Origin of the sequence: Haloarcula vallismortis ATCC 29715 (genome assembly GCF_000337775.1) — an archaeon.
Classification (GTDB): Archaea; Halobacteriota; Halobacteria; order Halobacteriales; family Haloarculaceae; genus Haloarcula; species Haloarcula vallismortis.
This window is the reverse complement of record NZ_AOLQ01000042.1, coordinates 108,805-163,092: the sequence shown is the minus strand read 5'-3', so window position 1 is coordinate 163,092 and position 54,288 is coordinate 108,805. Positions and strand designations below refer to the sequence as shown.

Below are 54,288 nucleotides of genomic sequence, written 5' to 3'. Positions count from 1 at the left end.
ACCGCCGATGGCAACGCCGGCGACGGACGGGAGCAGCCCCCAGGCAGTGACCTCCGCCGTCTCCCCGAACCGGCCGGAGCCACCGGCCAGCTTTGCGCCGACGTACAGGAGGACAACTAGTCCGATCCAGACGACCACAAGGCCGATGAACAGCCCCGGGAGGACCTCGGTCGCCTGGTCCCAGACGAGCGACCCGATTTCGACCGTTCTTGTCGCCGGTTGGTCACAGCCAGACACGGTTATTTCGCCGATACCACCGTCTTCGCACATCTGGTCCGGCGGCCGTGCGGGGTTGTCTACCTCGACAGTGCCGGTGAACTGGGCGGTAAACAGGCGGAGCGCGACGCCGAGAACGGCTGTTACGGCGACGGCGATACCGAGGGCGAGGCCGCCGCCACGGACCCCACCGAGTCGGTCTCGGCGCTGTTCGAAGAAGTCGCCCGGTCGCAGGAGGAACGTTCGGATGCTGGAGGGCATCTCCGGGGTGTGCTCGGCCACGGCGTATGTACTCTATGGTATGTGCAACCGTGGAGGGAGTCCGACGGGAGTTTAAGTACGGGTGGCCATGTAGGCATATGAAGCAGGCTATCGTCGCGCGGGCCGACATCGGCATGGGCGAGGGCAAGCTCGCCGCCCAGGTTGCCCACGCCTCGCTGTCGGCCTACGAGGACGCCGGCCCGAAACCCCGCAAAGCCTGGAAGGGTGCGGGGCAGAAGAAGGTCGTCCTGAAAGCCGCCAGCGAGTCCGAACTGTTCGAACTCGCGGACGTCGCCGAGCGCGAAGGCCTGCCGCATGCGGTCGTCCGGGACGCCGGCCACACACAGCTCGACCCGGGAACCGTCACGGCACTCGCCGTCGGTCCCGCCGAGGACGAGCTGGTGGACCGCGTCACCGGCGACCTGCCGCTGTTCTGAGGGCAGCGGCCCGCGATACGGTTATATAAGAGCAACCCTAACCTCAGGTGAAGAACAAAACGATACATCATGCAAGGAAACGAACAACAGGCCTACGACCGCGGGATTACCATCTTCTCCCCGGACGGACGCCTCTATCAGGTCGAGTACGCACGAGAAGCCGTCAAGCGCGGAACCGCCAGCGTGGGGGTCCGCACCAAAGACGGCGTGGTCATCGCTGCGGATCGCCACGCCCGGTCGCCGCTCATCGAGCGCGACAGCATCGAGAAGATCCACGAGATCGACTCCCACGTCGGCGTCGCCAGCGCGGGCCACGTCGCCGATGCCCGCCAGCTTATCGACGTGGCGCGCCGGCAGTCCCAGGTCAACCGCCTGCGCTACGACGAGCCGGCCTCCGTCGAGTCGCTGACGAAGGAGATCACGGACTACATCCAGCAGTACACCCAGACGGGTGGCGCACGCCCGTTCGGTGTTGCGCTGCTGGTCGCCGGTATCGAAGACGGCGAACCCCGGCTGTTCGAGACAGACCCCTCGGGGACGCCCTACGAGTGGCAGGCCGTCGCAATCGGCGGCTCCCGCGAGGACATCCAGTCGTTCCTCGAAGACGAGTACGCCGAGGAGATGGACCTCGAAGGCGGCATCGAACTCGCGCTCCGGGCGCTGGCCTCGGTCAACGAGGACGGCCTCGACGCGACCGGTGTCGACATCGCTACCATTGACGTGGAAAGCGAGCAGTTCGAAAAGCTCGCTGAGGACGACATCGCCGAGCGGCTCGAAGAGTTCGAGCTCGGAGGTGAGGAATAATGTACGACCCTGACAACCGACTGACCGACGCGTACGAACCCGAAGTCGGCACGTTGCCGAACGAGGATGGCGGTCGCGACGAGGAGAACGTCGTCAAGACCGGCACGACAACCGTCGGTCTCTCGACGGAGAACGGCGTCATCATCGCGACGGACCGGCGTGCCTCGCTGGGCGGCCGCTTCGTCTCGAACAAGCAGGTCCAGAAGGTCGAGCAGATTCACCCGACGGCTGCGATGACGCTGGTCGGTAGCGTCGGCGGGGCACAGTCGTTCATCCGCTCGCTGCGCGCGGAGGCCGACCTCTACGAGGTCCGCCGCGACGAGCCGCTCTCGATTCACGCGCTGGCGACACTCGCGGGTAACTTCGCCCGCGGCGGCCCGTACTTCGCCATCAACCCAATCGTCGGCGGCGTCGACGAAGAGGGCAGCCACGTCTACAGTGTCGACCCCGCCGGTGGTGTACTCGAAGACGACTACACCGTCACCGGCTCCGGGACCATGGTCGCAACGGGGACCATCGAGGGGCAGTACGACCCCGAGATGAGCCTCTCCGAGGCTCGTGACCTGGCGATTCGCGCCGTCAACGCCGCGGCTGAGCGTGATACCGGGTCCGGCAACGGTGTTGTGCTCGCAGAAATCACCGACGAGGGCGTCGAGATCGACGCCTTCGACGACTACGAGTCCGCAGAGTAACCCGGCCACGTCGGTGGTTGGTACGGTTTTTCGTTTTTTCAGCAGTGACCGACCAGCCGCCGCTCACTCCCGAGGCACGACCCGCATCGGATAGTCTGACTGTCGCATGATGTCCTGTGCGACGCTGCCGAAGATGAGCCGGTCGGTCTGGCTTCGCTTTCGGACGCCGATGACGAGTTCGTCGGCGTCGACTTCCTCGGCGATGTCGAAGATGTCCGTCGCCGGACTGTTCCCCCGTATTATCTGGTATGTTTCGACGGACACCTGATCGCCGAGTCGGTCCGAGACGACTTCGAGCGCTGCCTTCCCGTCGGCGACCGCCTCTGGTTCCGTGCTGTCCCCGCCCGGCTGTGAGTTGACCGCGTAGACGCTGTCGTCCGGGTCGAGAACACCTTCGAGGTACGAACACAGCGTTTCGCTGACTGTCCCGGAGTTCGTCGCGAGCACGAAGGTCTGCATGTGCGATGGTCCTCACCCCATCATGATAAGTATGTATCTTGTTACCACGAGTCGTATCTTCAGGCTCTCGGTCGCGGGCTACTCGGTCAGGACCAGCCAGCCAACAGCGAGAAACACACCGAGGACGAGCAGAATCGACCCCCAAGCCAGCGCCGCGAACGCCGTCGACCCGAGCGCGGCGAGAGGGGCGATGGCTGACGGCGTCATTGCTCGGCCCCTCCGTCGGCCATCGGATCATCGAGCGCGCGGACTTCTCGCCCGAGACTATCGAGGTCAGCATCGGCTCCGCCCAGCAGCGTCGCAATCACGGTGAGGGCGGCCGAGATGAGCGTCGCGCCGGCGAAGGCGATCAAGAACGACGGCGCTGGCAACATACTCCCGACGCCTGGCACGGCGGCGACGAGGCCACGGAGCGACGGGAAGTAGACGAATCCGACGACTAGGCCGGCGATGCCAGAGAGCATCGCACCCGGGCCGGTGAGTCGCTCGGTGTAGAGGCCGGCGAGGAAGGGCACGAAGACGCCGGCAGCAAGCAAATCTGCTGTCAGGAACAACTGGAGGACGCTGTATCCCTGTGCGCCGATGAATATCGCGGCGAGCGCGACAGCGACAGTCAGCCCGCGGCCTCCGAGCCACAGGGTTTGCTGGTCAGGGTCGTCGAGCAGTCGGGCAAGGTCGGCGGTGACGACGCTGGCGATAGCGTTGAACATCGTGTCAGCCGAACTCATCACCAGCAACACGGCGAGGACGACGATGGCGAGGGTCACCCACGTCGGGAACGCCTCTGCAACCACGAGGAAGAAGGCGATGCTGGCGGAGCCGGATTCCGTGAGGCCCAGCCCCGCGGCAGCGATGCCGAACAGGCCGGACAGCAGGAGCATCGGCACGACGACGACGGCGGCGATGCCCATGCCGCGCCGGAGCGTGTCCTCACCGTCAGCGGCGTACACTCGCTGCCAGACACCCTGATTCAGCATATTTGCCCCGAGGAGCGCGAAGGCGACGTAGAGCCCAAACTCCAGACCGGGGCCGAAGCCGGGGTCCAGAAGCGTCGGGTCGGCCGACACCACCGTCGCGTGGAATTCGCTCGTGCCACCGAGCGAGAGCAGCGCGCCGCCGAACCCAATGGCCAGCAGCGGGAGGATGACCAGCGTCTGGACCGTGTCGGTGACGATGCTGGCGAGCAGGCCACCGTAGGTCGTGTAGACGAGGACAAAGCCGCCGATGAGCAGCGAGGTCTGCCAGAGGGGCACGTCCGCGACGAGTGCGAGCGCGCCGGCAATACCGGTCATCTCCGCGGCGAGGAAGATGAACATGTAGAACACCGAGACCAGCAAGACGAGCAGGTACATCCCGGAGCCAAAGCGGGCGTAGGCGAACTCCGTCAGCGAGTGGCCGGCGGGCATTACCTCACGGATGCGAGCGCCAACCGGAATAAAGAGGACGAGCGGAATCGCGCTGCCGATGGCATAGCCCAGAACGGCGGGCAGCCCGCCGAAGGCAGCCCCGGCCTCGGCCGGACTCAGCAGAATCCAGACGCCCATCATCGACGCGATGACGGTCGCAGCGAGGGTTCCGCTGCCGGCGGAGTCACGAGCAGAGATGTACGTTTCCACCGAGTCGATGCGGCCGCGGGCGGCGAAGAGGCCGACGCCCGTGAACACGAGCACAGTCGCCGCAGTCAGAGCGAGGACGGTTGCCGAAGAGACCATCTACGGGCTCACCTCGGCGTCGGCCGTCGCCTGCGTCCCTTCGTAGGCCGTTTCGAAGAACTGCCGTTCGAGCGTGACCGTCCGGTCGAACAGCGACGCGACGCGGGCCTCCCGTCGAGGGGAAAGCGTCGGCCCGACAGCATCGAGTTCGCCCCGGAGCCAGTCGACAAACGCGACGAACGAATCGACGGCGTGGAGGTCCACCCACTCGGCAAAGTAGAACGGCAGTCCCATCCCGGCGCTGGGCAGGCCGTCACCGTCTGGGTCGCCGTGGGTGTCCGCGGCCGCTGTCGCCCAGGATTCGTATACCCATTCGGCGGGCACGAGCACAGCCAGCGTCTCGGCGTACCCGCCTTCTCGTGCGGCGCGGCCGAGTAGGTCGACGAACGCCGCAGTCGCCGGTGTCGGCTCGGGGTCCTGCCAACGTGACTCCGAAACGCCCAGCGCATCGAACGACCGCTCGAAGTAGTCGTCTTCCTCGTCGGTCACGGTATCGAGGAACTCCACAAACTGTCGTTTGGCGGCCATATCCGGGGCCTGCCCGACCGCGTGGCCGAACGTGCCGACGAGTTCATCGACGAAGGCGTAGTCCTGCACCAGATATGCGGCGAACGCGTCTTCGTCGAGCGTGCCGGTCCCGAGTTCCTCGATGAAGGGGTGTTCGACGGCAGCGTCCCAGTCCGGCTGACTCTGGTCGCGGAGCCAGTCGGTGAACCGGGGGTCGGCGACGCGGTCGGTGTAGGCTTCGTACGTCTCGGCCGTCATAGCTCCCATCCCTCCTGCGTGTAGGCCATCTCCCAGAACCGGTGTTCGAGCTTCGCGCTCGTCAGAAACGCGTCTTCCATGGCGTCGTGTTGACCGGGATACCGCTCCCCACAGCGGTCGACGTACGCCCGACACCAGCCTGTCGCCTCACGGAAGTCGTCGCTGGTGTACATCTCGATGAACGGCGTGTACTGGTGGTCGCCGTCTGCCGAATCGGCCATATGTTCGGCCACGTCGAGGTAGCCCTGCATGCAGGGATACAGCGCGGCGGCGATCTCCGCCTCGTGGCCCTCGTAGGCCGTCCGGACAAGGAAGTTCGTGTACGCCAGACAGGTCGGGGCCTTCTCGGTCGCCTCCAGTTCCCGCTCTGAGATATCGTACTCCGACGCGAACTCCCGGTGCAGGTCCATCTCGGTCTCAAGCACCTGATGGGCAACCCCAAGCAGGTGCGTCATGGTCGACTCGTCGTTTGCTGTCGCGCCGGCGAGCGCGAACAACCGTGCGTAGTCCTGCAGGTACCGGTAGTCCTGTTTTATCCAGTGCTCGAACGCCGCTTCGTCGAGCGTTCCCTCTGCCAGTTCCGTGACGAACGGATGCCCTTTCTGTGCCGCCCAGATGTTCTCGCCGATGTCAAGCAGGTGGTCGCTGAACGCCATTGATAGCCGACACAACAACCTCCGACGTATTATATCCTGCTAATACAACTGGGTTGTAAGCGCGGGGATGAGCAACGCACGCAGTGCGCTCTGGGCACTGCGCGTCTCACTGACTTTGCTGCTGCTCGTAATCACGACCACGTAGTCGACCGACAGCGTCTGTAGTCCCAACTGCTAAGCGAACTACGCCCGTCATTTCCAGTAATGACACTGCAGTTACCAAGCGAAATTGTGGTCGAGCGATTTCTCCCGACGGCCCGGGCAATGCTCGCCACGAGACTCGACGAGGAGGGCTGGACGCAACAGGAGATTGCCGACCAGCTCGGCGTGACACAGGCCGCGGTGAGCAAATACGGCAGCGGCTCGGTCACTGTCGAGGAGCGGTTCCGGGAAGACGCCCGGATGCAACAGACCATCGGGCGAATCGCTGACGGACTGACCGCGGGCGAAATGGACGAGTACGCGGTGCTGAACGAACTGCTCGCTCTGGTACGGGAGTTCGAAGACCGGGGTCCCATCTGTGCAGTCCACGAAGAGGAGATGCCGGCGCTGCAGGGGATGGGCTGTGACCTCTGCGTTCGAGGGACAGACACTGCAGTACAGGCGGAACGGGCTGTGCTTTCGTCGGTCCGGCGAGCCACGCGACTGCTGGCGGACAGCGCTGTCGTCGTGGACGCCATCCCGAACGTGGGGATGAACGTCGGCATGGCGCTGCCGGATGCTGCAGACGCGCTCGACGTGGCGGCAGTCCCCGGTCGGATTCACGACCTTCGGGGGCGGGTCAACGTCCCGTCGAACCCCGAGTTCGGCGCGTCAGAACACGTCGCACGGACGATACTGACCGCGATGTCGGTTGATTCCTCGTGCCGTGCGGCACTCAATCTGACGACCCACGAGGCCGTTCTCGATGCCGCTCAGGAACAAGGCTTCGAGCCGCTGCAGTTCGACGCCGGCTACGAGGACCGTGACGAACGGCTCGAAGCCACCTTCCGAGAACGCGGCGCTGTTCCACGCGTTATCTACCACAACGGCGCGTTCGGTATCGAGCCGATAACCTACGTCTTCGGCGAGACAGCGGTCGAAGCTGCTGAACTTGTAATCAGACTCCTCGACGCAGCCGACACCTGACCCGTCTCGGCTACCCGAGCAGTCAGAACCAGCCGGTCTCGGGGTCGATGGGATTCTCGGGCTCCTCGGGCTCCTCGCCCCGCAGTACCCGAATGACGTCTTCGGTCACGGTCTGTGTCAGTTCGACCCGGGACGCCTCGGAATACCACGCGACGTGCGGGCTACAGACGACGCTGTCGAGGTCATGGAGGGGTGACTCTCCGGGCGGTTCCGCTTCGCGGACGTCCAGTCCGGCCCCGCCGAGATCCCCGCTGACGAGGGCGTCGTACAGCGCCGTTTCGTCGACGAGCCCGCCCCTGGCTGTGTTCACAAGCAGAGCGTCGTCGCGCATCCGGTCGAGCGCACCAGCGTCAATCATCCCACGCGTCTCATCGGTCAGCGGTGCGTGCAAGGAGATGATGTCCGAGTCGGCCAGCAGCGTTTCGAAGGTGGCTGACTCGACGCCGAGGTCACCCATCCGGTACTCGGGCACGTACGGGTCGTAGGCGACGACGTCGACATCGAACCCCCGGAGCTTCGCGGCGAACCGACTGGCGAGCTTGCCGAAGGCGACGAGGCCGACAGTACTGCCGGCGAGGCGATGGATCGGCTGGCCGACCGACCACTCCCACTCGCCGTTCTTGACCGACCGGTCGAATGTCGGTATCTTCCGCAGGCACGCAAGCACGAGTGCGAACGTGTGGGTCGACACCTCTTCGACAGAGTAGTCCGGGACGTTGACGACCGCCACACCAGCTTCGACCGCCGCCCGTACGTCGATATTGTCCACGCCGATGCCGGCCCGGCCCACGACCTGGAGCGAGTCGGCCGCGTCGATGACCTCGGCCGTGACCTGCGTTCCGGCATCGACGATCAATGCGTCCGCACCGTCAACTGCGCGTGCGACGGCCGCCGGCTCTTTCGCTGCTATCGTCTCGACAGTCGCATCAACCGCGCCCAGCACCGCCGCCCGTGTCTCCCCGTCCAGTACCTTGGTGTCAGAGACGACGATTTTGTATGTCATACTCTAGCTTGCTCCGGCGACGGAATAAAATCATCTGTCAGGACTGGGCCAGTCAACGGAATCGCATCACTGGACCGTACCGCGCAAGGGCGGCCAGCAGAGAACTGACAGAATAGTAGCAAACTTTTATGATACATTCGGGCGGACGTGGCAACCGCATGTCGACCAATGACACAGGTGAGACTGTCCTCGAACGTATCGGCTATCGACTCTCGGCGTGGGTGGAACGGTGGATGCCGAGCCCGTTCCTGTTCGCCCTCATTCTCAGCTACGTCGTGTTTCTGGCCGGCGTCGGCCTCACCGGGGCCGGACCAATCGAGATGGTCGGGTTCTGGTACGACGGCTTCTGGGCCTTCCTGACGTTCTCGATGCAGATGGTCCTCATCCTGATGACGGGCTTCGTCGTGGCGTACCACCCCCGCGTCAACGCCGGTATTCGCCGGTTGACGGAGATTCCCAACACCGGGAAACAGGCAGTCGTCCTCGTCGGATTGCTGACGATGCTGCTGGGGTGGGTTCACTGGGGACTGAGCCTCATTCTGGGCGCGATTTTCGCCCGGGAGATGGGCAAGACCGCCCACGAGAACGACATCGATGTCCACTATCCGGTTCTCTGCGTAGCCGGCTATCTCGGCCTCGGCCTTACGTGGCACTGGGGGCTGTCCGGGTCCGCGCCGCTCTTACTCGCGACGGAGGGTAATGAGTTCATCCAGCAGGGCGTCATCGACGTCGTCGTCTCAGCCTCCGAGACCATCTTCCACCCCTACGGCCTCATTTTGACCGGCCTGTCGATAGCCTACGCGCTCGTCGTCCTCTACGTCATCACGCCGACCGGCGACCAGGCACGGGGCATCACGCACTACATCCCCGAAGACGACCTGTTCGAGTCCGCGAGTGATGGCGGCGTGGAAGCGACTGCGACCACCCAGCAGGTTCCGGCCGAGCGAATCAATCACAGTCGCGTCCTCGGTGGGATTATCGGCCTGACCGGCATCGCGATGGTCGCCTCCCAGTTCATTCAGTCAGGCATCGACGCGCTCGGACTGAACATCGTCAACTTCGGCTTCCTGACGATTGGCATCTTCATCTACATGGACCCACAGACCTACCGGGAGAAGTTCGGCGAGGCGGCGACCGCCGCGTCGGGCATCGTGTTGCTGTTTCCCTTCTTCGCTGGTATTCAGGGCATGATGGCCACCTCCGGACTCGCGCAGTTGATGGCCAGCGGGCTCATTTCGCTGTCCACCCCCCAGACGTTCCCGGTCATCGCCTGGCTCACCGGCGCAACGGTCAACATTTTCGCCCCCTCCGGCGGCGGCGAGTGGATCATCCTCGGCCCGCCGATTCTCGAAGCCGCACAGAACCTCGGCGTCCCGGCCGGGCAGGCGACGATGGCCTACGCCGTCGGCGACGCCCACACGAACCTCCTGAACCCCTTCTGGGCGCTCCCGCTGCTCGCCATCACCCGCATCAAGGCTCGGGAGATGTTCGGCTACGCCATCGCGATGCTGCTCGCGCTCACGCCGTTTCTGGCGGTCGTCCTGTTTGTCCTCCCGTACTGAGCAGGGCTGTCTTCTCAGCGAACCGACTGATTGCCCCTTTTTCCAGCATTAAGACCCCGGGGGAACTGTATTCGACAATGGCAACTGAGACAGGGACCGACGAGGACGTTGACCTGCTTGACTCCTTCCGGCAGTTCTTCGCGCTGGAGCGGGACGTGCTCGTGCTCTCGCTGTCGATGCTGGCGTTCAGTCTCGCGTTCCAGATGACCAGCCGGTACATCCCCGAGTACATGCGGATTCTGGGTGCCAGCGCCGGCGTCATCGGCCTGTACGGCAGCGTCGGGAACTTCATCAGCGCGGTGTACCCCTACCCCGGTGGCGCGGTATCAGACCGCATTGGATCGCGACTTGCGCTGACGGCCTTCGCGACGCTGGCGACAATCGGGTTCGGCATCTGGTATCTCGCCTCGGTCATCGGCGATGTCACACTCGGCACGACGACACTGCCGGCCTGGACGCTCGTGTTCGTCGGCCTCTTTCTCGCACAGGCGTGGAAGTCCTTCGGGCTGGGCGCGACATTCGCCATCGTCAAACAGAGTGTCCCACCAGAGCGGCTGGCGATGGGGTTTGCCAGCACGGAGATGTTCCGTCGCATCGGCTTCCTGCTCGGGCCACTGGCCGCCGCGGCGCTGCTTGCGACGACCGCGACGTTTGTCGACGGCTTCCAGCGCGTGCTACTGGTCGCGTTGGCCTGTGGCATCGCCGCGACCGTCGCACAGCACTTCCTCTACGACGCCAGCGAAGACACGCTCGGGAAGTCCTTCGAAGGTATCGACCAGATACTCGCCGACCTCCGGACGATGCCAGCGACGCTCCGACCACTGCTGGTCGCTGATACGCTCGTCCGCTTCGCTAACGGCATGGTGTACGTCTTCTTCGTCATTGTCGTTACTGAGTTCCTCTCCGTGGGTTTCACGGGCTTTGGCGTCCAGCTACGTCCTGATGCTTTCTTTGGTGTCTTGCTCGGCGTCGAGATGGTGATCGCCATCCTCTCGATGGCCCCCGTCGCAAAACTCACCGAGTGGGCCGGGCTCAAGCCCGCCGTCGCGCTGGGCTTTTTTGTCTATGCCGTATTCCCGTTGCTTCTCATTTTCGCGCCGGGTGACCAGTGGGTACTGGTCCTGTTGTTCGCGTTCTCGGGGCTGCGATTTGCCGGCCTGCCCGCCCACAAGGCGCTCATCGTCGGTCCGGCGGAGCAGGACACCGGCGGCCGCGTCACCGGGACGTACTACCTGCTTCGAAATACGCTGGTCATCCCCAGCGCCGCACTCGGTGGGTGGCTCTACGGGAGCGAGTGGGCGGTGGCTGTCGGCGGCGTAGTGCTACAAGCCGGCCCGGAACTTGCCTTCGGCGTCGCTACTATCGTCGGACTGGTCGGCGTCGCCTACTTCATGGCCTTCGGTCGGGAGTTCGAGGCCTACGAGTGAGTCCGCCGGACTGTGCCTACCACTCGTCGCGGGGCGGGAACTCGTCGCCACAGCGTGGACAGTACCGCATCGGTGCGCGGGACTCCTGCCCGTCCCTGTCAAACGTAATTTCTCGTCCGCAGCTCTCACATGCTAGCTTTGGCATCGTGGTGGTCTCCGGTCGCCCGCATAGCCACGACCTGGTCACAGATACGGCGTGTGCCGTGATAACACTAGGTGTCAGCTGAGACACGGACACACACCGAGTCCGCAAGCGCCAGTCATAAGCGCCGAGCCGCGAACAGTCGACCAATGCAAGCGGCCCACCCAATCGAGCGGGCAGTCGGGATGGAGTACTACGTCAGCGACGCCGACGGGGTGGGCGGCCGCCTCCGTGTCTCCCCCGCGGACTTCCGCGTTCGGGAACTGGAAGCGTTCGACACCGAACCGGTCGACGCCGACACCGGCGCGTACCCCCATCTCGTCTTCCGGGCAGAGCTACGGAACTGGGAGACAAACGACTTCGCCAGCAAACTGTCGGACCGACTGGGCATCTCCCGCGAGCGTGTGTCGTGGGCGGGGACGAAGGACAAGCGCGCGGTCACGACCCAACTGTTCTCGGTGAAAGGCGTCACGGCCGAGGACCTGCCGGAGATTGGCGGCACCGACATCGAGGTCATCGGCCGCGCCGGCCGCCCCATCCTCTTTGGCGACTTGGCGGGCAACGCCTTCGAAATCGTCGTCCGTGACACCGAGAACACGGATAGTGCTGCCAGCGTGGTTGCTGATCTCCAGGCATTCGCCAGTGGGGGCGACCCGACGGCGGGCGGCGACCGCTCCAGCGACGCCGCGCTCCCGGACGGCGATACGACAGTCGGCGTGCCCAACTACTTCGGCCAGCAGCGGTTCGGCTCGCGCCGGCCGGTCACCCACAAAGTCGGGCTGGCAATCGCCCGCGGCGAGTGGAAGGACGCGGTCCTCGCCTACGTCGGGAACCCGCACGACCGCGAACCCGAGTCGACACAGGAGGCGCGGGCATACGTCGACGAAACCCACGACTGGGCCGGCGCGCTGGACAGGCTTCCCGGTGCGCTGGGCTACGAACGCTCTATCTGTCACCGGCTGGTCGAGAACGGGGCCGACGAACCAGCGGATTTCCGCGAGGCGCTGGAGGCGCTGCCGTCTAACCTCCAGTCGTTGTTCGTCAACGCCGCCCAGTCCTACGTGTTCAATCGCATCCTCTCTGAGCGGCTGGAACGGGGCCTTCCCTTCGACCGACCCGTCGAGGGCGACGTGGTCTGTTTCCGGGACAGCGACGCACCGGAGGACTTCCCGATTCCGGACGCTGACCGGACGCAGGAGGTCACGGCAAAGCGACTCTCGACCGTCGAGCGCCACTGTGAGCGCGGCCGGGCCTTTGTCACCGCGCCGCTTGTCGGGACCGACACTGAGCTTGGCGGCGGCGAGCCGGGCGACATTGCTCGTAAAGTCCTTGACGACCTCGGCCTCGAACAGGACGACTTCGACCTTCCCGGTGCGTTCGACAGCGATGGGACGCGTCGCGCGATACTGCTCCGGACCGACCTCGGCGTTGAGCGCGACGGCGCTGACCTGACGTTCACGTTCTCGCTCCCGAAAGGGAGCTACGCGACAGTCGTCCTCCGGGAGTTCCGGAAGGGCGACCCAGCAGAGTGAGCGGGCGCTTGTGGCGCAAGTGACGCGGAATATGCAACGGTTAAGTCCGGCCACACACGCCATCTCGTATGGGCGAGCTACCGGACGAGTTCTCATGTACCATCACCGACTGGGAGTACATCTACGGCCTCTGTCGAGACGTGGCCGACGACGTGAAGGCCGCCGAGTTCGAGCCCGACGTGGTCGTCGCACTGGCGCGGGGCGGCTGGTTCGGCGGACGCTGCCTCTGTGACTTTCTCGGGCTGGACGACCTGGCGAGCCTGAAAGTCGAACACTACGTCGGGACCGCGGCGAAAGGTGAGGAGGCACAGGTCAAATACCCGCTGGCCGACGGTGCGGTCGAGGGGAAGGACGTGCTGGTCGTCGATGACATCGCCGACACTGGCCAGTCCATCGAGACGGCCGCGGAGTGCGTCCGCGACCGAAACCCGAGCAGCGTCCGAACGGCGACACTCCAGTTGCTCCAGACCAGCGACCACGAGCCTGAGTTCGTCGGCGAGCGCCTCGACGAGTGGACCTGGGTCGTTTACCCCTGGAACTTCGTCGAAGACATGGTCGAACTCGTCGCTGGCGTCATGGAAAAAAGCGGTCAGGAGACTCACACTGCGGACGACATCCGCCGTCTGCTTCAGGAGTACCACGGCGTCAACCGGACGAACCTAGAGATCGCACAGCCGAACCGGCTGGGCGAGGTTACCACCGAGATGGAGCGGCGCGGTGTCGTCGAATCCGTCGGCGAGGGCTGGCGACTCGCCGACGACTGAGCAGGGCAGGCGCGGTAGCCCGACAGGTATCGCTCACGCTCGCTAGTCTCGCCATCCACTACTGCTAGGTGCAATATACACCTCCGCTAGTCACGACAAAAACGCGATTAGCGACGAGTGCGCCCGTCGTCCCGAACGTACTCTAACGCACTGACGAACAGCTCTGTGTCGACCCGGTCCTCCGATTCTTCGAGTCGTTCACGAATTTTCGTTGGAGTCATGTGTATTGGTAACATAGTTCTACATCGATATAACTCTTTCTCACCGCCTAACATATTCGACGCGGACAGGTCTGACATGGCAGCAATGCCGTCCGGGAGGCTGTCCATACCGCCGCACCGGAACGACCCCCGTCGAGGGAATATATTTATTATCCTGCTTACCCAACGGAAACTATGGCCGCTTACGGCCGGCCGTCACTTCGAGACCTGTTCGATGAATCACCGACGCCGCACATCGCGCATCCGCCGCGGAGTCACCATCGAGACTTCTACATCGCCACAGACGGGTCGTTCAGACCCCACAACGGCACGACATCGCCCAACAGCGATTCGAACAGCTCGACAGGCGGGCTGGGTGTCGTCGTCGAAACTCTCGACGGTGAACGCGTCGTCAGGCTGTCGGTCCCCGACACCTGCCCAGATAACAACGTTGCGGAGTATCGGGCGCTCCATCTGGGGCTCGATGTGCTTGCGAGACGGGCTCCACCCAACGCCCGTGTCGGCTTACTCATCGACCACGACCAGCTCGCTGAAAACGTGAACGCGGAGGTACTGGCCTCTCATGGCTCTGCCTATGACCCGCCACACTCCGTGTCGGTCCCGCCGGCGACAGGACTGCACTGGCGCGGGATTCAGGCACGCATCAACGGGTTCGGCGAGGTCCGTGCCGCACGGATCTCCGGCGACCGCAACCCTGCTCATCCGCTGGCGAACGCACCGGACCAGTACGCACACGTCAACGGCGAGCCGGACCGGTGTGTCCTCCCTGACGCGCCGACCGTCAACGAACGCGTCCCGCCGCCGTCACGCGCGGAGCGTGGCGGCGCGTCGGACTAACGAGACGGACTGATACGGTATCGCACTTTTTGACATAGCCGTCGACAGTGGTACGTAGCTGCATCATTCCTCATTCAGCGCACAGCCGTCGTGCTTGAAATATCACATACAACCGCGGCTCCGAGAGAAAACCAGACGACAGGCAGAAATTATCGCAACTGAGTGCTGCGGAGCTCTCCTTCAGTCGCTGTCCGTGCAAGATAATCTCCATAAGTTATGGAAATAGTCGTACCGATTATCGTGTACGTTCAGGGAACGTCACACAGACCAAATTTTATATATTAGAAATTGGATAGTATACGGTGGGAGGTGAGCTACGTTGAGTACCAGAACCGATGGACCGGACGGTTTCAGCGGACAGTACGTCGAGCAACTATTGCCGCGTCAGTCGCCGACGCGGCACGACCTCGTCCTCGCCGTCATCCCCGCGGTGTTCGTCCTCACGCTCGCCGCCGCGTTCGTTCTGGACCTCTCGCGTCAGGCGGCAATCGCTGGCGGATCACTTGTCGGCGCTGTGACGGTCGTCGATGCGCTCTTCATCCACCCACCGACCCGCGGTCAACGGCGAGACGACACGTGACATCGCGTTCCGGCGGCGGGCCTGAACGCTGAGCTTTCTGACAGGTGACTCCATCTCAGTTCGACAAAAGCAGTCGTCGGTACGTTCAGACCGAGCGGCGCTTGTTACTCCTGTTGAGCGTCGACGACGGCAACGCCGGCGAGGTTCACGATATCTTTGACCTCGTCGCCGCGCTGGAGGACGTGGACCGGTTTGTCCATGCCGACGAGCATCGGTCCGATGGCCTCAGCGCCGCCCAGTCGCTGGAGGAGCTTGTAGCCGATGTTCCCGGCTTCGAGGTTGGGGAACACGAGGACGTTCGCGGGCTCGTCGAGTTCTGAGAACTCGTAGGTGTCCTGCAGGATGTCCTCGACGACGGCGGTGTCGGCCTGCATCTCGCCGTCGACAGGGAAGTCCACGCGGTCGTCGTCCTGTAGCCGGGACACCGCTCGGCGGATCTTCTTCGTTCCAGGGTTGTCGACGCTGCCGAAGTTCGAGTACGACAGCATCGCCGCTCGCGGTTCGACGTTGAACCGCCGGGCCAGTTCCCCGGTGTGGCGCGTGACCTCCTCCAGGACGTCCGCGTCGGGGGCCTGATTGACTGTGGTGTCGGCACAGAAGATGACGCGGTTCTTGAACGTCAGCATGTACACCCCGGCCGCGTAGTCGGCGTCGTCGGCCGTACCGATGACCTGTAGCGGCGGGCGCAGGGCCGATGGGTAGTGGTGGGTCAACCCGGTCAACATTGCGTCGGCGTCACCCATCTCGACCATCACGCTGCCGAGGTAGTTCCCGTCCCGGACCAGCTCCTCGGCCTCGCGGCGCGTGATGCCTTTCCGCTGGCGAATCTCGTACAGTCGGTCGGCGTAGTCGGCCACGTCGGCCGTCTCGGGGTCGACGACGACGGGGTCGAACTCCAGGCCGAACTTCCGGCGCGTGGACTCGATTTGGTCGGCGTCGCCGATGAGGACCGGTTCGGCGATGCCCTGCTCGACGAGCTGGTAGGCCGCGCGGATCATCTTCTCGTCGTGGCCCTCGGCGAGGACGACCCGCTGGGGGTCGCTTTTGGCCTTGTTGAGCACGACGCGCATCATCTCGCGGGACTTCCCGAGTCGGGCTTCGAGTTGCTCGACGTAGGCGTCGGTGTCGATTTCCGTTCGCGCCGCGCCGCTCTCGATGGCGGCTTCCGCGACCGCGGGGGTCACCTCGAAGAGAACCCGCGGGTCGAGCGGTTTCGGGATGATGTAGTCGGGGCCGAACTGCAGCGGCTGGTCGCCGTAGGCCTTGACAACCTCGTCGGGCACGTCCTGTCTGGCGAGGTCGGCCAGCGCTCGGGCCGCTGCCACTTTCATCTCCTCGTTGATTTCGGTCGCCCGCACGTCGAGCGCCCCGCGGAAGATGAACGGGAACCCGAGGACGTTGTTGACCTGATTCGGGTAGTCAGAACGGCCGGTCGCCATAATGACCGTGTCGTCTCGGGCGGACTTGGCGTCCTCGTAGGCGATTTCTGGGTCCGGGTTCGCCATCGCGAAGATGATTGGGTCGCTTGCCATCGACCGCACCATCTCCTGATCGACGATGCCGCCGACGGAGAGGCCGACGAACACGTCGGCCCCGTCCATCGCGTCGGCGAGGCCGCCCTCCGGAATATCGCGGGCGAACTCCTGTTTGAATCGGTTGAGGTCCTCGTGGGTCGCTCGTTCCTCGGTGATGATACCCGAGGAGTCACACATCGTGATGTTGTCCTTCGAGACGCCCAGCGAGACGTAGAACTTCGCGGAGGCAATCGCGGACGCTCCGGCCCCGGAGAAGACGACCTCTAGATCTTCCAGTTCCTTCCCGGCGATGTCGGCCGCGTTGACCAGCGCCGCACCGGAGATTATCGCGGTGCCGTGTTGGTCATCGTGGAACACCGGGATGTCGAGTTTCTCGCTGAGCCGGCGCTCGACTTCGAAACACTCCGGGGCGGCGATATCTTCGAGGTTGATACCGCCGAAGGTCGGCTCCATTGCCGCCACTGTCTGTATCATCGCCTCGGCGTCGTCCGTGTCCAGTTCCACGTCGAACACGTCGATGTCGGCGAACCGCTTGAACAGCACGCCCTTGCCTTCCATGACCGGCTTCCCGGCTTCCGGTCCGATGTCGCCGAGGCCGAGCACCGCCGAGCCGTCGGAGACGACGCCCACGAGGTTCCCTTTTGCGGTGTACTCGAAGGCCCGCTCGGGGTCTTCGTCTATCTCGTTACACGGTGCGGCCACGCCCGGCGAATACGCTAGTGAGAGGTCACGCTGCGTGTTTGTCGGCTTTGTCGTCGCAATCTCTATCTTCCCCGGCGGCTTGCTCCGGTGGTACTCCAGTGCGTCCTCGTCAAGTCCCATACCCGGATGTCGAACCCTACTGTAAAAAAGACAAGTTTACCGTCAACGGACGAGCGGTACAACGACGGTTGTCGAATGTCGGCTGGTTACAGCGAATTTTGCCCCGGTCGCGTCCCGTCAATTGGAAAATATCCTCCGCCGGGACAGCAGCGTGCTGGACCGTCTTCGGCCCTCAGTTCGTATTCGTCAGTTCCCCGACCCTGTCCGTCAGCTCGGTGACCGCGTCTTCCTGCCGGTCGGTCGCCTTGACGATTTCCTTCGTCGCCGCTTCGGCCTCTTGGGCGTGGTTCTGTGCGTCTTCGACCATCGAAGTCACGCTTTCGATAGCGCTCGCCTGATCGTCGTTGGCGTCGGCGACCTCTTGGATACCCCTCGTCGCCTCCTCGACGGCGTCGGAAATCTCGTCTAGCGAATCCAGTGCTTCCTCGATCTCGGACTCTGCACGCTCGACCTGCTCGTGGGATGTCTCGACCATTTCGGCTGTCTCGGTCGCCTGGTCCTGAATCGTGGTGATGCTCGTCGAGATCTCGGAGGCGTACTCGCTCGTCTCATTCGCGAGTGTCTTCACCTCGTCGGCCACGACAGCGAACCCGCTCCCGCTTTCACCAGCCCTGGCCGCTTCGATGTTGGCGTTCAGCGCGAGCATATTCGTCTGCTCCGCCACGTCGGCGATTATCTCGACAATCTCGCTCACCTCGTCCATCTGGTCGTCGAGGTCGGTGACGGTGTCGACGAGGGCTTCGCTCGTTTCGGCGAGCCCGTCGGTGACGTCCATGACCGCTTCACCGGCGGCTGACCCGTCTTCTGCGGCTGCCTTCGCGCGCTGTGCTGCTGACGCCACTTCGCTTGACGTCGCGGCGACCTCCTCCATCCCGGCCCCGATGTCCTGAATGTTGTCAGCCGCCTTTGTGAGGGAGTCGGTCTGTTCGACAACTCGGCTCTCGACAGCTCCCGCGGACGAATTCGCCTGTTCGATAGTGACCGCGAGTTGCTGTGCCTGTTCGTCCACCTGATCCGCTAGCTGCTCGACCCGTTCAGCCATATCGTTGAGCGAGCCGACGACTTCGTACAGCTGATCGTCGACGTACTCGCCGCCGTCAGTCCGGTCGAACGACGCTCGGGCGTCGAGGCGGCCGTTCTTGAGTGCAGCCATGGTCGATTTGACCTCATCGACCAGACTCGTCACGGCTTCGTGGCGGTTGGCCTCGTCAGTTCGGTCCTGAACCATCTCGACGACCGCGATGAGTTCGTCCTCCGCATCGTAAATTGGGGCCGCGCTGAACGAGATGTGGCGTTCGGTCCCGTGCTGGTCGGCCATCACGCTCGTGTCGCGGTACAGCGTGAAGTCCTCGTCCTCGACCTTCGGCACGTCGTACTCTCTGTGGGTCGTCTCCGGGGCGTCGAGAACCTTGTCGGCGAGGGTCTTCCCGCGCCGGCCGTCCGGATAGAACGCCATACTCGCCATCTCCATCTCCTTTGCTTCAGCCTCGGAGACGCCCGTGAGGTTTTCGATAGAACTGTTCCAGCTGAGGATATCACCGTTCGTGTCCAGTACAAAGAGCGGCGTGCCGATATGCTGCAACACGTCGTGATAGTCGAACCCCCCGTTAGCGCCGCTTTCAGCCCCGGACTGAGCGAACGCATTGATGCCGGCCTGAGAGACCGATTGTGTCGTCTTCAGCCCTTCGTGAAGCTCGGCCTCGACAGCGTCGATAGTAGTCTGTGCGTCCGGGCCGAGTTCATCCCGGAGCTGTTCGAACGCACCTTCGACGAGCGATTCGGCGACAAATCCCTGGGTGGCGATGAACTCCCGCTGGCTTATGCCGGCGGTTTCGTATTCGTCGATCAGTGCTCGGAGTTCGTCAGGTTCGAGTTCGAACTGCCGCTCGACGTGCTGTGTCCCAACAGCGGCCTTATCGGGGTCGTCGAAGCGGTCGTTGAGGCGTGGCGAGTTCGGGTCAATGGCGTCGGCCAGAAAGCGAGTCTGCCCGTCACTCGCGATGAATCCGCCGTCCGCCCGTCTGGCCGCAGCGTCCGGAGAACGGGACCGCTGGCCGTAGAAATAGGTGCGGATCTGGTCGAACATGGGGTAGCTATGTTACATTGGATAACAGCTGTAGATAAAGGTGACTCCGAGAATATCAGTAAAGATAATAGTGTTCCGTGGCCGAACGGGAAAAGAGAGCATAAGTACGTGCAACCGAAGCTCTAGGTATGACCACCCGTTTCCGCCGACTGGTGGCGACGACGACGGTGCTGACGTTCGCACTCATCCTGCTCGGCGTGTACACCGGTGCTATCGGTGCCGGGCTGACCTGTGAGGCACGCTGGCCGTTCTGTGACGGCTGGATGGGGCTGTTCCCCGCAAACTGGGCGAGCTTCGTCGAGTGGTTCCACCGCTTAGTCGCAATGATTACTGGGTTCGGCATTCTCGGATCGACAATCGCCGCGTGGCGCGGCGAGTACAGCCGGCGGATCAAGCTCGCAACAGGCATCGCCACGGTCGTACTCCCAATGCAGATTCTCCTCGGCGCGAACACCATCTTCAACTTCGGTGCCACGGCGCAGGTACTCCACCACGGGGCCGCACAGCTCATCTTCGGGTCGATGGTCGCGGCGACGGCGTGGGCCTACACCGACACGGCAGAGTCACCGTCGGTGCAATCGGCCGACAGCCAGCACGCGGCACGCGCCGACGACTGACCACGACCACGAATACCACCCCTGTGGGTAACACGTAAGATATATTCCGGTCTGTCGTGTGGTGAGGACTATGTCAGACGACGGCCTTTCACGACGCCAGTACCTCTCCACGGTCGGTGGAACCGCAGTAACTGTCTCGCTCGCCGGCTGTTTCGGCGGCGGTGGCGGTGACGGTGACGACGGTACGACCGAAATCACTGCCGGCACCGCGCCCGGGTTCCCCCCGTTCGAGATGAAGCAGGACGGCGAACTCGTCGGGTTCGATATCGACCTGCTCGAAGCGGTCGTCGACGAGACCGACTACACCCTGGCCGGCTGGGAGGAGTACGAGTTCAAGTCCCTGATTCCGGCGCTGACCAACGAGAATATCGACGTGGTCGCCGCAGGCATGAGCATCAACGACGAGCGCGACGAGACTATCGATTTCACCGACCCGTACTACAGCTCGAACCAAGCCATTGTCGTCCGGGAGGACGGCGACTTCTCGCCGGAATCGCTGTCGGACCTCTCCGGCCGTTCAATCGGCGCACAGAAGGGTACCACCGGCGAGACGACGGTGCAGGACGAACTCATCGAACCGGGCAATCTCGACGAGTCGAACTACAATTCCTACGGCAACTACGTGCTGGCAGTCGAGGACCTCCAGAACGGTAACATCGACGCCGTTGTCATCGATGAACCGGTCGCACAAACTTTCGCCGCCCAGCGTCCGGTCACCATCGCCTTCACCTACGAGACGGGCGAGAACTTCGGGTTCGGCGTCCGGGAAGGCGACGACGAGTTCACGCAGGCACTCAATGACGGGCTGTCCACTGTCAGGGACGGAAGCACCTATCAGGACCTGACGAACAAGTGGTTCGGCCAGCAGTAACCGATGCCACCGCTCCCGTTGCAGAGTGACTGGGCGTTTGTCGCCGGGAACCTCGACCTGCTACTCGCAGGCACGGGTGTCACGGTCGGCCTGACAGCCGCGAGCATTTTGCTCGGCTTTCTGCTCGGCTTTCCGGCGGGAGCCGTCGAAGTGTACGGCCGCGGCCCGCTCAAACGCGCCGTCGAGACGGCCGGCGTCGTCCTTCGTGGAACGCCGCTGCTCGTCATCATTATCCTCCTGTTCTTCGGGCTCTCGGTGTCGAGCAGCGCCTTCGTGACGGCGACCATTGCGCTCGGGCTCCGGAGCGCCGCGTATCAGTCACAGATCTTCCGCGGCGCGCTCCAGAGCGTCGACGAGGGACAACTGGAAGCCGCTCGCGCCATCGGCATGGGACGGCTTCAGGCCATCCGGGGCGTCGTTGTCCCGCAGGCGCTCCGCCGGAGTGTCCCCGGTTTCCAGAACGAGTTCACGATTGTCCTGAAAGACACGAGTATCGCAATCGTCATCGGCCTCGGCGAACTGCTAACTGTCGGTCAGAACCTCTATCAGGGCGGTCAGAGCACCGCTGCGCTTGAGATTTTCCTGACTGTGAGCCTCATTTACTTTGTTCTCACGTTCGTGACGAACCGCTCGCTTGACTATATCGACGACCACTTCAGCATCCCCGGAGGTGAGCGCGCATGAGTCCTCCGCTGCTGGAACTCGACGACGTGTACAAGTCCTACGGCGAGGAACAGGTGCTCTCCGGCGTCAGTTTCGAGATGGACGCCGGCGACGTCGACGTGGTCATCGGTCCCAGCGGCAGCGGGAAGTCGACGATGCTCCGCTGTGTGAACCGCCTCACCGAGATCAACGGCGGCGACATCTACCTTGACGGTGACTGCATCACCGACGCCAACACCGACGTGAACGAACTCCGAAAACAGGTCGGGATGGTGTTTCAGGATTTCAACCTCTTTGCCCATCTCACGGCACTCGAGAACGTCACACTTGGCCTGCGGAAAGTCCGTGGCATGGACAAAGCGGCAGCGCAAGAGAAAGGCTACGAGCATCTGGAACAGGTCGGGCTGCTGGACCAGGCCGACTCCTACCCCGCCGAACTCTCCGGCGGCCAGAAGCAGCGCGTCGGCATCGCTCGCGCACTCGCCATGGACCCGAAGCTTCTGCTGTTCGACGAGCCGACCAGCGCGCTCGATCCGGAACTCGTCGGCGAAGTCGTCGAGGTAATGCGCGATCTCGCCGCCGAGGGCATCACAATGCTCGTCGTGAGCCACGAGATGGGATTCGCGCGGTCGGCGGCGTCGGATATCATCTTCCTCGATGACGGACGTATCGTCGAACACGGCCCGCCGGAACAGCTGTTCGAGAACCCACAGGCGGCCCGCACCGGTGAATTCCTCAGCCGTCTGACTCACGAGGGGGAGTGACCGATGGGGACGCCGGAGTCCACGACTACCGGACGGACAATCCGGGGCCGCGCCGCCGGGCTGACCGACCAGCCGCTGACGCTGCTTACTGTCGCCGTCTTCTGGACGTGGCTCGTTGTGCGCTGGACGAACGACTTCCTGCTGGACGGTGCGCTCATCGAGCGCAACACGTCGTTCTTCCCGACTGCCCCGTTCGAGTCGGTTGCGTCGACGCTCGGTAGTCTCGCTTCGAGTCTCGGTCCGGTCGGATTCCCCGTCGGTTGGGTCGCCGGCTTCTTCGAGTTTCTGGCGGCATCAATTCCCTACTTGCCGCAACTGGCAACCGGCGTGTGGGCCACGATACTGCTGACGGTGCTCGGCATCGCGCTTGGGTTCTTCATCGCCGTCCCGCTCAGCGTCGCTCGGGTGTACGGCGGGAGCGCCACCCGCTCGGTCGCACTGGGCTACACTGAGTTGTTCCGCGGGACGCCGCTGCTCGCACAGCTGTTCGTCCTCTATTTCGCGACGCCGCTGACGGCGATCATCCGTGAACTGCCCACGGTCGGGACCGGATTCATTCCTGCACAGGCGTTCTGGGTGGCCGTTATTGCGTTTATGCTCAACAGCGCCGCCTACCAGTCGGAGTACATCCGGTCGGCGTTGAACTCTGTTCCTGAGGGACAACTCACCGCCGCGCGCGCCATCGGCCTCTCGAAGGTCGACGGAATACGACATGTCGTCCTACCACAGGGCCTGCGCTACGCGATTCCGGGCTGGTCGAACGAACTGGTGTACCTCATCAAGTACTCGTCGCTTGCGAGTTTCATCACCGTCCGCGAACTGTTCGAACGGACCGATGCCATCGCCAGCGAGACCTACCGGTACACTGAGCTGTTCGTCCTCGCCGGCCTGTTGTATCTGGCGCTGGTGCTCTCGGCGTCGCTCCTGATGGAATACGTCGAAGACCGGGTCGCGATTCCCGGTCTCGGGACGACCAGTCGATGACTACATAAAATCAGAAAGGCCGGACTGCTGATCGTCGTCTTCGGCTGTCTCGCTCGCTGATGCCGTCTCGTCGTCGGTATCGGTATCGGACTCGCCACCATCGTCGGCCGCGAGCGTCACCTGCTGTTCGCCGCTCTCGTCGCCAGCGCCGGGATCTGAACTATCGCCATCTGCATCGCTCTCTCCGTCCCCGCCTTCCGCACTCGCACCCTCGAAAACCCCGCCCGAGTGTTCGACGGCGGCTTCCTCCTTGAGCGCCTCGGCGTCGGCGACGATGTCCTGCACCTTGTTCGTGTCTTTGCCGGAGCCAGTGACGAAGGACACGTGTTCGGCCTCCATGTCGTAGGTTGCCGCCATTGCCACTGTCAGGTCTCGGTTCCGACAGTGGTGAGTCATCGTCGAGAGGAACGGCATGATCTCCCGGCGGGCAGTCCGCATCGAAACGCCGTCGATAGCGGCTATCTGTTGGGCGACGTAGTCCCGGGTGTTGCGGGTTCCTTTCGACCGGCCGAGCTTCGACCAGTAGCTTGGCGGGCCATAGCGGGTCCAGCCGCCCTTGGTTCCGTCTCGCGCCGCGGCGACGCCGGCGGTCATGTTGTCGCCGGCGTACCGCCAGAAGGAGTAGTTCTGGGTCTCGCGGACACGGCCGAGCCACTGATCGGCGTTCGAGAGGAACTCGTAGGCCCGAACCAGTTCAGCGCCCTCGTAGTCTTTGGGCATGTTGTCCTCAATCCAGTTGATGAGGTCGTCCGGCGTCTCGTCCACGTCGTAACTGGCCTCCAGAGCCTCCTGTGCGCCGGCTTCCTTGAGCACTACGTCAAGGTACTCGAAGATGCCCTCGGTCGTATCGCGCTCGCCGGTCACCACGTCGTCGGCGGTCAGCCGCTCCGTCGTTTCAGCGATAGCTTGGAGGTCTTTGACCGCACCGCGGAGGTCGCCGCTGTTCTGTTCGGCGAGTTCCTGCAGCGCGTCGGACTCGTATTCGACGCCCTCCTGGCGACAGAGATCACGGAGGACAGGGACGATAGAGCGGGGCGAGACATCACGGAACTCGATATCCTGACAGTTGTTCCGCAGGCCGTTCGACATCTCGTAGTACTCGTTGGCGATGAGAATCATCGGCTGGCTGGCCTCCTTGACCAGCGCAGTGATGGCCCGAGCCCCGCCGCGGTCGGCGTTGCCGTGGATGTTGTCCGCCTCGTCCATGATGACGAGCCGACGGCCGCCACCGCCAGCAGTCAGCGTCCCGGATTTGGCGGCCTCGCCGGCCACCCGGTTGATGACGTCTTTCGTCCGGGAGTCGCTGGCGTTGAGCTCGATGGTCGGCCACCCCATATCGTTTGCCAGCGCGTGGGCGGCCGAGGTCTTCCCGATGCCCGGGGACCCGTGGATGATGACCGCCTCGCGGTGGTCGTCCCACGTGTCCGCCCATTCCTTGAGTGCGTCGCGGGCCTTGTCGTTGCCCCGCACCTCTGATAGCGTCGTCGGGCGGTATTTCTCCGTCCAATCCATTGGGTCGTGATTGGCGCGACCGGCGTTTAGGGATTGCGGAGCGGTATCGGTCCACTGCTGGGGTTTTTGAGACAAGGCGGGACATAGAGCGTGACACCAGTGGTCCTACAGAGCCCCGATCAGCACTGTCGCGGCGTCAGTCCCGTCATCGGCGTGGTCCTCATGCTCTCGATCACCGTCCTCTTGGCTGCGACAGTCGGCGGGGTTGCGCTCAGTGCGACCCCTGATCTGGGCCATCAGACGCCGACCGTCGCCCGCTCGACAGGAAATTTCGTGACTGGCCCGTCGGGTGGATGCGGCGCGAACACGGTGACGATTCGACACGCCGGCGGCGACCCGGTCCCAGCCGACGAACTGGAAATCGCCGTTCAGCTACCGGACGCACAGGCCCGAATCACCGACCTCCCGGTCTCCGGGACGGCGCTGTCAGCGAGCAACACTGACGACCCGGACAACGCCATCTACGACTACTGTGTCGGCGGTATCGTCGCTAATGGCGGCCAGCGGTGGTCAGCGGGCCGGGCGATCACTTTCCAGTTGAACGCCGGTGGTGGAACCGTCGAACCGGGCGACAGCATCGAAGTACGTGTCGTCCACGCTCCCTCAAACGGCGTCCTTGCTGCGGTCGAACTGACCGCTCGCCGGTAAGCGCCTGTGGTTCCGATACCCTTTTATTCGCGACCCCCCAGCGTGTGAACTAATGGCAGGGGGCGCACGCGACGACCTCGCGGAGAAAATGGCGGGTGAGGTGGCACTGAGCGACGACCCAGGGGCGACCCTGCGGAAGTGGCGCACTGACTTCGACGTTGCACAGACCGAACTCGCCGACGAACTCGATGTCTCCCCGTCCGTGGTCTCGGACTACGAGAGCGGGCGGCGTGACAACCCCGGTATCGGGGTGGTCAGGCGACTCGTCGTCGCATTGCTTGACATCGACGAGAACCGCGGCGGCGACCACATCCGCCAGCACGCCCGCGTGCTCTCGGCCGGGTTCGACAGCGATGTCGTCCACGACCTCCGCGAGTACTCCGCCAACGTCGGCGTCGAGCGCGTCTATGATGCCATCGACGCCGAGGAACTGTTCCGCGGCAGCACGGACACCGTGGCGGGCCACACTGTCATCAACTCCATCGCCGCCATCACGCGGCTCTCTTCGGACGAGTTCTACCAGTTGTATGGCCAGTCGACCAACCGTGCGCTCGTGTTCACGAACGTCACGCGTGGCGAGTCCCCGCTGGTCGCGCTCCGGGTCGTCTCACCGACGCCCAACGCGGTCATCCTCCACGGACTCGACGACGAGGCCGTCTGGGAACACGCTCAGGACCTCGCTCGCATCGATGACTTTTCGCTGGCGATCACCAATACCGGTCTGGAGGACTTGCTGGGCGGCCTGCGAGACCTACCCTGAACGACCCGGTTCTGGCCGTACTATTTCAGGCCCGTCGACACACATTCTGGAAGACGACTATTGTCGTGAATGTGACCCCTTTGTTCATCAGACGGCGTGACACAACAACTCCGTAGGACTGCGAAGGTATCAATGAATACTACTTTGATAACGGAGTGTCACATCCGTGCATGGTGCAATTTGGCTTCCTTCTCGTCTGGGCACTCGTCGGTTTCGGATTCGTTGTTGCTGCCTCGTTCGTCGGTACGATGCTTGCGCTTCACTACTACGACAGTAATGGGAGTCTCTCTGTGTCGCTCGACAGCATCATTAGCCGACTCAACAACGATACCCGGTAGTAGGGTGCCACGTACTGTTCACTACGGCATGAATAGGACTCCGGGTATTCACGGCACCTGACAGCGCGCTTTTTGCTACTCTCCGGTCGCTGCTCTGCTTGCGTATATTATGTTCGCGCCCCTCGCCTGCTCACGGGTCGCTACACTCCTCGTTCGCTATCCGAGATCTTTCGCTTTGCTCGCGCCTCTCGCTACTCCTCCGCGGCTTCCTACGTCGCCGCTCCAGTTCGAGAGCCGCTCACTCCGTTCGCGCCTCTCGCTACTCCACGTACCGATATTTCCGTTCACCCATGCGGCCCCAGCCGTCGAAGGCAAACTCGTTTTCGGGGGCAGTGAATTCCTCGACGTCGGTTTCGGTTTCGTGATTATGGACGTCGTGGACCTGCTCGTACTCGGCAAATGAGAGGTCATAGCGGTTCCGAATCTGCTCGTCGATATCGAGCGCGCCGATCTCTTCCTCCCAGCCGGGGACAACGGTCTCAGCGTGGACTTCTGCCTGTGCACCGGACCCGTAGGAGGCAACTAACAATCTGGCATCGTCCAGGTCCAGTCCGTTCTCACGGGCGTGTTTCAGCCCGGAGGCACGGGCGATGTGGACGGAGCCGGTGTACCAGTTGCCGACCTCGCGGGATATCTCGAGCGTCGGCTCGATAGCATTACTGTACCAGTCCTGATAGCGCTCGGTTTCGGTGAGAGCGTCGGTGTACTCCTTGATTGCCGCGTGGAACTCGTCGTCTGTCTCGAAGTCTGAGCGCATGGGCTGGTGACCGATTTCCTCGGCCATCAGATCGCCCACGTCGGTACCACGGATGATGTGACGGTAGCCGAGTGCAGCGGCTTTCCGGACCATCCCCGGGAACGGCGTGTGGAACGGAATCATCTCGTAGTCGCCCGGGTGGATGTCGCCGGCCACCTCGGCGAAGTCCTCCAACGCCTCGCGCATACGGGCGAGGTAGACATTCACCGAGCGCTTTCCGTCGACGGACGGGAACTGCTGGTTCGGTTTGAGGAAGTCAGTCTCGTCGGCGCTACCGTACCCCTGCTCGGTCGACAGCTCGACCAGATTCGGGTCTTCGTCGACGAGCATCGCCACCGCGCCGGCCCCTTGTGTCGCCTCGCCGGGGTCGTCGCGGGCGTATAGCGCGGTGTCGGTCGCGATGACGAGCGCGGCCCGACCGCGGTTCCGCCCGGCACGGATCCAGTTGTACGCGTCATCGAGGCTCTGTGTCCCGGAGATGCAGGCGAACTTCCGCTCGCCCTTGTTGGCGTGGTGGAAGTTCTCGTCGTACACCTGTTCGAGACAGCCCGCGATGTACGTCGAGACGGGCTTTGAGTTGTCGAAGGCGCTCTCGGTCGCTACGTCGATACGGCCGATGTCATCTGGTGTCAGCCCCTTGCGCTCCATCAGGCGATGGGCCGCGTTCGCTCCCATCGTAACGATGTCCTCATACACGTCGGGAAATGATGACGCGCGCAGTCCCAGTCCCTTCGTGTATTTCCCCGGATCGTCTCCCTGAGCCGGTGCGAACGTCTCAGCGAGGTCGAGTTTGAGCTTCCCGGTCCAGATCTCCATGGCGTCGATACCGACTGCAGTCATGGGTCTAACGTCAGGACGGACATATATGGGCTTGTCGACTGGTCTTTCGACGATTGACTAGTACTGCGCCGACGGGCGGTACGCTATCCGTGAGGCGGTTACTCGCTGGGTGCTGGTTCCGTACTGAACGAGAAATCGACCAAGCATTCGCCTTCGAGACTGTCGTACGGTTCACTCGGTGACGGAACGGCACGCGACCAGTCGGTGTTGTTCACCACGAGTCGATACGTTCCCCGCCCGATGGTAACCCGGTTGTCGCGGATGTTCGTCGTGTGGAACCGTGACACCTCACCAGCGTGCCGGGCGCGGTGGCGGCTCTGGAACGCCCGGTACTCTTCCTCGGTGAACAGAATAATGTCCACGGCCGGGCCGCGCCGGACAATAAGATCGTAGGTGAGCGTTGTCTGGCCAGTCACGTCAACTGTGAAATCTTCGTACTCGTTTTCCTCCAGTCGGAACGTCGTATCGACCGACCGGTGGTTCGGCTCGGGCGTCGGCGTCGGTGTCTCGGTTTCGACCTGCAGACGTGCCGACGGCTCCGTCGAGTTGTTCGTCTGTGACGCCCCGCCGGGCTGTCCTGTTGAACTGTTCGCCGAAGTAGCAGCACTATCTGCCGCTGGCGTCGAGGTGGTACTGACACGCTCAGCTGTAGCAGTCCGCTGTGACGCTGTCAGTTCCGGCACTGGCGTCGTCTCGGACTCCTGTTCAGCTCGATTTCCGAGACAGCCGGCGGAGAGCGCGGCAAGCACCGAGGCTCCGAAGCCGCGCCGCGACAGGTCACCCATACCTCAGGACACTCATGCACAGTAAAGATGTTTACGGGCAGGTTTTCGTCGCTGGTAATCGGAGCGCCGCTACCTCCCAAACATATTTGTGGAGAGAGAGCCGAATCTACGCCGTTCGAGATGGGTCCGAAATAATTGTGTCTCAGATATCATTTCTCGGAACGGGACAGGAACGTTTCATATGAACAGGTCGATCATCGTACTCGGAGGAGTTGTCCTGGCGGCACTCAGTGTCTCGGGACTTGCAGGGGTAGCGGTCGAGGGCACGCTCGGCGCGGACGCGACCCAGCCAGCCCCAACGGAGTCCGCGGAAGCGCCGTCGGCAACGACGCCCCACACGGACAGTGTATCACCCGACACACGCAGTGAGAGGACTGCTGCTGTGGTCACACAGCCCACAGAAGCTACTTCGACGCCGGAAGCGGCACAGGCCACACCGCCAGATCCGGAGCCAGATATCGATACGGCCCGCCTCGAAGACCGACTCATAGCAGCAATCAACGACCGACGCGGTAACCCAATTGCCAATGACGCTTTCGACGGCTCGCTCTCGGATGAGACCAAAACCGGACAGAAGCTATCAGCGATGGCCGGCAACCACAGCGAGCGAATGGCCGCACAGGGGTCGGCCTCCCCGATTGCGAACGGGTCAGACACGACAGACCGATACGCAGCCGCTGGCCTGTCCGAGCGGTGTCGCCTCCGCCACGAAGGGAATACGTACATCCGCCCGGTAACTGACCTCGAACTGGTCACGAGCATCGACCCCAACGGCGCGAACGCGACCCGGACGGCCAATGCCGTCGCCGACCACTGGTTTGACCTCTCCGGCCCCCGCAATACGTTGTACATAGCGAACGCGAACCACATCGGCGTCGGTGCGGCGACTGCCGACGGCGTCGTCTATATCACGGTAAATCTCTGCTGAGGGTTGACAAAGGGCGTTACGGGACCTCTTTGCGTACAGTGTCGGCATTCCCTTCCGAGTCGACGACACGGAGCGAGACCATTGTGCCGGAGTCAACCTTCCTGTTCTGTACCGTCTGGCCGGTTGCATCGTCGAAGATGCCGTCACCACTGAGGTCCCACTCATAAGCTCTAATATCTTCTTGCGGGTCGCTGGACGGGCTGGCATCGAAGTCCCACTTACCGTTCGATTCAGATTTATACGAGGTTATCGTGAAGTCGGCGTTCGGTTGTCTGTTCGTGTTTGCGCCGCCCGGAGTGACCGTGAACATCTTCGAGTCGGTGCCGCCGCTCGATGGTTCGTACGTCACCGTTATCGTGACACTCTCGCCGTTCATGTCTATCTGTCCCCCGAACCGTTCGAACTCGAACAAGTGAAACGTCGCAATCGAGCCGTCGGCCATGACTGGATTTGGCCCGGACAGAGAACGATCTTGATTGTCGACATCGATGACCTGTGGAATGTCTGTCCCGCCACCGAAATCAGTGTAGCCGTCGGTGTCCGCCTCGATGTACAACTCGTTTTCTTGGGGCGCCGGCTCGCGGTCATTTCGATAACTGTCACTAAGATAGTCTATATCTTCGTCTACGGCGTCGACCGCAACTGTTGTTATAGTGATAGTCTCGCCTACCTCATTTGTGACGCTAAACTGCACGCCCCCATCAATGGCACCGTCGCTGTCAAGGGCAAACGCATCCTCGTTGTAGATGAGGCCACTGTTGCCGGACCCGCCACCAGACCCTTGATTCGCTTCTGTCACCGTCACCGGCACTGAGACGTCTTCAGGAGAATCGCCGTTGAACGAACCGAGACCATCGAGACTGAACTGGACGGTATGCGTCCCGGTTCCCGTCGACTGGTCCGCCTCGTAGACGAACTTGACGCGGCCGTCGCTGTCGGAGGACTCTGTATCCGTCGTTAGTGACCCGGTGTTGCTCCCCTCGACCGACCCGTCGACATTGACATCGCTTACGGGGTTGTTGTACGCGTCCCGGACCTCAAGCACGATTTCCTCGCTGCCGCCCTTCGCGACGCTAACATTCTTATTGCCGACAGTCGTGAGGTACGCTTCGCTCTCCTCGGTCACTTTCGTACCGATGCCCGCTTTCGCCATCTTTAGGCGATATGTCTGCCCACGCTCGAAGACGAGTGTAACCTCGTTGAGCGATTCTGGACCCTCGTCGCCGATAACGTCCACGACGTACTCCTCGTTGGTCAAAAGCGTCTCCCATTCCAATGCCGAGAGCCTAGTGAGGAATGTGACTCTGACGTTCGATGTCGCCGTCGCGTTGGTCACACGGACCGTCCGGGACGACTGAGATTTCGGCTCTATATCGACCGTAACCGAATCGCTTGCCGAGCGGCTCAGCGATCCGTTGAGCGCGACGAGCGTGATGTCGCGGCCGTCGACCATCGCCTGTTCGGAGAGCGTGATGTTCCCCTCGCGGAACTGGTTGTAGACGAGCGAGTGCTCGTAGACGGTCTCTGGGGCCTCCCCGTAGACATTATACGCCGGCTTGTAAGCGATGGCCCCCGTGTTGTAGTGCCGCGGCGTGGCTCCGTCCCAGTAATCCGCCGTCTCGGGGTTGACCGCCTCGGCGTTGCGAACCGTGAGATTTTGCGACTCGTTGCTGGTCCCATCAGTGTACAGCAACCCTGAGGGCGGCCCGGGATTTGTCGCCACCAGCCGACTCGGATATCGCGTCCCCAACTGGACCGAGACAGCTTGCCTGCTCGGCTGTCCCGGAACGGACACGATGGCGTTTCGCAGGTCCTGCATCTGCGTCTGGACCTGCTGGTTGTGGTTGAACTCCACTTCCCGGTTTTGCTCCGGCACGGCAAACGCCTGGTACGAGGAGAAGGCGATGATAAGCACGCCGAACAGCAGTACAGCCCCGACCTGTACTGACTGTGCGCGCTCATCGCCCGTGAAACTCATGCCGATGAGTTGCGGAGACGGCGGTAAAAACCTGACTGCCGAATTATCAACTCTCGTCTTCTTCGACGACTTCCGGGTCGCTCATCGCGGTCTGGAGACTGTCGAGTCCGTTGACCCACTCGGAGACGAGCCCGTATTCGAGGTCCTCAGCGACTTCCATCGGGAGCTCCGACCCGCCGATGATCTGCGTGCCGGCCTGCACACAGTATCCGAGCGCCGCATCGAGATCCTCTTGGGCTTCCGCGTCTGCGGCAGCTTCAATGTAGTCCGTGACGGTCGCATCGTCCGCGGCCCCTTCAGCAACGAACTCTTCGGCCGCGTAGAACACGCACAGCAACGAGGTCTGGACGCCGTCGATCAGCATCACAGTCTCCTCGTCGTCGATATCGATGTCGTCGAGAACGATCTCCCGAACGCCGGTAAGCTCGTCGAGCGTCGCCTCTTGATCGAGCGGTCCGTCCTCGTAGTCGGTAATAATCTTCGCGACCGCGATCGCGGCGTCGTCTTGGAGATTCAACAGAAGCCGCGCCGAATCCTCGTCTTCAGGGTCGACGTCTTCTTCCTCGATACGGTCTAGCCAGTTCTGCCAGCGTTCTTCGGTGTAATACTCCCCCGGCGGAGTGCTCATATCACTCCGTTCGTGCCGTTGGGGATAGTAGTTTCGACCGGCGGTCGCTCCGCCGCGGGGCCTCTATCACAACGGCCGGCGAGCGAACCACTAGTTTAGCGCTTGACACAGCTGTTTTGTGGGAATTTCTGGATCGTCTGTACACTCCGAACACATGTCACAGTCTCGGGCGAGGAACGCACTTTTATGTCAGACGAACATGCTATAAGATAGCATGGCACAGCGACAGCCGGTTCCGACCTTTGACGCCCCGCTCGACCCGGCTGCGGTCGCCGCGCTGACCAAACGTGTCGGTCTGGTGCTGGTCGCCGTGGCGCTGCCGGCCGCCGTCGGCGCGTTTGCCAGCATGGCCCTCACTGCCGGGTCGCTCTCGGCCGCGACCGATGCCGCGGCCGGTGCGATGAGCGGGCCGCTGACAGCAGAGGAAGGAGTTTCCTGGCTGTTCTACGCCAGTGTGCTCGGGACCGCGCTGGGCTGCTGGGTTCTCGGGCTGGGGCTTCTTCTCGACGGCCTCGACCTGTAGGTCAGCCGTCGCCGTCCGGACGCATCTCCACGCTGCCTTCCAGAGACTCCTCGTCCGCCGCGTCCACGCGGTTCGAGAGGGTCCGCTGGGGGAACGGAATCGAGATGTTCTCCTCGTCGAAGGTAGCTTTCACGCCCCGGACGACCGCCGAGATAGCACGCCACTTCCGCGGTGGCGTCGGGTGATCGATCCAGAACCGGAGTTCCATCACCACGGCGGAATCCCCGAAGTCCTTTGGGACGACGTCCGGCGTCGGCGAATCGACGACATGCTCGATATCTGCCATCGCCTCGCGAGCGAGGTCCATCGCCCGATCAACGTCGGTGTCGTAGTCCACACCGATGTCGACAGTGAGCCGCAACAGTCCCTTCCGGCTGCGGTTCGTCACCGCGCTGTCACTCACGCTGTCGTTCGGGATGATGACGAACTCGCCGTCGAAGTTCTCCAGCCGCGTGTTGAAGATCGTGATATCGGTCACGATCCCCTCTTGATCGCCGACGAGCACCCAGTCGCCGATAGTAAACGGACGGGAAAACATCAGGACGAAGCCGGCGATGAGCGACCCAAGCGTCTGTCTGGCGGCCAGACCGACAACGATACCGAGGAACCCGGCCCCGACGAGCAGGCCGCTGAGGTCGATACCCCAGACGGCGAAGATCGTCGCGCCGATAGTGACGAACACGGTGACCTGCCCCAGTCGGAGGAGGATCTCCTCCTGGTGTTCGGTGAAGCCGGTGACGGCCTGACTGAACCGGCCGATCCACCGCTGCATCTGGTCGGACAGGACAAAGGCCAGCATGATGAGAACGATCGTCTGTATCGTCGCCAGTACCGACTGATCGCTCCCGTCGAGGTACGGCCCAACCGTCTGGACGACATCGAGAACGCCCCAGACGATGAGAAACGAGACGACGACGAGAACGACCATCGAGAACTGGGCGATTCGGAGAAACACGCCCCGGATGGTCGTCGGCGTGTAGTCGGCCATGACCTGCAGCCAGTCGCCGGTTCGGTCCGACGTGACAGCCCGAAGCCGAGAGAGGGCTGCGGGAAAGACGACGACACTGAAAAGCAGGACGGTAAGGAGGACGAGCGTCGCGACGAGTCGCCCCTGCGTCGCCACCAACTGTTCCAGTGACCGCTGTAACGCGGTAAAGAGTTCGAGAAGTCCCTCACCGGTTTCGTTAGCCGCTGGCGTGGGCGTTGCCGTCCCCTGCACAGCCATCTATCGCCACCGTAGGAACTTGTGTCTTCGTCTTTGAGCGACGGTTTGTAAGGTAGCTGAAACCGGTCAAGAACGATTAGTTGCGGCCCCAGTTAGACGCCGCGACCCTGCAGCTGCTCTTCCTCGTCCAAGTCGGCGTTCGCCTGGCCTTTCATTCCCTTGCCGGGGTTCTTCGCGATCTCCTTGAGCTGTTCTGGGTCGTCGTAGTTGTTGACCGCGGCGACGACTGACTCGCCCATCGCCTGTGGGTTCTCCGCGCCGAAGATACCCGAGCCGACGAAGATGCCGTCACAGCCGTGTTGCATCATCAGTGCGGCGTCGGCAGGCGTTGCGATGCCGCCGGCCGCGAAGTTGACGACGGGCAGCCGGCCGCGATCTGCCGTCTCGTGGACGAGCCGCCGGGGCGCGCCGTGCTCGCGGGCCCACTCGTCGCGCTCTTCGTAGGCCATCCCTTCGAGCTTGCCGATTGCGCGCTGGATGTTGCGCTGGTGGGTAACTGCCTGATTCACGTCGCCGGTGCCCGCCTCGCCCTTCGTACGGATCATCGCCGCGCCCTCGTCGATGCGGCGCAGCGCCTCGGCGAGGTTCCGCGCCCCGCAGACGAATGGTGCGGTGAACTCGCGCTTGTCGATGTGGTAGCGGTCGTCGGCCTGCGTCAGCACTTCCGACTCGTCGACCATGTCCGCGCCGGCGGCTTCCAGAATCTGAGCCTCAGCGGTGTGGCCGATACGGGCCTTGCCCATCACCGGAATCGACACTTCCTCGATGATCTCTTCGAGCTTGCTCGGGTCGGCCATCCGGGCGACACCGCCTCGCTTGCGGATGTCGGCCGGCACCGACTCCAGGTGCATCACAGCGACCGCGCCGGCGTCCTCGGCGATCCGGGCCTGTTCGCGGTTGACGACGTCCATGATGACGCCGCCTTTCTGCATCTTCGCGAAGCCGCGCTTGACCAGGTCAGTTCCGCGCCGCAGGTCCTCGAGGTCGGTCTCTTCAGTCATTACCCAGACTTAGGACTGGATTTACTTAACGCGTGTCCTTTTGCAGGACAGAACGCCGTTTAATCCACTTGCAGTGGGCCCGGTATCGGGCCAGTGGCCACAATATTCTCTCGGGCACGGAGTTGAGACCACTACCGTTTTCATCGCCTCACCCCACTGCATCGACATGGCTACGGACGAGGGTGTCGGCGGGCGCATCGACGCGGCTGTCGCGCGGGTGTTCAGCCGGCGACTCCCCGACGCCGAGGGGCTCCCGGGGTACGTCGCGCCACTGCCGGCGTGGCTGGAGAACGTCGGGCTCAGACTTGCCTGGCCAATCGCGCTCGTCAATCTGGTCGGGACGCTGTTTGGCTTCTGGTACTACGCTGGCCGACCACTGAACGCCGCGCCGCCACTCGTCGAGGGCCAGCTGGGTGCGGCCCCGCTGGCTGCCTACCCACTGATTCCGGACTCACCCGTGGCGACGATGTTCATCGGGCTCTCGCTGGCGGCCTGGCGGCTCGACTGGAACGCCGAGTGGCTCCACATGCTCGGCTTCTTCGGCTGTATCAAGCTCGGCCTGTGGACGCCGTACGTCCAACTCGTCCTCAATGGCCCCGGCGGCATTCCGCTGTGGCTCTACTGGTTCCTGGTCCTGAGTCACCTCGCGATGGCCGCCGAAGCATTTCTCATCCACCGCTACGCGAGCTTTTCGGTCGCGTCCGTCGCCGTCGCTGTCGGCTGGTACGGCTTCAACGACGTGGTGGATTACTTCGTCCCGGTTCTGGATGGGCCACACCACACCTGGCTGCGCGCTGAACCGATTGTCGCCGGCGGGTTCGACCACACGGTGCTGGCCCACGACCTCGCGGCGGGCTGGGCGGTCGTGTTGACGCTTACCGCGACGTTTCTTGCGCTGGCGACCCGCATAGAGAAAGTGAAACGGCAGGCCTGAACCCTGGACTCAGTTGCTCCACCATTCACGTTCAGGTCGTGAATCCGTCCTCGGCCTCGCGCTCGTTGAGCACCCATTCCAGTTCCTCGATAGCGCGCAAGATGGCGACCTCGGCCTCGTCCTCTAGCTCGGTCGACGGAGGGTCGTGTCTGTCGTACTCATCCTGTAGCGCCTCGATCCGATCCCGGATCGCGTCCTCTGTTCGCATGGTTCCAATGACGGGACCCGCAGGTCTTGATGCTACTGGTCGCGGCGATGGGTGCGACCGGATAGGACTGCCGGATGTCGGAAAAACGCGCTGACCTTACCGAACGACGACGACGGCGCTTTCGGTTTCGGTCATCTCGCCCTCGCCGGAGTAGGTCCGGGATTCCTCGACGGTGAACATCTCGTCGTCGAGCTCGACGCCGGCGACCTGCAGCGTGTCGCCGTCGATTTCGTACTCGCCGTCCTCGATGGCAGCGTCGATAGCCCCGACTTCACTGCCGAACTCGGGACCGACGATGGAGTAGTCGAGGTCGATGCCGCTGACCTCCGTCGTGATATCCGGGGCCTCGTCGTAGGTGTCCAGCTGGGCGACGTGCATCGCCTCGGCGACGGCGTCCTCGAAGCCGGCGATGTGGCCGAACACCTCGACGTGGTCGAGATCGGCGTTCAGCGGCAGACCGTTCTCGGTCTTGTACCGCCGGAGCGCGGAGACGACCTCCATCGCTGTCTCGCCCGCTTCGAGGTCGGCGTCGTAGCCGCCCGCCGTCGGCCAGTCCGTCGTGTGGATGGAGCTATCCTCGTCTCGCGGACCCTGTCCGCTCGATTGTTCCGAGGCGCGTTGCGCCTCGCTCTCGCTATAGCACCGCTCCCACAGCTCCTCCGTGATGTGTGGGAGGAACGGCGCGAACAGTTGCAGGAAGGTCCGATGAGCGTGCAGGAGCGTGAACTCGGTCGAGGTGTCACCACCATCGGACAACCGCTGCTTGGCGATTTCGAGGTAGTCGTCACAGAACGTGTTCCAGAAGAAAGAGCGGAGCTCGTTCCGGGCCTTCGAGAACTCGTAGTCTTCGAACTTCGTCGTGACCGACGCCACGGTCGCGTCCAGTTCGGCCAGCAGCCACTCGTCGACCGCCGCAAGGTCTTCAGGTTCGGCAGGCTGGCTTGCGGGCGTCAGCTGGTCGACCAGCCGCGAGGCGTTCCAGAGCTTCTGGAGGAGCCGCTCGCCGGCTTCGAGGTCGCCCTCCTTGTACGGGAAGTCGTCTCCGATTGAGGTGCCGGCGGCCCAGTAGCGCGTGGCGTCGACCGGGAACTCTTCGAGCACTTCGCTGGGCGGGATGACGTTGCCCTTCGATTTGGACATCGCCTCGCGGTTCTCGTCCAGCACCATTCCGTTTATCATCACGTTCTCGAAGGGCACCTCGCCGGTGTGTTCGTAGCACTTGACGACGGTGTGGAACAGCCAGAAGGAGATGATGTCGTGCCCCTGCGGGCGGAGGTCGAACGGGTACAGCTCGGGGTTGTCCCAGGTAAACTCTTCGGCGTCGCTGTCCCAGTCCCACCCAGCATTCACGAGCGGCGTCAGTGACGATGTCGCCCATGTGTCGAACACGTCCTCCTCGGGTGTCAGCGAGTCATGGCCGCAGTGAGGACAGGCGTCGACCGGCGGGTCGTCCGACAGCGGGTCAACTGGGAGCTGCTCGCGCTCAGCCATCACGGGTTCGCCGCAGTCGTCGCAGTACCACACCGGAATCGGGATGCCCGAGTCGCGCTGCCGAGAGATACACCAGTCCCATTCGAGTCCTTCGATCCAGTGCTCGTAGCGGGTCGCCATCTTCTCGGGGAACCAGTCCATCTGGCGGCCCGCCTCGATGTACTCATCCTTCTTATCGAGCAGTTCGATGTACCACTGCTCGGTGACGAGGTACTCGACCTCCTCTTCACAGCGCTCGTGGACCTGCACGGTGTGGTCGTGGTCGCGGCTCTCCAGTAGCGACCCTTCTTCGTCGAGGTCCTCGATGATGGCCTCGCGGGCCTCGGTGGTGTGCATCCCCTCGTACTCACCGGCCACGTCCGTCATCGTCGCGGACTCGTCGATGGCGAGCCGGAGCGGCAGGTCATGCGCCTGATACCACTCGATGTCGTTTTGATCGCCAAAGGTACAGCACATCACGATGCCGCTGCCGGTCTCCATGTCGACGCGCTCGTCGGCGATAACGGGAACCTCCTGCTCGAAGATCGGCACTCGTGCACTGCCGCCGACGAGGTGCTGGTTCTCGTCGTCCTCGGGGTGGACGAAGACGGCGACACACGCCGGCAGCAGTTCGGGTCGGGTCGTCGAGATGGTGAAGGTCGCGTCTTCGTCGGCTGGTCCCTCGCCGGTTTCGACCAGATCGAAGGCGATGTCGTTGAACTTCGTGTGCTTGTCCTTGTCCTCCTGCTCCACCTGCGAAATCGCGGTTTCGCAGTCCGGACACCAGATAGTCGGCGCACGCTGACGGTACTCCCGGCCCTGCTCGTAGAGATCGAGGAAGGAAAGCTGGGAGACGCGCTGGACGTCCGGCGCGATGGTCTTGTAGGTGTTGTCCCAGTCGATGGAGATCGCCAGCGACTGGACGTCCTCGGTGAACTCGTCTTCGAACTCCGTACACACTGTCCGGCACTTCTCCTGAAACTCCTGCCGTGGGTAATCTTGATGTCGAATGTCGAGTTCGCGCTCGGTGAGGCGTTCCGAAGCGATGCCGTTGTCGTCGTAGCCGAAGGGGAAATACACCGTGTCGTCGGCCATCCGGTGGTAGCGGGCGACGAAGTCCTGCAGCGTGAACTGGTAGAGGTGGCCCATGTGGAGGTTCCCGGACACTGTCGGCGGCGGCGTGTCGATAGTGAAACGGGTGTCAGCGTCCTCGTCGTAGGCGTAGGTCTTGTCCGCGACCCACTGGTCCTGCCACTCCGGCTCTACCTCGCGAGGGTCGTACTCTCCGTCGAGGGCGTCCTCTTGTTCGTCTGTAGTCGATTCGTCCTGCGGTGGGTCCTGTGTGTCACTCATATTCAAACTGTGGGTGTAACACCCGAGTCGCATCGGACTGCGGCGTGGTTATCGGCGGTGCGTGCGTCGATTTGTGGAGGTAGTGTGGGGCGTGGAGGCCCCTACACCGACGGGCGCGAGAACCAGATCGGAAGCGAGTCGACGCACCATGTATGTAGTATTCCACCAACGGCAGGATTAATGACTTCGGTTTTCACCGGCGATGTCCGGGGGAGTGACTTACGCGGTTGCCTCGTCTGAGCCGACATCCGGCGTCACGAGCGGCAGGTCGATGTCGATAGCGTCGTACCAGACCGACGGGCGCTTCGACTGCCCGTCGTCGGTGAGGTCGACGAGGTGCAGTTCCTCGAGTTCGTTCAGGTTTCGGTGTACCTGACTGACATCTCGGTCCACGAGCCGGGCCGTCTCACGGATGCTTTCAGGTTCGTGCTGGACGATTGCCCGCAGGAGTTCGAGCGATTTCGGCCGCGTGACTCGATGGACATCCGCCGGGTCGTGATACACCACTTCGAAGTGCGACTCCGGTGTTTCCCCTTGGTCGAGCGCGGCGAGTGCGTCTTCAATGTCGTCGTCACTTCCCTCGCGGAATCTGATGTGGAGTGTCCTGTCCGTCGTGTTACCAGTCGTGCCCATATTCGATCACCTCGGATTTGAACCGCTGGAAGAGCGTCTGTATGCCGTCGAACTCAATGTCAGTTACTGTCCCGTCGGCCCGGTGCTTGTGATGGTGTGCGGCGTCGGGATGGTCGGGGAAGTTATCGTATCGAACGACAGTTTCGCCCGCAGCGTTCCCGTACTGCATTGAGTACTTGATGCCCTCCGGATAGCGGTCCGATTTGGGGACCTGATACGCGGTGATCTCGGCATAGCGGTCACCGAAATCCTTCGTGACTTCGATGACGAGCCGCGCCTCATCGTCCCCGGCCATAGGTGTTGGTACTCACTCCAACAGCAAAAGTGTTGGTACGAACTACAACAGTTACTTACGGCAGGTCGGGCTCGCGGTGTTCGCGGTCCTCCGCGGAGTGGGCACGGACCCACAGCTGCCCGATGCGGGAGAGGGTCGTCCGGTAGGACTTCCCGTGTTCCTCCTGCTCGATGTATCCCTTCCCGCCTGGGCCGAGCCGGTCGACGTTGTAGATGACCTTCGAGCGGAAGGAGTCGGTGTACTCCTCACCCAGGTCCCGAGCCAACTGCTGGGCCAGTTCGGAGACGGACTCGAACTCACCGTGTTCGCCCAGCGTAAAGAGGATGACCTCCTCGAAGGGCTTGACATTCGAGAAGGAGGCAACCGGCAGTTCGACGACGTGTGAGCCGTCGATCTCCTTCGCGCCGATGGTCGTCCCACGCTCGTCGAACTCCGCCAGCAGGTCCCGGGCGGTTTCGAGCCGTTCGTCGACGCGCTCGTTGACTTCTTCGCCGGCACGCAGGTCCTCCAGCATATCGATCTGCTTGCGCAGCTCCTCGGCGAGCTCCGTCTCCAGATACTTCTCTGGGACTGTGTAGTAGGTGTGGATGCGGTCCCGGTCGCCCTCGCGTTCGACCATAATCGAGTGGGCCGCAGTCGCAAAGGCGAAGGAGACGGTTCGGGGCATCGCGGAGACGTTGACCCACACCTCGCTGCCCGCGTCGAGTTCGGCGTTGATGAGCTCGAATGCCTGCTCGAAGGCCTCGTCGTAATTGTACACGTCGGCGACGACGAACCGCTCGGTTTCGGCCCCGAGTAGGTTCTGGTAGTCCTTTTCGAGCTTCTCGGCGAGGTTGCGCGAGTACTCGACGTTGGCCTCGCTGCCGACCGCGCCTTCGAGCAGGACGACGCGGTCGACATCGAGTTGTTCGCGCACGAGCGGCGCGATGAGCCGGTCGTAATCGAACCCGACCGGGACGATGTGGGTCTGCATACATGAATGACTGGAGCGGCGGTTATAAAAAGAACCAGACTCGGTCCGCCGCGTGCGCCCACCGAAGGGCGTTACTCGCAGCTTTCGTGGACGATAGCGCCCTGGTCGTTCGGCCCACGCCGCTCCCCGGGCACGATGGGGTCCTCACAGACGGCGCAGGTCAGCTCGCCGCTGGCGTGACCGTTCGAGGCTTCGGCATCGTCAGAGGATGTAAAGTCCACGCTCACGCCCGTTGACTCGTCGCTTGCCGGCTCGTCGTCCGCATCCGGCGCGAACACGTCGTCGCCCGTACTCGCCGTTGTGTCGATATCGAGCGTGTCGTTGAATCCACAGTAGCCCGTTGAGGCGTTGAAGCCCAGGCCGAGCGCACCGACGCCGGCCAGCAGCCCGCGCTTGCGCTTCCCGCTGCGAAGCCAGCGCAGGGAGACGATTGTCAGGACGACTGCAAGCACCGCTCGAATCAGGCGGTCGCGACCGCCGACGTTCTTATCGGAGTCCATACCGGTACTTTGGCCCGGACGCTTTTGTAGGTTTACATGTCTGCCGACGGCTGTCGTCCGGTGGTTCCCGTGTCGAACGACCCTCCTCAATCAGTCGCTTTCGACGCCGGAGACAGCGTAGGCCGTGCGGTCCTCGGTCGAAGCGGGAGCGGTCACCAGCGAGACGGCGACCGTCAGCAAGAGACCGACGAGGATGCCCACGACGCCGGGCGTCCAGCCCATGTACGTCGCCGGGAGGGCGACGTCGAGGCCGACCAGTTCCCCAAGCGTCGCGACGACCGGGAAGACGTGCAGGCCGTAGAACATCTGGCTGCCGACCACGCCGGCGTACATCCCTGAGCGTGTCGTCCCCTGCCAGTAGAGCGCCAGTGCGACCGGGACGGTCAACTGGGCGAAACCGCTGAAGGCGGTGTCGCCAATCTGGACCAGCGTCCCTGGCGTGTAGAGGCTCGCAATGAACGAAAGGGTGGCAAAGATGACGACGCCGACGCGGGCGACGAGCGCCTCGCGGCGGTCGGTCTGTTCGTCGCTGGCGTCGCCGCGGCCGGTCAGCGGCCGGTAAAGGTCACGGGTCAGGTACGACGACCCCGACAGCAGCATCGAGTCGCTGGAGGACATCATCGCGGCCATCGCACCAGCGATGACCAGCGCAGTGAACCACGTCGGCGTGTACTCGCCCAGCAGCGCGGGGATGACGTTGCCACCCTCCGGAACCGTTACGCCGAGGCCGGCCGCCCACGCGCCCAGCATGAACGCCGGGACGAACAGGAGCAGGACCAGCACTGGCCAGAGCGCGAACGTGCGCTTGAGCACCTTCTTCGAACCGGCGGCGAAGAAACGCTGATTGATCTGCGGGAACATCGTCACGCCGAAAGCGATGCTGACCGCGGTCGAGATGATGTACTGTGGCGTGTAGAGGCCGCCCCCGAGACCGACGAAGGCGGGTTCCTCGGACGCCAGCAGGGCCGTCGCCTCCCCAGCGCCGCCGACGGCAGAGAGGACCCAGGCGACGGCGACCCAGATCAGCGAGAGCATGAATAGCCCCTGAAGTGTGTCAGTCCAGGCGACGCCGCGCATCCCTGAGAGCGCGACGTAGAGAATCATAAACAGCGTGATGCCGCCGGCCCCGACCCAGAACGGGACCGCGCCGTTCGTGAGTCCGACGATGGCCTGCCCCGCCCCTTTCTGCTGGAGCATGACGTATGGGAACAGCCAGACCAGACTCACAGCGGCGACAACAACGCGGAGCGCCGTCGATCCGAACCGGTCGCCCAGCATCTCACCAAGCGTCACGTAGCCGTGGCGCTTGCCGACCAGCCACTGCTTGTACCCGAGCACGTACCAGAGAACAGCAAAAATAACGCCGTCCATCAGTCCCATCACGAGAATCCATTCGGGGCCGGCGCTGAACGCGAGGTTCGGGCCGCCGAAGAACGTAAACGCCGACAGTAGCGTCGCGAAAGTGGTAAACAGCAGGACCACCGTCCCGAGCGTCCGGCTGGCGAGGTAGTAGTCCTCGGCGGTCCGGTCGGTCAGACGGTACGCGACCACACCGACCGCGAGCGCGACGACCATGTACGCGCCGACGATGCCCAACTGGAGCGCGGTGTCGGCCACGCTACCGCACCTCCTCGACACCGAGGCCCCAGTCGGTGCGCGCGAAGACGGCGAAGACGACGCTCGCGAGCACCATCCACCCGATGTGCCACCACAGCCACACAGGGAGTCCCGCGGCGATTGCGCTGGTGTCCCAGAGGAACCACGGCACTGCCAGCGCCATCAACACGAGCGCGACGACTGTCCACACAGCGGCCCTGACCGTACTCATATTACGACAGGCTAGCCGCTGCCGGTACTAATGGGTAACGAACCTTCAGCCACTCTGGTTGAAGAACTATCTTCTTCAATACGCCCCTGTCACAGAATCGGTTTCAATACACCCGGGTGCCGGGTTCGACCTCCCGCTCGGGGGTCAGGTGGACGACGCCCTCCTCGCTGTCGACGCCAGTGACCAGACATTCGCTCTCGAAGCCAGCAATGGAGACTGTCCCGAGGTTGACGACGGCGACGACCTGCGAACCGAGCAGGTCTTCGGGGTCGTACACGTCTGTCAGTCCCGCAGCGGACTGGCGCGTCTCGTCGCCGAAGTCCACGTCGAGCTTGTACACGTCTTTGCGGGCTTCGGGGAACGGTTCGACATCGACGATCTCGCCGATACGCATCTCTACGTCTTCGAGGAACCGTGCGGGGTCGATCTCCGTCTCAGTGAATCCCATGCCCCCCGGTAGTACGTCCACTTATTTTATGACAGCGTTCGCAGCGGTGGTATGCAAACAGCGATACAGCTCTGGACGCTTCGGGACCTCCGGGAACGTCTCTCGGACGTGCTCGACCGTATCGCAGCCGCTGGCTACGACGGCGTAGAGTTCGCTGGTATCGGTGACCCGGGTGCGTCCCGGCGCGCGCTCGACGACGCGGGACTCGGCATTGCCGGCGTCCACGTCCAACTGGAAGAGCTGCAGTCCGACACCCGCACCGTTGGCAACCAGGTCTGGACACTCGACGCGCCGTACATCGTTCTCCCGCACCTCGACGCCGACCATTTCGCAAGCGAGGGCGCTGTCGAGTCGACGGCGACGCTGCTCGGGATGCTCGCCGAAGACGTGGACCGGCCGTTGCTGTATCACAACCACGACCACGAGTTCGTCCCGCTCGGGGCGGGCACCGCCTTCGACGCGCTCGCCGACCAGACCTCGATTGGCTTTGAGCTTGACGCCGGCTGGGCGCACGCGGCGGGCCAGGACCCCGTCGCATTGATTCGGCGACTCGACGGGCGCGTTCCCGTCGTCCACCTCAAAGACATGACAGCGGACGGCGAGCCAACAGCCCTCGGTGAAGGCGTCGTCCCGCTTCAGGCCGTCGTCGATGCGGCCCGCGAGGCCGGGACTGCATGGCTCGTCTTCGAACACGACGACCCCGAGGACCCGGTCGAGGCCATCCAGGCGGGTATCGACGGCATGACGCCGTTACTGGAGTGACTGACCTGTCTGGGAACGAACGTTTCACAGCGGCAGTGTCAGATTACGACGTAACTGTGGGAGGATTTGACCATCGAGTCGCGTGCGCAAGGTTATTCTGCTGTACTATCCAACATCAGTATAGTGACAGCAGTCCGTCGGAACAGCGCTCGACGGGCTGGAAAACAGGACAATCATGCAAGATACGGCGAAATATCTGATACATGCCGACATCACGGCGGCAGGAGTCGTCGAACGGAGCGACGTCGTCGGCGCGGTGTTCGGCCAGACGGAAGGGCTGCTCGGCGACGAACTGGACCTGCGGGACCTGCAGGACTCGAAGAAGGTCGGTCGCATCGACGTGGAGATACGCTCCGAAGGAGGACAGTCCTTTGGCGAGATAACCGTCGCAAGCGGCCTCGATAGGGTCGAGACAGCGATTCTCGCCGCGGCACTGGAAACCATCGAACAGGTCGGCCCGTGTCGCGCCGAGATCGAGGTCTCCGAGATTGAGGACGTTCGCAGCGCCAAACGCCGCGAGGTCGTCGAGCGCGCGACAGAACTCCTGAACGACTTCGAGGAGAAGTCGATTCAGACCGCGGACATCGTCGAGACAGTCAGACAGCAGGTCCGGGTCGCCGACGTGACCGAATACGAGGGGCTCCCAGCAGGGCCACGGGTGGCTGACTCCGACGCTATCGTCGTCGTCGAAGGCCGCTCGGACGTGATGCAACTGCTGAAATACGGCATCAAGAACGCCGTGGCGGTCGAGGGAACGGATGTGCCCGACGCCATCGCGGAGCTGACGGCCGACCGTACGGTGACTTCGTTCCTCGACGGCGACCGCGGTGGGGACCTCATATTGAAGGAACTCGCGCAAGTCGGTGACGTAGACTACGTCGCTGTCACGCCCCCTGAGAAGTCCGTCGAGGACCTCTCCCGGAGCGAGGTGATGTCAGCACTCCGGGACAAGGTCCCCTACGAGACGGTCGCAAGCGCCAAGAGCCTCGACAGCATCCGTGAGGAGATGTCACATGCCGGCGAGTCGACGACCGCCGACGGCGGTGCCGTGGCGACTCCAGTGTCGGAGGAGACTGCTGACAGCCAGTCTGCACCCAGCGGACAGACTGGGTCGGCGCAAGCCGAGACAGCCGATGACGTGACGACCGTCACAGACAGTTCGAACGCGGCCGCTGTGACGGATGCGACGACCGACGAGGAGACGACCGAAAGCGGCGACGAACCGACCATCCCCTCGCTCTCGGACCACATCGATGCCGTCATTCAGGACCACAGCGGGACGGCCAGACTGGTCGACGAGGACGCGGCGCTGCTCGCGGAGGGTGACGCCGATGATGTCGTCTCGTTGCTTGAAGCCACCGAGGACGTTCCAAAGACTGTCGTTATCGATGCCGACTGCACGCAGAAGCTCCTCGACATCGCCGCCCAGCGCGGCGTCGATGTTGTCGTTGCTGCCGGCCACGGCGAGTACGTCAAACAGCCGACGGCTGTGCAGGTTCGCATCGAGGGTTAGAGGTCCCGAACGAGCAATACTCCGTCGCCGTCGTCGTAGTGGCCGGGTAGTTCGTCGGCGACAGCGAACCCAAACCCGTCGTAAAAGCCACGCGCTCGTTCATCGTCCGCACGCGCGGTGAGTCTCACCGTCTCGAATCCGCCAGCCTGGAGTCTGTCGAGCAGTCCGCCCATCAGTGTCGTGCCGAGTCCCTGCCCCTGTTTGCCGGGCGCGATAGCGAACTCCGCCAGATACGCGACCGGATGGTCCGGAACCACAAGCGCATAGCCGAGCGGTTCGCCGATGTCGAGCACTAGCACGAGCGGCGGGCCGTCGACTCCGACACCGAGTAGTTCCGGCCACGGCTCGTCAAGCGTATTCATCTGAATCGCCCGGAGCTGGGCTTCGTCCTCGGAGCGGGCCTCGCGAATCATAGGAGGCCGACGACCAACACGACGCTCGCACCCGTTAGCGCGGCTGCCAGGGTCGCGAGCATATTGACGCCCTGATTGCCGACGACAGAGCCCTCGACGGTCGCGCCCAGCAGGCTGTCGACGATCATGCCGACCAGCCCACAGAGGAGGATGACGCCGCTGCCGGCCGTGCTGATGTCCTGCGTGAGCGCGGCGATGCCGGCGATGATGCCCGCGCCGACAGCCCCGGCAACTACGCCTTGCCAGGTCACGCCGCCGTCAGTGCCCGGCTCGACGGGTCTGAGCGTCGTGATGAGCCGTGGGTTGTCGTAGAGCCCGCCGAACTCACTGGAGAACGTATCGGTCATCGCCGCGGCGACGGCCCCGGCGAAGGCATAGAAGAACAGCAACGGGTCGACAGTAATGTGGCTCGGACTCGCCGCTGCCGCGACGACGGCGAACAGCGCGACGATGGAGTTCGCGAGCACGTTCCCACTCCCGCGTGCGCCCTCGTTTTCCTCGGCGATGCCGCGGTCCAGTTTCTCGTCGTAGCGATACTTCGTCGAGAGGCCACCGAGCCCGAAGAAGGTTATCAGCATGGCGAACCAGCCGAAGCCGCCGAGTACGATAGTCAGAAACGCCAGGAGGACGCCGGTGAGCATCCCCGGGAGAGACGCCGTGTCAAGTGCGTAGGAAAGGTATCCAAGCAGGACTGTCACGGCGAGCGCGATGACGACGCGCTGTGCCGTCACTGACGGGTCGAGCTCGAAAAACAGCCACAGCAGCAGTCCCACGGTGAGCATCACCAGCGGGTCGTCCCGTTCGAACAGGACCGAGCGAAGCAGGGCGGCGACGAACGCGCCGCTGGCGGCGAGAAACAGCACGAGTGGCAGGTCGACGGCGGCCGCTCCCTCGCCGACAGCGGCCTGTATCTGCGTGCCGACGACCTGCCCTGCGACGCCAGCGACGAAGCCGACGAGGACGAAGCCCGCGGTTGCGACCACCTCGTCTGCGCGGACGGTGTACGCGAGCCGCTGGCCGAGGTTGCCGTAGGCGACGATGACAACGACGCCGACGAACACCGGCACTGGTAAACTGAAGCGGACGGCAAGCAACGCGAGTCCGGCGGCGGCAAGCGAGAAGGCCGCCAAGCCGTACAGTTTCCCGTCCTCGTAGTCGCCGGGGCGCGCGAACAGTTCGAACAACCGCGAGTCCTGTCCGATGACCGTTACGCCGAGCGCGGCGACGATGACGAAGGGTGCGATAGCGGCGACAGTCGCGAGTTCGAGCGAGCCAAAGCCCGTTGCGGCCGGGACGGCGACCGCGAGGGTCCCCACGGCGGCGAACGCGCCTGCCCGACGGACTGTGCCAGTCACGTCCCACCGGTATCCCCGAGAGGCACTTACCCTTTCCGAACTGTGGAGGCGACGGTACCGTGGGATTTACTGTGGCTGTCAGCATACCGGCGGGCGTGGGACTATACGACCGATATCTCGCAACGCGCGTTCGGCGCAGCGACGCCGACCTGCCCGAGACGGTCGCGCTGGTGATTACAGAACGGGACTTGCTGGGCGACGGTGCATATCGGACCTTGGAACGATTCTTCGACTGGGCTGTCCAGTACGGCACCGACACCGTCGTCGTCTACGTGAGCGTCCTCGACGAGGAGGCGATTCCGACGCTGCAGCGCGAACTCGAGAGCGTCACCGCGCCACAGGAGATAGCGGTCAGAGTACCGGACGACGAGACGACGGCCGACGCGCCGATCCAGATTTCAATCGGTCTGGGCGGGCAATCGGAGTTCGCGACGGCGGTCCAGAAGCTCTCCGAAAGCGTCGACGAGGGGACCCTCGACCCGAACGATATCGACGAGACTGCGGTCGAGGAGCACCTCGTCTTCCCGACCGACCCGGATCTGGTCATCAAGACCGGGGCCGAACGGCTCTCCGATTTCATGATCTGGCAGTCCGTGTACTCGGAACTGTACTTCACCGACGTGAACTGGCAGAACTTCAGACTGCGGGACTACCTGCGGGCGTTACGGGACTATCAGGAGCGACAGCGGCGATTCGGCCGCTAGCATATCAGTCTGCGAGGTCGTACTCTTCGTCGAGTTGCTCGCGTTCCGTACTCGGAAGCGCGTCGCGGAACCGTCCGAGCATCCGCTTGGCCGTCGGTAGTTCCGACTGTTCGATGGCACGAATCAGTGCGAGCGACCGCTCGGCACGGGTCGTCCGCCAGGACTGCTCTCGGTTCTGGTAGGTTCGAATCGCCCGCAGGAAGTCGACTTTCCGGAACTCCGGCCAGTAGGGGGTACAGAAGAACGTGGCGGCCTCGTTGCCGTTGGCGTGCCACGGCAGGAAATTCGAGGTGCGCTCGTCGCCGCCGGTCCGGACGATGAGGTCGACGTCGCGGGTCGGTCCCTCGTAGAGCCGCTTCTCGATGGTTTCCGCGGAGACATCGGTCGGGTCGAGGGCCTCGTTCTCGACAGCAGTGGCGACGTCGCGGGCCGCGCCGAGCAGTTCCGCCCGGCCGCCGTAGGCCAGCGCGACGTTGAGGTTGAGCTGGTCGTACTGCGCCGTGCGCCTCTCGGCGTAGTCGATGGCATCCAGGACCCGCTCGGGAAGCATCTCCCGCTCTCCGATAGCGCGGATGCAGACGCCGGCCTCGTGGACCCGGTCGGCGTCGGCGAACGTCCGGAGCTTCTGTTCGACCAGATCGAAGATGTGCTCGCGCTCCTCGGGGTCGCGGTCGAAGTTCTCCGTCGAGAACGCGTACAGGGTCACTTCGCGGATGTCGAGTTCGTCACACCAGTTCAGGAGCGCCTCCGTCGTTTCGGCCCCCTCGGTGTGCCCCTTCTGCTTCTCGGTCCCCTGTTTCTCGGCGTAGCGCCGGTTGCCGTCCTGAATGACGGCGACGTGGTCCGGCGTTCCTGACAGTTCCCACTGGAGCAGTCGCTCGTAGGCCGCATAGCCCAATCGCTTCCCCCTCGATAGCATCGTTGTATACATTTCAACCACCCAATAAGGGCTTTGTGGAAGGGGTTGGGTACAGTTATTTCCCGCCTAATCCGGCGAAATATATGCGCATAGTTTTAATACACCCCGGCTTTACGTTCGAACTGCAATGGCGACCGGTACGGTAGACTTCTTCAACGACACAGGCGGTTACGGTTTCATCGATACCGAAGACTCCGACGAGGACGTCTTCTTCCACATGGAGGACATCGACGGTCCTGACCTCGAGGAGGGGCAAGAAGTGGAATTCGAGATTGAGCAGGCCGACAAAGGCCCGCGCGCGAAAAACCTCACGCGGCTGTAACCATGGCGACAGGCACTGTAGACTTCTTCAACGACACGGGTGGCTACGGTTTCATCGAAACCGACGATGCCGACGAAGACGTGTTCTTCCACATGGAAGACGTCGGCGGCCCGGACCTAGAAGAAGGGCAAGAAGTCGAATTCGAGATCGAACAGGCAGACAAAGGCCCGCGGGCGAAGAACCTCACGCGACTGTAAGCGAGGGCGGCTCGCTTTTCCACGGGTTCGCGACCGACCGAGCGGTGCTACTCGGCAGCGCGTGGGTTCCCACCGCTACCGCTGTGTTGCCTCTCGAACGGAATATCTTCGGGTAGACGCATCAGCGCTTTGAATCCGAAGTGCCTTAGGGACAGCAACACCGACCGCATGGTATGAGCGAGGCCGACGCACTCGACGACGACCTTTACCGGCGAACCAAACAGCTGCTTGAGCCGGGAGAGATTCAGCTCAACGGCGCTGTCGTCCACACGGAGTACGACGGCAGCGACGAGATAGAGATGATGCAGGCCACCATCGAGGTCGGTGAACTCATCGCAGAGGGCGCGGGCCTTGACCCGACGGACACGTACGTCTACTCGGGCAGCGACGACCCCGAGTTCGCGTCGAACCAGCACCAGGGCCTCACGCTGGACGGCGAGGAGTTCGTCTGGGAGTGCCAGCAGCTCCTGCGGAACGGCTCCTTCGACCTGGTGTTTTACTACGAGGCCAGCGCCGACCACGACGGGATTCTCGCCGCCATCGAGGACGCTGGCTATGCAGTCACCGGCGTCGAAGGCGAGTAACCGCATCAATCGGTGGCCGACAGCCGCTCTTGGCAGTTGTGACAGTAGGTGTAGTCCGGGCCGTTGGCCGCGCCGCAGATACGACAGGTTGTCGCCTCGACGGCGGCCTGTTCGAAGTACGCGTTGAGCTGGCCGGTGTCGCGGCCGTTGCGCTGGCCGCTGAACTGCTCGACGAGCGTGTCGTGGGCGGCGTAGTCCATAAGCCGGAACATGAGGACGAACCACAGCGGCACCCCTATCAGGACAAACAGGTAGACCAGCAGCCGGACCGCCAGTTCGGCCGTCGAGATTACCACACGCGAGGTAGGGGTGCAAAGGGGTAAAACGCTCCGGCGACCCGGACACGCGGCCCGCGTGTGCTCGACTGTCCCGGACTGTTTTTATTCGCAGAACCCCCAGCTTCTGCTATGAGCGAAGACCTCGGGACGGTAGACCGGGCGGTGTTGAACGCCTTTCAGGGCGGCTTCCCGGTCGTCGAACGGCCGTTCGAACCGGCCGCGGCGGCCCTCGCTGACCACGGCGTCGACATCGACGCGGACGAGCTGTTATCACGGGTACAGGACCTCGACGACGCAGGCGTGCTCACTCGGTTCGGGGCACTCATCAACGCCGAAGCGATCGGCGGCACCGCCACACTTGTCGCGACCCACGCCCCCGAGGACAGCTACGACGAACACGCCGAAATCGTAAACGCGTACCCGGAGGTCGCGCACAACTACGAGCGAGAACATCCGCATCTGAATATGTGGTTCGTGGTTTCGGTGGCCGAGGAAGGGCGGGTCGAGGAAGTCCTGACCGAGATCGAGGCCGAGACCGGCGAGGAAACGTACAACCTCCCGAAACAGCAGGAGTTCCACGTCGGTGCGAAGTTCCCCGTCGAGGGACCACAGACCCAGGATATCGACTGCTCAGACCTCGGACCGGAAGTGACGCCGACCGAGCAGCGGTCGCTCACCGCCGACGAACTGGACCTCGTGCTGGAGATTCAGGACGGCCTCCCGGTTACTGCCACGCCCTACGCCGACGTGGCCGAAGAAATCGACGCCGATGTCGAGTGGGTGCTGGAGACGATACAGCGGTTCAACATGGAAGGGAAAGTCCGCCGGGTCGGCGTCATCCCGAACCACTACGCGCTGGGCTACAGCGAGAACGGGATGACCGTCTGGGACGTGCCGGACGAGGTCATCGACGAGGTCGGCCCGGCCATCGCCGAGTTCGACTTCGTGACCCACTGCTACGAACGGCCCCGCCACGACGGCGTCTGGCCGTACAACTTCTTCGCGATGACACACGGGCGAAGCGAAGCGGAGAGTCAAGAGCGCATCCAGCAGGTCCGCGAGCGGATGGCAGAACACTGGGACGTAACTGCGGCTGATTGGGACACGCTGTTCTCGACGCGCATCCTGAAGAAAACGGGTATCAGGCTGGACGAACGAGCGCGGCAGAACGCAGAGACGGCGTGACCGTGTGCGTCTGGAGCACAGGAGGGTCCCGCCGATGATCCCACTCATGCACGACTTCGAGGACGAGACGGTCCTCATCGTTGGCGGTGGGCCGGTCGGTGCGCGCAAGGCCCGAACGTTCGCCACAGAGGCGGATGTCGTCGTCCTCAGCCCCGAGTTCGGCGACCGAGCGTTCGCGGGCGCGGAGCAGGTCCGTGCCGCACCGACCCCCGAAGAGGCACGGGACTGGGTCGAGCGGACCGACCCGGCGCTGGTGGTCGCTGCGACGGACGACCCGGACCTGAACGACGCCTTCAGCGCGGCCGCCAAGGCCCACGGCGTGCTCGTCAACCGTGCTGACGACCACGGTGACCAGTCGTTCGGCAACGTCGTCGTTCCGGCGACGGTTCGGGACGACCCTGTGACACTGGCGATTGCGACCGGTGGGCGCGCGCCGGCACTGTCGAAACACCTCCGCGAGCGTTTCGAAGATGAGTTCGACAACGCCGGTCTGATGGCGGCACTCGTTGGCGACCTCCGTGAGGACCTGCGCGACCGGGGGGTCCCGGCGGCCGAACGGCGCGACGCCGTCAGGTTCGTTGTCAGGTCACGGGAAGTTTGGAAGGCTTTAGATAGTGGCAGGTACAAGGGAGAGCAAGTAGCTAGAGACGTGATCGGAGAGTTACCTGGTGATCAAACGTGAGAGGGGACACTGGTGCAATCGTTGGGGTCTGTATCTCCCATGAGCGCGCAAGCGTCGACCAATTAGAGACTGCTGCGGCGGACAGCGAGCGCCACGCCGTCGAATCCCTGCTCGCGAACCCCGCGGTCGAAGAGGCGATTGCGCTGCAGACGTGTAACCGTACGGAGGGGTACGTCGTCGTCTCTGATCACGCGGACGGGCTCGACGCGCTGGAACTGTTCACCCGCGCCGTGCCCGACGAAGTTGTCGTCGAGATGGGGCACGAGGAGAGCCTCCGCCACTTGCTCCGGGTGGCCGCCGGGCTCGAATCGATTGTGCTGGGCGAAGACCAGATCCTCGGCCAGCTCCGGACCGCCTACGAGACCGCCCGCGGCGTCGGCGGTATCGGGCCGATGCTGGAAGACGGTGTCACGAAAGCGATTCACGTCGGCGAGCGCGCCCGCACGGAGACGAAAATCAACGAAGGCGTCGTCTCGATTGCCTCCGCCGCGGTTCGTCTTCTCAAACAGGAGAGTTCGCTGGTCGATAAGACAGCGCTCGTCGTCGGGGCCGGCGAGATGGGCCAACTTGCCGCAGAGGCACTCAGCGAGGAGGTAGACCGACTGCTCGTGGCCAACCGGACAGTTCCACATGCCGAACACGTCGCCGAATCGGTCGATATCGACGCCAGTGCGGTTGCACTCGACGGCATCGAAGCGGCTGTCTCCGAAGCCAGTGCCGTCATTTCGGCGACGGGAAGCGGCGACCAGGTGTTCGATATCGGGACCTTCAGCGACGTTGGCGAGGTGTCGATTGTCGACATTGCCCAGCCGCGTGATGTCCCGGCCGGTGCGGACCGACTCCCGTCGGTGACGGTGTACGACCTCGACGCGCTGGAGTCGGTGACCGCTGAAACACGGAACAAGCGACAACGAGCCGCCGAAGCGGTCGAGCGTATCGTCGACGAGGAGTTCGACCGACTGCTCACGCAGTACAAGCGAAAGCGCGCAGACAGGGTCATCTCGACGATGTACGAGAGCGCCGAACAGGTCAAGGCGGCAGAGATAAACAGCGCACTTTCGGCGGCTGACTTCGACGAGGACCAGGCGGAAGTCATCGAAGCAATGGCAGACGCCATCGTCTCGCAGATTCTCGCCGCGCCGACCAAGAGCCTGCGCGACGCCGCGGAGGAGGACGACTGGTCGACGATTCACACGGCGCTGGAGCTGTTTGACCCGGACTTTGGCGGCCCCGACCAAGCCTCTCAGTCCGAGTTTACCCAGAATATGT

The 54,288-nt window shown here is 63.3% G+C and carries 60 protein-coding genes (2 of these 60 cut by a window edge); 30 read left to right on the top strand and 30 right to left on the bottom strand.

Features of this window, described 5'->3' with window-relative positions; all coding sequences use genetic code 11:
- Positions 1 to 498, bottom strand: partial view of a Yip1 family protein gene (locus C437_RS11440; RefSeq protein ID WP_004517117.1) — the 5' portion only. Its footprint begins 246 nt before the window's first position; the window shows 498 of its 744 coding nt (coding positions 1–498); its start codon is at positions 496 to 498; its stop codon lies beyond the left edge, outside the window.
- A gap of 77 nt (positions 499 to 575) precedes the next feature.
- On the opposite strand from C437_RS11440, the gene pth2 reads away from it, so the two are divergent.
- From pth2 to psmB, 3 genes are all read left to right on the top strand, one after another.
- Complete coding sequence (gene pth2 / locus C437_RS11435) at positions 576 to 914, top strand: peptidyl-tRNA hydrolase Pth2 (protein ID WP_004517116.1); 339 nt, start codon at positions 576 to 578, stop codon at positions 912 to 914.
- A 69-nt stretch (positions 915 to 983) separates the two neighbouring features.
- Positions 984 to 1,718: an archaeal proteasome endopeptidase complex subunit alpha gene (gene psmA, locus C437_RS11430; protein WP_004517115.1), complete on the top strand. Its 735-nt coding sequence runs from the start codon at positions 984 to 986 to the stop codon at positions 1,716 to 1,718.
- Entirely contained in the window at positions 1,718 to 2,410 is a 693-nt protein-coding gene (gene psmB, locus C437_RS11425; RefSeq protein ID WP_004517114.1) for an archaeal proteasome endopeptidase complex subunit beta, read from the top strand. Before psmA ends, psmB begins: the two co-directional genes overlap by 1 nt.
- Before the next feature lie 63 nt (positions 2,411 to 2,473).
- Here the strand turns inward: psmB and C437_RS11420 are convergent, their stop codons facing one another.
- From C437_RS11420 to tenA, 5 genes are all read right to left on the bottom strand, one after another.
- The gene (locus C437_RS11420) at positions 2,474 to 2,869 is read right to left on the bottom strand and encodes a universal stress protein (RefSeq protein WP_004517113.1); all 396 of its coding nucleotides are present in this window, start codon (positions 2,867 to 2,869) and stop codon (positions 2,474 to 2,476) included.
- A gap of 78 nt (positions 2,870 to 2,947) precedes the next feature.
- The gene (locus C437_RS21115; protein WP_004517112.1) at positions 2,948 to 3,076 is read right to left on the bottom strand and encodes a hypothetical protein; all 129 of its coding nucleotides are present in this window, start codon (positions 3,074 to 3,076) and stop codon (positions 2,948 to 2,950) included.
- Positions 3,073 to 4,581 (bottom strand): sodium:solute symporter family protein, encoded by a 1,509-nt coding sequence (locus C437_RS11415; protein WP_004517111.1) that lies wholly within the window; start codon positions 4,579 to 4,581, stop codon positions 3,073 to 3,075. The genes C437_RS21115 and C437_RS11415 overlap by 4 nt, the downstream gene beginning before the upstream one ends.
- Complete coding sequence (locus C437_RS11410) at positions 4,582 to 5,346, bottom strand: TenA family protein (protein WP_004517110.1); 765 nt, start codon at positions 5,344 to 5,346, stop codon at positions 4,582 to 4,584.
- Positions 5,343 to 6,002: a thiaminase II gene (tenA, locus tag C437_RS11405; RefSeq protein ID WP_004517109.1), complete on the bottom strand. Its 660-nt coding sequence runs from the start codon at positions 6,000 to 6,002 to the stop codon at positions 5,343 to 5,345. The genes C437_RS11410 and tenA overlap by 4 nt, the downstream gene beginning before the upstream one ends.
- A gap of 204 nt (positions 6,003 to 6,206) precedes the next feature.
- Between tenA and C437_RS11400 the strand changes: the two genes are divergently transcribed.
- Positions 6,207 to 7,130, top strand: a complete 924-nt coding sequence (locus C437_RS11400) for a thiamine-phosphate synthase family protein (RefSeq protein WP_004517108.1) — start codon at positions 6,207 to 6,209, stop codon at positions 7,128 to 7,130.
- Positions 7,131 to 7,152: 22 nt separating this feature from the next.
- On the opposite strand, the gene C437_RS11395 is transcribed toward C437_RS11400, so the two are convergent.
- Positions 7,153 to 8,133 (bottom strand): C-terminal binding protein, encoded by a 981-nt coding sequence (locus tag C437_RS11395; RefSeq protein ID WP_004517107.1) that lies wholly within the window; start codon positions 8,131 to 8,133, stop codon positions 7,153 to 7,155.
- A 158-nt stretch (positions 8,134 to 8,291) separates the two neighbouring features.
- Here C437_RS11395 and C437_RS11390 point away from each other — a divergent pair, with 158 nt between their 5' ends.
- Both C437_RS11390 and C437_RS11385 read left to right on the top strand, forming a co-directional pair.
- The gene (locus tag C437_RS11390; RefSeq protein WP_049919746.1) at positions 8,292 to 9,695 is read left to right on the top strand and encodes a short-chain fatty acid transporter; all 1,404 of its coding nucleotides are present in this window, start codon (positions 8,292 to 8,294) and stop codon (positions 9,693 to 9,695) included.
- Positions 9,696 to 9,772: 77 nt separating this feature from the next.
- The gene (locus tag C437_RS11385; protein WP_004517105.1) at positions 9,773 to 11,122 is read left to right on the top strand and encodes an MFS transporter; all 1,350 of its coding nucleotides are present in this window, start codon (positions 9,773 to 9,775) and stop codon (positions 11,120 to 11,122) included.
- 16 nt (positions 11,123 to 11,138) lie between these two features.
- Here the strand turns inward: C437_RS11385 and C437_RS21110 are convergent, their stop codons facing one another.
- A complete protein-coding gene (locus tag C437_RS21110) occupies positions 11,139 to 11,267 on the bottom strand; it encodes a hypothetical protein (protein WP_275040389.1) in 129 nt (42 codons plus the stop codon).
- Between the two features lie 146 nt (positions 11,268 to 11,413).
- Between C437_RS21110 and truD the strand changes: the two genes are divergently transcribed.
- The 4 genes from truD to C437_RS11365 all read left to right on the top strand — a co-directional run bounded on the left by truD (position 11,414) and on the right by C437_RS11365 (position 15,198).
- Positions 11,414 to 12,796: a tRNA pseudouridine(13) synthase TruD gene (gene truD / locus C437_RS11380; RefSeq protein ID WP_004517104.1), complete on the top strand. Its 1,383-nt coding sequence runs from the start codon at positions 11,414 to 11,416 to the stop codon at positions 12,794 to 12,796.
- A 68-nt stretch (positions 12,797 to 12,864) separates the two neighbouring features.
- A complete protein-coding gene (locus C437_RS11375; protein ID WP_004517103.1) occupies positions 12,865 to 13,560 on the top strand; it encodes a phosphoribosyltransferase in 696 nt (231 codons plus the stop codon).
- Between the two features lie 395 nt (positions 13,561 to 13,955).
- Entirely contained in the window at positions 13,956 to 14,618 is a 663-nt protein-coding gene (locus tag C437_RS11370) for a ribonuclease HI (RefSeq protein WP_004517101.1), read from the top strand.
- A 319-nt stretch (positions 14,619 to 14,937) separates the two neighbouring features.
- Positions 14,938 to 15,198 (top strand): hypothetical protein, encoded by a 261-nt coding sequence (locus C437_RS11365; RefSeq protein ID WP_004517100.1) that lies wholly within the window; start codon positions 14,938 to 14,940, stop codon positions 15,196 to 15,198.
- Positions 15,199 to 15,302: 104 nt separating this feature from the next.
- Here C437_RS11365 and C437_RS11360 read toward each other — a convergent pair whose 3' ends face one another.
- Entirely contained in the window at positions 15,303 to 17,555 is a 2,253-nt protein-coding gene (locus C437_RS11360) for an NADP-dependent malic enzyme (protein WP_004517099.1), read from the bottom strand.
- A 172-nt stretch (positions 17,556 to 17,727) separates the two neighbouring features.
- Positions 17,728 to 19,641 carry a methyl-accepting chemotaxis protein gene (locus C437_RS11355; RefSeq protein ID WP_004517098.1) on the bottom strand — a complete coding sequence of 638 codons (1,914 nt, stop codon included), beginning with the start codon at positions 19,639 to 19,641 and terminating at the stop codon, positions 17,728 to 17,730.
- Positions 19,642 to 19,769: 128 nt separating this feature from the next.
- Between C437_RS11355 and C437_RS11350 the strand changes: the two genes are divergently transcribed.
- The 5 genes from C437_RS11350 (at position 19,770) to C437_RS11330 (ending at position 23,540) form a co-directional block, all read left to right on the top strand.
- Positions 19,770 to 20,258: a COX15/CtaA family protein gene (locus C437_RS11350; protein WP_004517097.1), complete on the top strand. Its 489-nt coding sequence runs from the start codon at positions 19,770 to 19,772 to the stop codon at positions 20,256 to 20,258.
- Between the two features lie 70 nt (positions 20,259 to 20,328).
- A complete protein-coding gene (locus tag C437_RS11345) occupies positions 20,329 to 21,129 on the top strand; it encodes a basic amino acid ABC transporter substrate-binding protein (protein ID WP_004517096.1) in 801 nt (266 codons plus the stop codon).
- Positions 21,130 to 21,132: 3 nt separating this feature from the next.
- On the top strand, positions 21,133 to 21,813 hold the full coding sequence (locus C437_RS11340) for an amino acid ABC transporter permease (RefSeq protein WP_004517095.1): 681 nt from the start codon (positions 21,133 to 21,135) through the stop codon (positions 21,811 to 21,813).
- On the top strand, positions 21,810 to 22,556 hold the full coding sequence (locus C437_RS11335) for an amino acid ABC transporter ATP-binding protein (RefSeq protein ID WP_004517094.1): 747 nt from the start codon (positions 21,810 to 21,812) through the stop codon (positions 22,554 to 22,556). Before C437_RS11340 ends, C437_RS11335 begins: the two co-directional genes overlap by 4 nt.
- Before the next feature lie 3 nt (positions 22,557 to 22,559).
- The gene (locus C437_RS11330) at positions 22,560 to 23,540 is read left to right on the top strand and encodes an amino acid ABC transporter permease (protein ID WP_004517093.1); all 981 of its coding nucleotides are present in this window, start codon (positions 22,560 to 22,562) and stop codon (positions 23,538 to 23,540) included.
- Here C437_RS11330 and C437_RS11325 read toward each other — a convergent pair whose 3' ends face one another.
- On the bottom strand, positions 23,541 to 25,052 hold the full coding sequence (locus C437_RS11325; RefSeq protein WP_004517092.1) for a replication factor C large subunit: 1,512 nt from the start codon (positions 25,050 to 25,052) through the stop codon (positions 23,541 to 23,543).
- Positions 25,053 to 25,151: 99 nt separating this feature from the next.
- Between C437_RS11325 and C437_RS11320 the strand changes: the two genes are divergently transcribed.
- The 3 genes from C437_RS11320 to C437_RS20355 all read left to right on the top strand — a co-directional run bounded on the left by C437_RS11320 (position 25,152) and on the right by C437_RS20355 (position 26,798).
- Positions 25,152 to 25,700: a type IV pilin gene (locus C437_RS11320; RefSeq protein ID WP_004517091.1), complete on the top strand. Its 549-nt coding sequence runs from the start codon at positions 25,152 to 25,154 to the stop codon at positions 25,698 to 25,700.
- A gap of 52 nt (positions 25,701 to 25,752) precedes the next feature.
- On the top strand, positions 25,753 to 26,460 hold the full coding sequence (locus C437_RS11315; RefSeq protein ID WP_004517090.1) for a helix-turn-helix domain-containing protein: 708 nt from the start codon (positions 25,753 to 25,755) through the stop codon (positions 26,458 to 26,460).
- A gap of 170 nt (positions 26,461 to 26,630) precedes the next feature.
- A complete protein-coding gene (locus tag C437_RS20355; protein ID WP_160163015.1) occupies positions 26,631 to 26,798 on the top strand; it encodes a hypothetical protein in 168 nt (55 codons plus the stop codon).
- A 259-nt stretch (positions 26,799 to 27,057) separates the two neighbouring features.
- Here the strand turns inward: C437_RS20355 and hmgB are convergent, their stop codons facing one another.
- Together hmgB and C437_RS11305 are read right to left on the bottom strand one after the other, a co-directional pair.
- A complete protein-coding gene (hmgB, locus tag C437_RS11310; RefSeq protein ID WP_004517089.1) occupies positions 27,058 to 28,395 on the bottom strand; it encodes a hydroxymethylglutaryl-CoA synthase in 1,338 nt (445 codons plus the stop codon).
- A gap of 98 nt (positions 28,396 to 28,493) precedes the next feature.
- The gene (locus tag C437_RS11305; protein ID WP_004517088.1) at positions 28,494 to 29,180 is read right to left on the bottom strand and encodes a hypothetical protein; all 687 of its coding nucleotides are present in this window, start codon (positions 29,178 to 29,180) and stop codon (positions 28,494 to 28,496) included.
- Between the two features lie 181 nt (positions 29,181 to 29,361).
- Between C437_RS11305 and C437_RS11300 the strand changes: the two genes are divergently transcribed.
- Positions 29,362 to 30,108, top strand: a complete 747-nt coding sequence (locus C437_RS11300) for a CAP domain-containing protein (protein ID WP_004517087.1) — start codon at positions 29,362 to 29,364, stop codon at positions 30,106 to 30,108.
- 16 nt (positions 30,109 to 30,124) lie between these two features.
- On the opposite strand, the gene C437_RS11295 is transcribed toward C437_RS11300, so the two are convergent.
- Positions 30,125 to 32,086 carry an Ig-like domain-containing protein gene (locus tag C437_RS11295; RefSeq protein ID WP_004517086.1) on the bottom strand — a complete coding sequence of 654 codons (1,962 nt, stop codon included), beginning with the start codon at positions 32,084 to 32,086 and terminating at the stop codon, positions 30,125 to 30,127.
- 46 nt (positions 32,087 to 32,132) lie between these two features.
- Complete coding sequence (locus tag C437_RS11290; protein WP_004517085.1) at positions 32,133 to 32,714, bottom strand: DUF2150 family protein; 582 nt, start codon at positions 32,712 to 32,714, stop codon at positions 32,133 to 32,135.
- A 214-nt stretch (positions 32,715 to 32,928) separates the two neighbouring features.
- Between C437_RS11290 and C437_RS11285 the strand changes: the two genes are divergently transcribed.
- Positions 32,929 to 33,237 carry a hypothetical protein gene (locus C437_RS11285; RefSeq protein ID WP_004517084.1) on the top strand — a complete coding sequence of 103 codons (309 nt, stop codon included), beginning with the start codon at positions 32,929 to 32,931 and terminating at the stop codon, positions 33,235 to 33,237.
- Position 33,238: 1 nt separating this feature from the next.
- Here C437_RS11285 and C437_RS11280 read toward each other — a convergent pair whose 3' ends face one another.
- Positions 33,239 to 34,462, bottom strand: a complete 1,224-nt coding sequence (locus C437_RS11280) for a mechanosensitive ion channel family protein (RefSeq protein WP_004517083.1) — start codon at positions 34,460 to 34,462, stop codon at positions 33,239 to 33,241.
- Positions 34,463 to 34,554: 92 nt separating this feature from the next.
- Entirely contained in the window at positions 34,555 to 35,463 is a 909-nt protein-coding gene (pdxS, locus tag C437_RS11275; RefSeq protein ID WP_004517082.1) for a pyridoxal 5'-phosphate synthase lyase subunit PdxS, read from the bottom strand.
- Positions 35,464 to 35,629: 166 nt separating this feature from the next.
- Between pdxS and C437_RS11270 the strand changes: the two genes are divergently transcribed.
- Complete coding sequence (locus tag C437_RS11270) at positions 35,630 to 36,397, top strand: DUF1405 domain-containing protein (protein ID WP_004517081.1); 768 nt, start codon at positions 35,630 to 35,632, stop codon at positions 36,395 to 36,397.
- A 31-nt stretch (positions 36,398 to 36,428) separates the two neighbouring features.
- Here the strand turns inward: C437_RS11270 and C437_RS20630 are convergent, their stop codons facing one another.
- The 9 genes from C437_RS20630 to C437_RS11230 form a co-directional block, all read right to left on the bottom strand.
- Complete coding sequence (locus tag C437_RS20630; protein WP_004517080.1) at positions 36,429 to 36,605, bottom strand: hypothetical protein; 177 nt, start codon at positions 36,603 to 36,605, stop codon at positions 36,429 to 36,431.
- A gap of 96 nt (positions 36,606 to 36,701) precedes the next feature.
- Positions 36,702 to 39,428, bottom strand: a complete 2,727-nt coding sequence (locus C437_RS11265) for a valine--tRNA ligase (RefSeq protein ID WP_004517079.1) — start codon at positions 39,426 to 39,428, stop codon at positions 36,702 to 36,704.
- Positions 39,429 to 39,647: 219 nt separating this feature from the next.
- Complete coding sequence (locus C437_RS11260; RefSeq protein ID WP_004517078.1) at positions 39,648 to 40,061, bottom strand: HVO_A0114 family putative DNA-binding protein; 414 nt, start codon at positions 40,059 to 40,061, stop codon at positions 39,648 to 39,650.
- Positions 40,045 to 40,356 carry a toxin-antitoxin system TumE family protein gene (locus C437_RS11255; protein WP_004517077.1) on the bottom strand — a complete coding sequence of 104 codons (312 nt, stop codon included), beginning with the start codon at positions 40,354 to 40,356 and terminating at the stop codon, positions 40,045 to 40,047. The genes C437_RS11260 and C437_RS11255 overlap by 17 nt, the downstream gene beginning before the upstream one ends.
- 55 nt (positions 40,357 to 40,411) lie before the next feature.
- Entirely contained in the window at positions 40,412 to 41,329 is a 918-nt protein-coding gene (locus tag C437_RS11250; RefSeq protein WP_004517076.1) for an HFX_2341 family transcriptional regulator, read from the bottom strand.
- A gap of 71 nt (positions 41,330 to 41,400) precedes the next feature.
- Positions 41,401 to 41,829 (bottom strand): YgaP family membrane protein, encoded by a 429-nt coding sequence (locus C437_RS11245; protein WP_004517075.1) that lies wholly within the window; start codon positions 41,827 to 41,829, stop codon positions 41,401 to 41,403.
- A gap of 90 nt (positions 41,830 to 41,919) precedes the next feature.
- On the bottom strand, positions 41,920 to 43,446 hold the full coding sequence (locus C437_RS11240; protein WP_004517074.1) for a sodium:solute symporter family protein: 1,527 nt from the start codon (positions 43,444 to 43,446) through the stop codon (positions 41,920 to 41,922).
- 1 nt (position 43,447) lies between these two features.
- Complete coding sequence (locus C437_RS11235) at positions 43,448 to 43,657, bottom strand: DUF3311 domain-containing protein (protein WP_049919745.1); 210 nt, start codon at positions 43,655 to 43,657, stop codon at positions 43,448 to 43,450.
- Between the two features lie 103 nt (positions 43,658 to 43,760).
- Positions 43,761 to 44,105: a tRNA-binding protein gene (locus C437_RS11230; RefSeq protein WP_004517072.1), complete on the bottom strand. Its 345-nt coding sequence runs from the start codon at positions 44,103 to 44,105 to the stop codon at positions 43,761 to 43,763.
- A gap of 51 nt (positions 44,106 to 44,156) precedes the next feature.
- On the opposite strand from C437_RS11230, the gene C437_RS11225 reads away from it, so the two are divergent.
- Together C437_RS11225 and dnaG are read left to right on the top strand one after the other, a co-directional pair.
- Entirely contained in the window at positions 44,157 to 44,867 is a 711-nt protein-coding gene (locus C437_RS11225) for a sugar phosphate isomerase/epimerase family protein (RefSeq protein WP_004517071.1), read from the top strand.
- Between the two features lie 175 nt (positions 44,868 to 45,042).
- Positions 45,043 to 46,380 carry a DNA primase DnaG gene (gene dnaG, locus C437_RS11220; protein WP_004517070.1) on the top strand — a complete coding sequence of 446 codons (1,338 nt, stop codon included), beginning with the start codon at positions 45,043 to 45,045 and terminating at the stop codon, positions 46,378 to 46,380.
- Here the strand turns inward: dnaG and C437_RS11215 are convergent.
- Both C437_RS11215 and C437_RS11210 read right to left on the bottom strand, forming a co-directional pair.
- Positions 46,377 to 46,793, bottom strand: a complete 417-nt coding sequence (locus C437_RS11215) for a GNAT family N-acetyltransferase (RefSeq protein WP_004517069.1) — start codon at positions 46,791 to 46,793, stop codon at positions 46,377 to 46,379. The genes dnaG and C437_RS11215 overlap by 4 nt on opposite strands.
- Positions 46,790 to 48,148, bottom strand: coding sequence for a DUF92 domain-containing protein (locus C437_RS11210; protein WP_004517068.1), 1,359 nt, complete (start codon positions 48,146 to 48,148; stop codon positions 46,790 to 46,792). The genes C437_RS11215 and C437_RS11210 overlap by 4 nt, the downstream gene beginning before the upstream one ends.
- A 95-nt stretch (positions 48,149 to 48,243) precedes the next feature.
- Here C437_RS11210 and C437_RS11205 point away from each other — a divergent pair, with 95 nt between their 5' ends.
- A complete protein-coding gene (locus C437_RS11205) occupies positions 48,244 to 48,852 on the top strand; it encodes an undecaprenyl diphosphate synthase family protein (RefSeq protein ID WP_004517067.1) in 609 nt (202 codons plus the stop codon).
- Positions 48,853 to 48,856: 4 nt separating this feature from the next.
- Here C437_RS11205 and uppS read toward each other — a convergent pair whose 3' ends face one another.
- Positions 48,857 to 49,783, bottom strand: a complete 927-nt coding sequence (gene uppS, locus C437_RS11200) for a polyprenyl diphosphate synthase (protein WP_049919744.1) — start codon at positions 49,781 to 49,783, stop codon at positions 48,857 to 48,859.
- 115 nt (positions 49,784 to 49,898) lie between these two features.
- Between uppS and C437_RS11195 the strand changes: the two genes are divergently transcribed.
- The 3 genes from C437_RS11195 to C437_RS11185 all read left to right on the top strand — a co-directional run bounded on the left by C437_RS11195 (position 49,899) and on the right by C437_RS11185 (position 50,874).
- Positions 49,899 to 50,093 carry a cold-shock protein gene (locus tag C437_RS11195; RefSeq protein WP_004517065.1) on the top strand — a complete coding sequence of 65 codons (195 nt, stop codon included), beginning with the start codon at positions 49,899 to 49,901 and terminating at the stop codon, positions 50,091 to 50,093.
- Between the two features lie 2 nt (positions 50,094 to 50,095).
- Positions 50,096 to 50,290, top strand: coding sequence for a cold-shock protein (locus C437_RS11190; RefSeq protein ID WP_004517064.1), 195 nt, complete (start codon positions 50,096 to 50,098; stop codon positions 50,288 to 50,290).
- Between the two features lie 173 nt (positions 50,291 to 50,463).
- Positions 50,464 to 50,874: a DUF5778 family protein gene (locus C437_RS11185; RefSeq protein WP_004517063.1), complete on the top strand. Its 411-nt coding sequence runs from the start codon at positions 50,464 to 50,466 to the stop codon at positions 50,872 to 50,874.
- 5 nt (positions 50,875 to 50,879) lie between these two features.
- Here C437_RS11185 and C437_RS11180 read toward each other — a convergent pair whose 3' ends face one another.
- A complete protein-coding gene (locus C437_RS11180; RefSeq protein WP_004517062.1) occupies positions 50,880 to 51,170 on the bottom strand; it encodes a DUF7577 domain-containing protein in 291 nt (96 codons plus the stop codon).
- A 111-nt stretch (positions 51,171 to 51,281) separates the two neighbouring features.
- Here C437_RS11180 and ahbB point away from each other — a divergent pair, with 111 nt between their 5' ends.
- The 3 genes in view from ahbB to hemA are tightly spaced (at most 34 nt apart) and all read left to right on the top strand, a layout consistent with a single transcriptional unit that may run on beyond the window.
- A complete protein-coding gene (ahbB, locus tag C437_RS11175; protein ID WP_004517061.1) occupies positions 51,282 to 52,337 on the top strand; it encodes a siroheme decarboxylase subunit beta in 1,056 nt (351 codons plus the stop codon).
- Positions 52,338 to 52,371: 34 nt separating this feature from the next.
- Complete coding sequence (locus C437_RS11170; RefSeq protein ID WP_004517060.1) at positions 52,372 to 53,019, top strand: precorrin-2 dehydrogenase/sirohydrochlorin ferrochelatase family protein; 648 nt, start codon at positions 52,372 to 52,374, stop codon at positions 53,017 to 53,019.
- A protein-coding gene (gene hemA, locus C437_RS11165) for a glutamyl-tRNA reductase (RefSeq protein ID WP_004517059.1) crosses the window boundary here: on the top strand, positions 53,016 to 54,288 show its 5' portion. Its footprint extends 74 nt past the window's final position; the window shows 1,273 of its 1,347 coding nt (coding positions 1–1,273); its start codon is at positions 53,016 to 53,018; its stop codon lies beyond the right edge, outside the window. The genes C437_RS11170 and hemA overlap by 4 nt, the downstream gene beginning before the upstream one ends.

What these genes read in the sequence shown, in the direction of transcription:
- pth2 (WP_004517116.1), top strand. Translation starts at nt 576, where the DNA reads ATGAAGCAGGCTATCGTCGCGCGGGCCGACATCGGCATGGGCGAGGGC.
- psmA (WP_004517115.1), top strand. Translation starts at nt 984, where the DNA reads ATGCAAGGAAACGAACAACAGGCCTACGACCGCGGGATTACCATCTTC.
- psmB (WP_004517114.1), top strand. Translation starts at nt 1,718, where the DNA reads ATGTACGACCCTGACAACCGACTGACCGACGCGTACGAACCCGAAGTC.
- C437_RS11420 (WP_004517113.1), bottom strand. Translation starts at nt 2,869, where the DNA reads ATGCAGACCTTCGTGCTCGCGACGAACTCCGGGACAGTCAGCGAAACG.
- C437_RS21115 (WP_004517112.1), bottom strand. Translation starts at nt 3,076, where the DNA reads ATGACGCCGTCAGCCATCGCCCCTCTCGCCGCGCTCGGGTCGACGGCG.
- C437_RS11415 (WP_004517111.1), bottom strand. Translation starts at nt 4,581, where the DNA reads ATGGTCTCTTCGGCAACCGTCCTCGCTCTGACTGCGGCGACTGTGCTC.
- C437_RS11410 (WP_004517110.1), bottom strand. Translation starts at nt 5,346, where the DNA reads ATGACGGCCGAGACGTACGAAGCCTACACCGACCGCGTCGCCGACCCC.
- tenA (WP_004517109.1), bottom strand. Translation starts at nt 6,002, where the DNA reads ATGGCGTTCAGCGACCACCTGCTTGACATCGGCGAGAACATCTGGGCG.
- C437_RS11400 (WP_004517108.1), top strand. Translation starts at nt 6,207, where the DNA reads ATGACACTGCAGTTACCAAGCGAAATTGTGGTCGAGCGATTTCTCCCG.
- C437_RS11395 (WP_004517107.1), bottom strand. Translation starts at nt 8,133, where the DNA reads ATGACATACAAAATCGTCGTCTCTGACACCAAGGTACTGGACGGGGAG.
- C437_RS11390 (WP_049919746.1), top strand. Translation starts at nt 8,292, where the DNA reads ATGTCGACCAATGACACAGGTGAGACTGTCCTCGAACGTATCGGCTAT.
- C437_RS11385 (WP_004517105.1), top strand. Translation starts at nt 9,773, where the DNA reads ATGGCAACTGAGACAGGGACCGACGAGGACGTTGACCTGCTTGACTCC.
- C437_RS21110 (WP_275040389.1), bottom strand. Translation starts at nt 11,267, where the DNA reads ATGCCAAAGCTAGCATGTGAGAGCTGCGGACGAGAAATTACGTTTGAC.
- truD (WP_004517104.1), top strand. Translation starts at nt 11,414, where the DNA reads ATGCAAGCGGCCCACCCAATCGAGCGGGCAGTCGGGATGGAGTACTAC.
- C437_RS11375 (WP_004517103.1), top strand. Translation starts at nt 12,865, where the DNA reads ATGGGCGAGCTACCGGACGAGTTCTCATGTACCATCACCGACTGGGAG.
- C437_RS11370 (WP_004517101.1), top strand. Translation starts at nt 13,956, where the DNA reads ATGGCCGCTTACGGCCGGCCGTCACTTCGAGACCTGTTCGATGAATCA.
- C437_RS11360 (WP_004517099.1), bottom strand. Translation starts at nt 17,555, where the DNA reads ATGGGACTTGACGAGGACGCACTGGAGTACCACCGGAGCAAGCCGCCG.
- C437_RS11355 (WP_004517098.1), bottom strand. Translation starts at nt 19,641, where the DNA reads ATGTTCGACCAGATCCGCACCTATTTCTACGGCCAGCGGTCCCGTTCT.
- C437_RS11350 (WP_004517097.1), top strand. Translation starts at nt 19,770, where the DNA reads ATGACCACCCGTTTCCGCCGACTGGTGGCGACGACGACGGTGCTGACG.
- C437_RS11345 (WP_004517096.1), top strand. Translation starts at nt 20,329, where the DNA reads ATGTCAGACGACGGCCTTTCACGACGCCAGTACCTCTCCACGGTCGGT.
- C437_RS11340 (WP_004517095.1), top strand. Translation starts at nt 21,133, where the DNA reads ATGCCACCGCTCCCGTTGCAGAGTGACTGGGCGTTTGTCGCCGGGAAC.
- C437_RS11335 (WP_004517094.1), top strand. Translation starts at nt 21,810, where the DNA reads ATGAGTCCTCCGCTGCTGGAACTCGACGACGTGTACAAGTCCTACGGC.
- C437_RS11330 (WP_004517093.1), top strand. Translation starts at nt 22,560, where the DNA reads ATGGGGACGCCGGAGTCCACGACTACCGGACGGACAATCCGGGGCCGC.
- C437_RS11325 (WP_004517092.1), bottom strand. Translation starts at nt 25,052, where the DNA reads ATGGATTGGACGGAGAAATACCGCCCGACGACGCTATCAGAGGTGCGG.
- C437_RS11315 (WP_004517090.1), top strand. Translation starts at nt 25,753, where the DNA reads ATGGCAGGGGGCGCACGCGACGACCTCGCGGAGAAAATGGCGGGTGAG.
- C437_RS20355 (WP_160163015.1), top strand. Translation starts at nt 26,631, where the DNA reads ATGGTGCAATTTGGCTTCCTTCTCGTCTGGGCACTCGTCGGTTTCGGA.
- hmgB (WP_004517089.1), bottom strand. Translation starts at nt 28,395, where the DNA reads ATGACTGCAGTCGGTATCGACGCCATGGAGATCTGGACCGGGAAGCTC.
- C437_RS11305 (WP_004517088.1), bottom strand. Translation starts at nt 29,180, where the DNA reads ATGGGTGACCTGTCGCGGCGCGGCTTCGGAGCCTCGGTGCTTGCCGCG.
- C437_RS11300 (WP_004517087.1), top strand. Translation starts at nt 29,362, where the DNA reads ATGAACAGGTCGATCATCGTACTCGGAGGAGTTGTCCTGGCGGCACTC.
- C437_RS11295 (WP_004517086.1), bottom strand. Translation starts at nt 32,086, where the DNA reads ATGAGTTTCACGGGCGATGAGCGCGCACAGTCAGTACAGGTCGGGGCT.
- C437_RS11290 (WP_004517085.1), bottom strand. Translation starts at nt 32,714, where the DNA reads ATGAGCACTCCGCCGGGGGAGTATTACACCGAAGAACGCTGGCAGAAC.
- C437_RS11285 (WP_004517084.1), top strand. Translation starts at nt 32,929, where the DNA reads ATGGCACAGCGACAGCCGGTTCCGACCTTTGACGCCCCGCTCGACCCG.
- C437_RS11280 (WP_004517083.1), bottom strand. Translation starts at nt 34,462, where the DNA reads ATGGCTGTGCAGGGGACGGCAACGCCCACGCCAGCGGCTAACGAAACC.
- pdxS (WP_004517082.1), bottom strand. Translation starts at nt 35,463, where the DNA reads ATGACTGAAGAGACCGACCTCGAGGACCTGCGGCGCGGAACTGACCTG.
- C437_RS11270 (WP_004517081.1), top strand. Translation starts at nt 35,630, where the DNA reads ATGGCTACGGACGAGGGTGTCGGCGGGCGCATCGACGCGGCTGTCGCG.
- C437_RS20630 (WP_004517080.1), bottom strand. Translation starts at nt 36,605, where the DNA reads ATGCGAACAGAGGACGCGATCCGGGATCGGATCGAGGCGCTACAGGAT.
- C437_RS11265 (WP_004517079.1), bottom strand. Translation starts at nt 39,428, where the DNA reads ATGAGTGACACACAGGACCCACCGCAGGACGAATCGACTACAGACGAA.
- C437_RS11260 (WP_004517078.1), bottom strand. Translation starts at nt 40,061, where the DNA reads ATGGGCACGACTGGTAACACGACGGACAGGACACTCCACATCAGATTC.
- C437_RS11255 (WP_004517077.1), bottom strand. Translation starts at nt 40,356, where the DNA reads ATGGCCGGGGACGATGAGGCGCGGCTCGTCATCGAAGTCACGAAGGAT.
- C437_RS11250 (WP_004517076.1), bottom strand. Translation starts at nt 41,329, where the DNA reads ATGCAGACCCACATCGTCCCGGTCGGGTTCGATTACGACCGGCTCATC.
- C437_RS11245 (WP_004517075.1), bottom strand. Translation starts at nt 41,829, where the DNA reads ATGGACTCCGATAAGAACGTCGGCGGTCGCGACCGCCTGATTCGAGCG.
- C437_RS11235 (WP_049919745.1), bottom strand. Translation starts at nt 43,657, where the DNA reads ATGAGTACGGTCAGGGCCGCTGTGTGGACAGTCGTCGCGCTCGTGTTG.
- C437_RS11230 (WP_004517072.1), bottom strand. Translation starts at nt 44,105, where the DNA reads ATGGGATTCACTGAGACGGAGATCGACCCCGCACGGTTCCTCGAAGAC.
- C437_RS11225 (WP_004517071.1), top strand. Translation starts at nt 44,157, where the DNA reads ATGCAAACAGCGATACAGCTCTGGACGCTTCGGGACCTCCGGGAACGT.
- dnaG (WP_004517070.1), top strand. Translation starts at nt 45,043, where the DNA reads ATGCAAGATACGGCGAAATATCTGATACATGCCGACATCACGGCGGCA.
- C437_RS11215 (WP_004517069.1), bottom strand. Translation starts at nt 46,793, where the DNA reads ATGATTCGCGAGGCCCGCTCCGAGGACGAAGCCCAGCTCCGGGCGATT.
- uppS (WP_049919744.1), bottom strand. Translation starts at nt 49,783, where the DNA reads ATGTATACAACGATGCTATCGAGGGGGAAGCGATTGGGCTATGCGGCC.
- C437_RS11195 (WP_004517065.1), top strand. Translation starts at nt 49,899, where the DNA reads ATGGCGACCGGTACGGTAGACTTCTTCAACGACACAGGCGGTTACGGT.
- C437_RS11190 (WP_004517064.1), top strand. Translation starts at nt 50,096, where the DNA reads ATGGCGACAGGCACTGTAGACTTCTTCAACGACACGGGTGGCTACGGT.
- C437_RS11185 (WP_004517063.1), top strand. Translation starts at nt 50,464, where the DNA reads ATGAGCGAGGCCGACGCACTCGACGACGACCTTTACCGGCGAACCAAA.
- ahbB (WP_004517061.1), top strand. Translation starts at nt 51,282, where the DNA reads ATGAGCGAAGACCTCGGGACGGTAGACCGGGCGGTGTTGAACGCCTTT.
- C437_RS11170 (WP_004517060.1), top strand. Translation starts at nt 52,372, where the DNA reads ATGATCCCACTCATGCACGACTTCGAGGACGAGACGGTCCTCATCGTT.